Annotated in this window: 43 protein-coding genes and 1 riboswitch (2 of these 44 cut by a window edge); of the genes, 17 read left to right on the top strand and 26 right to left on the bottom strand. The window is 73.5% G+C overall.

Going from position 1 to position 57,671, the window contains the following annotated elements; genetic code table 11:
- A protein-coding gene (locus tag CLV43_RS24150; protein ID WP_106189546.1) for a type I polyketide synthase crosses the window boundary here: on the bottom strand, positions 1-5,993 show its 5' end (the start). 22,198 nt of this gene lie to the left of the window's left edge; 5,993 of the gene's 28,191 nt are visible here — the first part of the coding sequence; the start codon lies at positions 5,991-5,993; its stop codon lies off the left edge, out of view.
- Between the two features lie 210 nt (positions 5,994-6,203).
- On the opposite strand from CLV43_RS24150, the gene CLV43_RS24145 reads away from it, so the two are divergent.
- Positions 6,204-7,934 (top strand): ABC transporter ATP-binding protein, encoded by a 1,731-nt coding sequence (locus tag CLV43_RS24145; RefSeq protein ID WP_106189545.1) that lies wholly within the window; start codon positions 6,204-6,206, stop codon positions 7,932-7,934.
- A complete protein-coding gene (locus CLV43_RS24140) occupies positions 7,931-9,868 on the top strand; it encodes an ABC transporter ATP-binding protein (protein ID WP_245886900.1) in 1,938 nt (645 codons plus the stop codon). The genes CLV43_RS24145 and CLV43_RS24140 overlap by 4 nt, the downstream gene beginning before the upstream one ends.
- 31 nt (positions 9,869-9,899) lie before the next feature.
- Here CLV43_RS24140 and CLV43_RS24135 read toward each other — a convergent pair whose 3' ends face one another.
- The 5 genes from CLV43_RS24135 to CLV43_RS24115 form a co-directional block, all read right to left on the bottom strand.
- Positions 9,900-11,075, bottom strand: a complete 1,176-nt coding sequence (locus tag CLV43_RS24135) for a cytochrome P450 (protein ID WP_146174887.1) — start codon at positions 11,073-11,075, stop codon at positions 9,900-9,902.
- 82 nt (positions 11,076-11,157) lie between these two features.
- Positions 11,158-14,040 carry an ATP-binding protein gene (locus CLV43_RS24130; protein ID WP_170155986.1) on the bottom strand — a complete coding sequence of 961 codons (2,883 nt, stop codon included), beginning with the start codon at positions 14,038-14,040 and terminating at the stop codon, positions 11,158-11,160.
- Positions 14,041-14,042: 2 nt separating this feature from the next.
- Complete coding sequence (locus CLV43_RS24125) at positions 14,043-16,985, bottom strand: helix-turn-helix transcriptional regulator (protein ID WP_106189542.1); 2,943 nt, start codon at positions 16,983-16,985, stop codon at positions 14,043-14,045.
- A 233-nt stretch (positions 16,986-17,218) separates the two neighbouring features.
- Entirely contained in the window at positions 17,219-17,941 is a 723-nt protein-coding gene (locus CLV43_RS24120) for a PAS domain S-box protein (RefSeq protein WP_170155985.1), read from the bottom strand.
- Between the two features lie 976 nt (positions 17,942-18,917).
- Complete coding sequence (locus CLV43_RS24115) at positions 18,918-19,199, bottom strand: hypothetical protein (RefSeq protein ID WP_106189540.1); 282 nt, start codon at positions 19,197-19,199, stop codon at positions 18,918-18,920.
- A 626-nt stretch (positions 19,200-19,825) separates the two neighbouring features.
- On the opposite strand from CLV43_RS24115, the gene CLV43_RS24110 reads away from it, so the two are divergent.
- Positions 19,826-21,706 carry a helix-turn-helix transcriptional regulator gene (locus CLV43_RS24110; RefSeq protein WP_106189539.1) on the top strand — a complete coding sequence of 627 codons (1,881 nt, stop codon included), beginning with the start codon at positions 19,826-19,828 and terminating at the stop codon, positions 21,704-21,706.
- A gap of 15 nt (positions 21,707-21,721) precedes the next feature.
- Here CLV43_RS24110 and CLV43_RS24105 read toward each other — a convergent pair whose 3' ends face one another.
- From CLV43_RS24105 to CLV43_RS24080, 7 genes are all read right to left on the bottom strand, one after another.
- Positions 21,722-22,435, bottom strand: coding sequence for an NAD-dependent epimerase/dehydratase family protein (locus CLV43_RS24105; protein WP_106189538.1), 714 nt, complete (start codon positions 22,433-22,435; stop codon positions 21,722-21,724).
- 111 nt (positions 22,436-22,546) lie between these two features.
- Entirely contained in the window at positions 22,547-25,789 is a 3,243-nt protein-coding gene (locus CLV43_RS24100) for an ATP-binding protein (RefSeq protein ID WP_211304521.1), read from the bottom strand.
- Positions 25,790-25,808: 19 nt separating this feature from the next.
- Positions 25,809-26,567: a dienelactone hydrolase family protein gene (locus CLV43_RS24095; protein WP_106189537.1), complete on the bottom strand. Its 759-nt coding sequence runs from the start codon at positions 26,565-26,567 to the stop codon at positions 25,809-25,811.
- Positions 26,568-26,598: 31 nt separating this feature from the next.
- Positions 26,599-27,741, bottom strand: coding sequence for an FAD-dependent oxidoreductase (locus CLV43_RS24090; RefSeq protein WP_106189536.1), 1,143 nt, complete (start codon positions 27,739-27,741; stop codon positions 26,599-26,601).
- A gap of 159 nt (positions 27,742-27,900) precedes the next feature.
- Positions 27,901-28,320, bottom strand: a complete 420-nt coding sequence (locus tag CLV43_RS50480; protein WP_425445775.1) for a transposase — start codon at positions 28,318-28,320, stop codon at positions 27,901-27,903.
- A gap of 244 nt (positions 28,321-28,564) precedes the next feature.
- Positions 28,565-28,783: a transposase gene (locus CLV43_RS50475; protein ID WP_425445774.1), complete on the bottom strand. Its 219-nt coding sequence runs from the start codon at positions 28,781-28,783 to the stop codon at positions 28,565-28,567.
- A 173-nt stretch (positions 28,784-28,956) separates the two neighbouring features.
- Complete coding sequence (locus CLV43_RS24080) at positions 28,957-29,226, bottom strand: helix-turn-helix domain-containing protein (protein ID WP_106189535.1); 270 nt, start codon at positions 29,224-29,226, stop codon at positions 28,957-28,959.
- Positions 29,227-29,314: 88 nt separating this feature from the next.
- Between CLV43_RS24080 and map the strand changes: the two genes are divergently transcribed.
- Complete coding sequence (gene map, locus CLV43_RS24075; protein WP_106189534.1) at positions 29,315-30,139, top strand: type I methionyl aminopeptidase; 825 nt, start codon at positions 29,315-29,317, stop codon at positions 30,137-30,139.
- Positions 30,140-30,282: 143 nt separating this feature from the next.
- Here map and CLV43_RS24070 read toward each other — a convergent pair whose 3' ends face one another.
- On the bottom strand, positions 30,283-30,996 hold the full coding sequence (locus CLV43_RS24070; protein ID WP_106189533.1) for a FadR/GntR family transcriptional regulator: 714 nt from the start codon (positions 30,994-30,996) through the stop codon (positions 30,283-30,285).
- 123 nt (positions 30,997-31,119) lie between these two features.
- Here CLV43_RS24070 and CLV43_RS24065 point away from each other — a divergent pair, with 123 nt between their 5' ends.
- The 3 genes from CLV43_RS24065 to CLV43_RS24055 are packed head-to-tail and all read left to right on the top strand — an operon-like array spanning position 31,120 to position 33,054.
- Complete coding sequence (locus CLV43_RS24065) at positions 31,120-31,563, top strand: RidA family protein (RefSeq protein WP_106189532.1); 444 nt, start codon at positions 31,120-31,122, stop codon at positions 31,561-31,563.
- Complete coding sequence (locus tag CLV43_RS24060) at positions 31,560-32,324, top strand: class II aldolase/adducin family protein (RefSeq protein ID WP_245886898.1); 765 nt, start codon at positions 31,560-31,562, stop codon at positions 32,322-32,324. The genes CLV43_RS24065 and CLV43_RS24060 overlap by 4 nt, the downstream gene beginning before the upstream one ends.
- 34 nt (positions 32,325-32,358) lie before the next feature.
- On the top strand, positions 32,359-33,054 hold the full coding sequence (locus CLV43_RS24055; RefSeq protein WP_106189531.1) for an alpha/beta fold hydrolase: 696 nt from the start codon (positions 32,359-32,361) through the stop codon (positions 33,052-33,054).
- Positions 33,055-33,072: 18 nt separating this feature from the next.
- On the opposite strand, the gene CLV43_RS24050 is transcribed toward CLV43_RS24055, so the two are convergent.
- Positions 33,073-34,137, bottom strand: coding sequence for an acyl-CoA dehydrogenase family protein (locus CLV43_RS24050; RefSeq protein WP_106189530.1), 1,065 nt, complete (start codon positions 34,135-34,137; stop codon positions 33,073-33,075).
- Positions 34,138-34,246: 109 nt separating this feature from the next.
- Here CLV43_RS24050 and CLV43_RS24045 point away from each other — a divergent pair, with 109 nt between their 5' ends.
- Positions 34,247-35,164 (top strand): AraC family transcriptional regulator, encoded by a 918-nt coding sequence (locus tag CLV43_RS24045; RefSeq protein WP_106189529.1) that lies wholly within the window; start codon positions 34,247-34,249, stop codon positions 35,162-35,164.
- Here CLV43_RS24045 and CLV43_RS24040 read toward each other — a convergent pair whose 3' ends face one another.
- Both CLV43_RS24040 and CLV43_RS24035 read right to left on the bottom strand, forming a co-directional pair.
- Positions 35,165-36,208: a hypothetical protein gene (locus CLV43_RS24040; RefSeq protein WP_106189528.1), complete on the bottom strand. Its 1,044-nt coding sequence runs from the start codon at positions 36,206-36,208 to the stop codon at positions 35,165-35,167.
- 124 nt (positions 36,209-36,332) lie between these two features.
- The gene (locus CLV43_RS24035) at positions 36,333-39,161 is read right to left on the bottom strand and encodes an AbfB domain-containing protein (protein ID WP_106189527.1); all 2,829 of its coding nucleotides are present in this window, start codon (positions 39,159-39,161) and stop codon (positions 36,333-36,335) included.
- 487 nt (positions 39,162-39,648) lie between these two features.
- Between CLV43_RS24035 and CLV43_RS24030 the strand changes: the two genes are divergently transcribed.
- Entirely contained in the window at positions 39,649-40,851 is a 1,203-nt protein-coding gene (locus CLV43_RS24030) for a GAF domain-containing sensor histidine kinase (RefSeq protein WP_106189526.1), read from the top strand.
- Between the two features lie 4 nt (positions 40,852-40,855).
- Here the strand turns inward: CLV43_RS24030 and CLV43_RS24025 are convergent, their stop codons facing one another.
- From CLV43_RS24025 to CLV43_RS24005, 5 genes are read right to left on the bottom strand one after another with little or no spacing between them, the layout of a single operon-like run.
- Positions 40,856-41,224: a response regulator gene (locus tag CLV43_RS24025; protein ID WP_106189525.1), complete on the bottom strand. Its 369-nt coding sequence runs from the start codon at positions 41,222-41,224 to the stop codon at positions 40,856-40,858.
- On the bottom strand, positions 41,221-41,919 hold the full coding sequence (locus tag CLV43_RS24020) for a response regulator transcription factor (RefSeq protein ID WP_211304520.1): 699 nt from the start codon (positions 41,917-41,919) through the stop codon (positions 41,221-41,223). The genes CLV43_RS24025 and CLV43_RS24020 overlap by 4 nt, the downstream gene beginning before the upstream one ends.
- A 50-nt stretch (positions 41,920-41,969) precedes the next feature.
- Positions 41,970-42,485 (bottom strand): signal peptidase I, encoded by a 516-nt coding sequence (locus tag CLV43_RS24015; protein ID WP_106189524.1) that lies wholly within the window; start codon positions 42,483-42,485, stop codon positions 41,970-41,972.
- Positions 42,486-42,494: 9 nt separating this feature from the next.
- Positions 42,495-43,040, bottom strand: coding sequence for a hypothetical protein (locus CLV43_RS24010; RefSeq protein ID WP_106189523.1), 546 nt, complete (start codon positions 43,038-43,040; stop codon positions 42,495-42,497).
- 24 nt (positions 43,041-43,064) lie between these two features.
- On the bottom strand, positions 43,065-43,727 hold the full coding sequence (locus tag CLV43_RS24005) for a TasA family protein (RefSeq protein WP_106189522.1): 663 nt from the start codon (positions 43,725-43,727) through the stop codon (positions 43,065-43,067).
- Positions 43,728-43,977: 250 nt separating this feature from the next.
- Between CLV43_RS24005 and CLV43_RS24000 the strand changes: the two genes are divergently transcribed.
- The gene (locus tag CLV43_RS24000; RefSeq protein WP_170155984.1) at positions 43,978-45,672 is read left to right on the top strand and encodes a TIM-barrel domain-containing protein; all 1,695 of its coding nucleotides are present in this window, start codon (positions 43,978-43,980) and stop codon (positions 45,670-45,672) included.
- A gap of 192 nt (positions 45,673-45,864) precedes the next feature.
- Positions 45,865-46,974, top strand: a complete 1,110-nt coding sequence (locus tag CLV43_RS23995) for a DUF5110 domain-containing protein (protein WP_146174886.1) — start codon at positions 45,865-45,867, stop codon at positions 46,972-46,974.
- Between the two features lie 9 nt (positions 46,975-46,983).
- On the opposite strand, the gene CLV43_RS23990 is transcribed toward CLV43_RS23995, so the two are convergent.
- From CLV43_RS23990 to CLV43_RS23980, 3 genes are all read right to left on the bottom strand, one after another.
- Positions 46,984-48,147: a TetR/AcrR family transcriptional regulator gene (locus CLV43_RS23990; protein WP_106189519.1), complete on the bottom strand. Its 1,164-nt coding sequence runs from the start codon at positions 48,145-48,147 to the stop codon at positions 46,984-46,986.
- 115 nt (positions 48,148-48,262) lie between these two features.
- Positions 48,263-49,429 carry an acyl-CoA dehydrogenase family protein gene (locus tag CLV43_RS23985; protein WP_106189518.1) on the bottom strand — a complete coding sequence of 389 codons (1,167 nt, stop codon included), beginning with the start codon at positions 49,427-49,429 and terminating at the stop codon, positions 48,263-48,265.
- A gap of 147 nt (positions 49,430-49,576) precedes the next feature.
- On the bottom strand, positions 49,577-51,202 hold the full coding sequence (locus CLV43_RS23980; protein WP_106189517.1) for a succinic semialdehyde dehydrogenase: 1,626 nt from the start codon (positions 51,200-51,202) through the stop codon (positions 49,577-49,579).
- A gap of 178 nt (positions 51,203-51,380) precedes the next feature.
- Between CLV43_RS23980 and CLV43_RS23975 the strand changes: the two genes are divergently transcribed.
- The 5 genes from CLV43_RS23975 (at position 51,381) to CLV43_RS23955 (ending at position 55,808) form a co-directional block, all read left to right on the top strand.
- Complete coding sequence (locus tag CLV43_RS23975) at positions 51,381-52,577, top strand: oxygenase MpaB family protein (RefSeq protein WP_106189516.1); 1,197 nt, start codon at positions 51,381-51,383, stop codon at positions 52,575-52,577.
- Positions 52,578-52,691: 114 nt separating this feature from the next.
- On the top strand, positions 52,692-53,150 hold the full coding sequence (locus CLV43_RS23970) for a hypothetical protein (RefSeq protein ID WP_106189515.1): 459 nt from the start codon (positions 52,692-52,694) through the stop codon (positions 53,148-53,150).
- Positions 53,151-53,284: 134 nt separating this feature from the next.
- The gene (locus tag CLV43_RS23965) at positions 53,285-54,208 is read left to right on the top strand and encodes a LysR family transcriptional regulator (protein WP_106189514.1); all 924 of its coding nucleotides are present in this window, start codon (positions 53,285-53,287) and stop codon (positions 54,206-54,208) included.
- A gap of 118 nt (positions 54,209-54,326) precedes the next feature.
- The gene (locus CLV43_RS23960) at positions 54,327-55,259 is read left to right on the top strand and encodes an NAD-dependent epimerase/dehydratase family protein (RefSeq protein ID WP_106189513.1); all 933 of its coding nucleotides are present in this window, start codon (positions 54,327-54,329) and stop codon (positions 55,257-55,259) included.
- A gap of 17 nt (positions 55,260-55,276) precedes the next feature.
- Positions 55,277-55,480: riboswitch (cobalamin riboswitch) on the top strand.
- Between the two features lie 94 nt (positions 55,481-55,574).
- Positions 55,575-55,808 (top strand): hypothetical protein, encoded by a 234-nt coding sequence (locus CLV43_RS23955; RefSeq protein WP_106189512.1) that lies wholly within the window; start codon positions 55,575-55,577, stop codon positions 55,806-55,808.
- Between the two features lie 46 nt (positions 55,809-55,854).
- Here CLV43_RS23955 and CLV43_RS23950 read toward each other — a convergent pair whose 3' ends face one another.
- Positions 55,855-57,216 (bottom strand): amidohydrolase family protein, encoded by a 1,362-nt coding sequence (locus tag CLV43_RS23950; protein WP_170155983.1) that lies wholly within the window; start codon positions 57,214-57,216, stop codon positions 55,855-55,857.
- A gap of 267 nt (positions 57,217-57,483) precedes the next feature.
- On the opposite strand from CLV43_RS23950, the gene CLV43_RS23945 reads away from it, so the two are divergent.
- Positions 57,484-57,671 carry the beginning of a GntR family transcriptional regulator gene (locus CLV43_RS23945; protein ID WP_106189510.1) on the top strand. Its footprint extends 487 nt past the window's final position, so only the first 188 of its 675 coding nucleotides appear in the window; it begins with the start codon at positions 57,484-57,486; the stop codon falls past the right edge of the window.

Raw genomic sequence — 57,671 nt, 5'->3', positions numbered from 1 at the left:
CACGCGACACCGTCCGCGGCGTCGGCGTAGGCCTTGCAGCGCCCGTCCGGGGACAGGCCGCGCTGGCGGGAGAACTCCAGGAAGGGCGTCGGCGTCGACATGACGGTCGCGCCGCCCGCCAGCGCGAGCGTGCACTCACCGGCCCGCAGGGCCTGCATCGCCCAGTGCATCGCCACCAGCGACGACGAGCACGCGGTGTCGACGGTGACGGCGGGACCTTCCAGGCCCAGCGTGTAGGAGACGCGGCCCGAGGCGATGCTGGGCGCGGTGCCGGTGCCCTGGTAGCCCTCGAACTCGCCGCCGCCCAGGACGTTGGCGTAGTCGCTGTACATGAGGCCGGTGAACACGCCGGTCCGGCTGCCGCGCAGGGACGCGGGCGCGATCCCGGCCCGTTCGACGGCCTCCCAGGCGACCTCCAGCAGCAGGCGCTGCTGGGCGTCGGTGGCCAGCGCCTCGCGCGGGCTCATGCCGAAGAAGGCCGCGTCGAAGTCCCCGGCGTCGTGCAGGAAGCCGCCGGAGCGGGCGTAGGAGGTGCCCGTGTGGTCGGGGTCGGGGTGGTAGAGCCGGTCGATGTCCCAGCCGCGGTTGGCCGGGAAGCCGGAGATCGCGTCCGTCCCCTCGGTCACCAGCCGCCACAGGTCCTCCGGCGAGGACACCCCGCCGGGGTAGCGGCAGCCCATGCCGACGATGACGATCGGGTCGTCGTCGGCGGCCGCGAGGGCCGGGGGCAGGTCGTCGACGGGGGTCGCCGAGCCCATCAGCTCGTCGAGCAGGTGCGCGGCGAGGGCGGCCACGGTCGGGTAGTCGAAGACCAGCGTGGCCGACATCCGCAGGCCGGTCGCCGTCCCCAGCTGGTTGCGCAGCTCGACGGCCGTCAGCGAGTCGAAGCCCAGGTCCTGGAACGACCTGGCCGGGTCGACCCGCTCGGTGGTGGTGTGCCCGAGGACGGCCGCGACCTGGCCGCGGACCAGCTCGGTCACCAGGTCCGCGCGTTCGGCGTCGCCGAGCCTGCCGAGACGCTGGGCGATGCCCGCGGACGTGCCGGACACCGCGGAGGCCGTGCGGCGGGTGGTGGTGCGGACCAGGCCGCGCAGCACGGCCGACACGTCACCGCGCGCCCGCAGCGCGGGCAGGTCGAGGCGGACCGGGACCAGCGACGGCTCGCCGCCGGCCAGCGCGGCGTCGAACAGGGCGAGGCCGTGCTCCTCCGACAGCGGCAGGGTGCCGTTGCGCGCGAGGCGCTGCCTGCTCGCCTGGCCGAGGGCACCGGTCATGCCGGCGTCGGGCGTCCACGGTCCCCAGGCCAGGGACAGGCCCGGCAGCCCGGAGGCCGCGCGGGCGCGGGCCAGTGCGTCCAGGAACGCGTTGCCCGCGGCGTAGCCGGACTGGCCCGCGGCGCCGAGGACACCGGCGACCGAGGAGAACAGCACGAACGCCGTCAGGTCGAGGCCCCGGGTCAGCTCGTGCAGGTGCCACGCGGCGTCCACCTTGGGGCGCAGCACCGCGTCCAGCCGCTCGGCCGTGAGGGCGTCGAGCACGCCGTCGTCCAGCACGCCCGCGGCGTGCACCACACCCGTCAGCGGATGGGCGTCCGGCACGGTCGCGAGCACGCGCTCCAGCGCGGCCCGGTCGGTGACGTCGCACGCGCTCACGGTGACCTCGGCGCCCAGGCCGGTCAGCTCGGCGACCAGGTCCGCGGCGCCGGTCGCGTCGGGGCCCCGGCGGCTGAGCAGCAGCAGGTGCCGCGCGCCGTGCCCGGTGACGAGGTGGCGGGCGAGCAGCGCGCCGAGGCCGCCGGTGCCGCCCGTGATCAGGACGGTGCCCTCGGGGTCGAGCGCGTTCCCGGCCGCGGGCGGGGTGTGGCGGGCGAGCCGTGCCGCCCACGCCACACCGTCGCGGACGGCCAGCTGCGGCTCCCCGGCGGTGAGGGCGGCCGCCACGACAGCGGCGTCGGACGTGCCGTCGAGGTCCAGCAGGCCGAACCGGCCGGGGTGCTCGATCTGGGCGGACCGCACGAGCCCCCACGCGGCGGCCGTGACCGGGTCCGGCGACTCGGCGCCGGTGACCGCGACCGCGCCGCCGGTGACGAACACCAGCGTCGACCCGGCGAACCGGTCGTCGGCCACCCACGCCTGGGCGTCGGCGAGAACCCGTGCGGTCAGCGCGTGCGCGGCCGCGACCGGGTCGTCGTGCCCGCCGGCGTCCACGGCCAGCAGCACCACCGGCGGCACCGGGGCACCCGCCAGGGCGTCCAGGTCGGCGACCACGTCGGCGGACAGCGGACCGGCCAGGTCGAAGACGTCCCGGCCGAGCACCGCGATCCGCTCCGGCGCGGTGCCCGCGGTCGCGGGGACCCAGTCGAGCCGGAACAGCGAGTCCCGCACGACCGGGGAGCCCGTCCGGTCGTCGCCGAACGGGCGCAGCCCGAGGAACCCGACCGAGGCGACCGGGGCGCCACCGGCGTCCGCGACCTCGACCGACACCGCCGACCCGCCAGCAGGCGACAGCCGCACTCGCACCGAGGAAGCCCCCGTCGCGTGCAGGCGGACGCCCTCCCAGGAGAACGGCAGCAGGCCGGTGCCCGCCGTGCCCAGGTCGAGGAACCCGGTGGCGTGCAGCGCGGCGTCGAGCAGCGCGGGGTGCACGCCGAACGCGCCCGCGTCCGGACCGGCCACCTCGGGCAGGACCACCTCCGCGAACACGTCGGACCCGCGCCGCCACGCCGCCCGCAGCCCGCGGAAGGCCGGGCCGTAGCCGAAGCCCTGTTCCCCCAGGGCTTCGTAGAACCCGTCCACGGACACCGGCTCGGCACCGGCCGGAGGCCAGTCGACCAGCTCGGGCAGCGGCTCGTGGTCCGCCGTCCGGTCACCGCGCGCGAGCACACCGCCCGCGTGCCTGGTCCACGGGTGGTCGTCGACGCCCTCGGCGCCGTCCGGCCGGGAGTAGACGCCGAACGTCCGGCGACCGGCGTCGTCGGGACCGCCGATGGACAGCTGGACCTGGACACCGCCCTGCTCGCCGAGGACGAGCGGCGCGGCCATGGTCAGCTCCTCGACCAGGTCGCAGCCGACCTCGTCCCCGGCGCGCAGCGCGAGCTCCAGGAAGGCCGTGCCGGGCAGCAGCACCGCGCCGCGGATCGCGTGGCCGGCGAGCCAGGGGTGGGACTGCAGCGAGAGGCGGCCGGTGAGCAGCACGCTGTCCGCCTCGGCCAGCGACACGGTGGCCGTCAGCAGCGGGTGCTGCGCGGCGCCGAGACCGGCCGAGCGCATGTCGCCGGGCGCGCCGTGGCCGTCGCGCGGCCAGAACCGCCTGCGCTGGAACGGGTAGGTGGGCAGGTCGACCCGCGTCGCGGTCGTGCCCGCGAAGAAGGCGTCCCAGCCGATCCGGACGCCGTGGGCGTGCAGGTTCGCCGCCGCGGCGGTGATCGTCCGGACCTCGTCGCGGCCCGAGCGCAGGGCGGCGACCGTCCCGACGGTGTCGGCGTCCACGCCTTCCAGGCAGGTGCGGGTCATCGCGGTCAGCACGCTGTCCGGACCGAGCTCCACGAACTGGGTGACGCCGTGGTCGCGCAGCCAGTCGACCCCGGCGGCGAACCGCACCGGCAGCCGGACGTGGTCGGCCCAGTACTCGACCGACGTCAGCTGCCGCACGGTCGCCTGCTCGCCGGTCACGTTGGACACCAGCGGGACCAGCGGCTCCTGGGGCGACAGCCCGGCGAGCACCGCCCGGAACTCCTCGAGCATCGGCGCCATCAGCGGGGAGTGGAACGCGTGCGAGACCCGCAGCCTCTTCGTTTTGCGCCCCAACGCCTCGAAGTGCGCGGCGACCTCGACGACGGCGTCCTCGTCACCCGAGACCACGACCGCGGACGGCCCGTTGAGGGCGGCCAGAGACACCCGCTCGGCCTTGTCCTCGAGCAGCGGCAGCACCTCGGACTCCCGCGCCTGCAAGGAGACCATGGCACCACCGGCGGGCAGCCGCTGCATCAGCCTGCCGCGGGCGGTGACCAGCGCGGCGGCGTCCGCCAGGTCGAACACGCCCGCCACGTGCGCGGCGGCGACCTCGCCGATGGAGTGGCCCGCCAGGTAGTCCGGCGTGACGCCCCAGGACTCGGCGAGCCGGTAGAGGGCGACCTCCACGGCGAACAGCGCGGGCTGCGCCCACTCGGTGCGGTCCAGCAGGTCGGCGTCCTCGCCCCACATCACTTCCCGCAGGGGGCGGTCCAGGTGCTCGTCCAGTGCGTCGCACACCGCATCCAGGGCGGTGGCGAACGCCGGGAACCGGTCGTGGAGCCGCCTGCCCATGCCCAGGCGCTGCGCGCCCTGGCCGGTGAACAGCACCGCGACCTTCCGCTTGCCGCGCACCACACCGCGTTCGCCGCCGACGGGCTGTCCGCCACCGGCCAGCTCGGCCAACGCCGCCCGCGCGTCGTCGAGGTCCTGCGCTACAAACGCGGCACGGCACTCGAAGGCGGACCGCGTGGTCGCGAGCGAGTACGCCAGGTCCTCGACCGTCGGAGCACTGTCCAAAGTAGACAGCAGGTTGGCCGCCTGCGCGCGCACGGCGTCCCAGCTCTTGCCGGACAACAACACCGGGACCGGACCGGCGGCCACGCCGGGTTCCCGCTCCTGCACGGGCGCGTCCGGGGCCTGCTCGATGATCGCGTGCGCGTTGGTCCCGCTGAGCCCGAACGAGGACACGCCCGCCCGGCGCGGGCGGTCGTGGGCAGGCCACTCCTGCGCCTCGGTGAGCAGCCGGACGCCGCCCTCGGACCAGTCCACCTTGGACGACGGCTCGTCGACGTGCAGGGTCTTGGGCAGGACGCCGTGCCGCATCGCCATCACCATCTTGATGACGCCCGCGACGCCCGCGGCGGCCTGGGTGTGGCTGATGTTCGACTTCACCGAGCCGAGCAGGAGTGGCTTGTCCTCGTCGCGGTTGCGCCCGTAGGTGGCCAGCAGCGCGTGCGCCTCGACCGGGTCGCCCAGCGTGGTGCCCGTCCCGTGCGCCTCGACCGCGTCGACGTCGGAGGGGGACAGCCGCGCGTTGGCCAGCGCCTCCTGGATCACCCGCCGCTGCGAGGGGCCGTTGGGGGCCGTCAGTCCGTTGGACGCCCCGTCCTGGTTCACCGCGGAACCCCGGACCACGGCGAGGATCCGGTGCCCGTTGCGCTGGGCGTCGGAGAGCCGTTCGAGCACGAGCATCCCCGCGCCCTCGGCCCAGCCGGTGCCGTTGGCGGAGTCGGCGAACGAGCGGCAGTGGCCGTCCGACGCCAGGCCGCCCTGGAGGCTGAACTCGACGAAGGTGACCGGGCTCGGCATCACGGTGACGCCACCGGCCAGGGCCAGCGAGCACTCGCCGGAGCGCAGCGCGTGGCTGGCCAGGTGCAGGGCGACCAGGGAAGAGGAGCAGGCGGTGTCGACGGTGAGCGCGGGTCCGATGACACCTAGGAAGTACGACAGGCGCCCGGAGATGATGCTCGTCGTGCTGCCGGTGAGGCGGAAGCCGTCGACGTTGTCCGAGGGGCCGACCCGGTAGTCCTGGGGCATCGCGCCGACGAACACGCCGGTCCGGCTGCCCTTGATCGTGGTGGGGTCGATCCCGGCGCCTTCCAGCGCCTCCCACGAGGTCTCCAGCAGCACGCGCTGCTGCGGGTCCATCGCCAGCGCCTCGCGCGGCGAGATGCCGAAGAAGTCGGCGTCGAACGCCGGGGCGTCGTGCAGGAAGCCGCCGGACAACGTCGAGGAGGCGCCGAGGGCCTCGACGTCCCAGCCGCGGTCGGCCGGGAAGTCGGTGATGCCGTGCTCGCCGCGGCTCACCATGCGCCACAGGTCGTCGGGGCTCGCCACACCGCCGGGGTAGCGGCAGCCCATGCCCACGATCGCGATGGGTTCCTGCGCCGCCTGTTCCAGCTCGCTCACCCGGTTGCGGGTGGTGCGCAGGTCGGCGGTCGCACGCTTGAGGTAGTCCCTGAGCCTCTGCTCGTTGTCCATAGCTCTGTTCAACCCATCTCGACAGGCGGGGCGCGAAACATCCGGAACACCGCCGGAAACCTGGCGGACGCCAACGGGAAGTGTCATCGGGTCCCGCCCGGTAAATCCCTAGTCTTCGCACCGACCCCGGCCGGACACCCCGGAAGACTAGGGATTTACCGGTCGGCGGCCGACTTGACTGGGCCGGACCCGTACCCGGGAAGGTGCCCTTTGCTCAGCCGAATACTGGGGACTTACCTCCGCCCCCACCGCCTGTCGATCGCAGTGCTGATCCTGCTGCAACTGGTGCAGACGATCACTTTCCTGCTGCTGCCGACGATGAACGCCCAGCTCGTCGACCGGGGCCTGCTGCGCGGGTCCGTTGTGGACATCCTGTGGATCGGCGCCGTGATGGTGGGCGTGGCGGCGGTGCAGGTGGCGGCGAGGATGGGCGCGCAGTACTTCGGCACGAGCGTGGCGACCGCGCTGGGTGCCCGGCTGCGGTCCGCGATCTTCCGCCGGGTGCAGGACTTCTCGGTCCACGAGGTCGAGCGCTTCGGCGCCGCGTCGCTCACCACCCGCACCGTCAACGACGTCCAGCAGATCCAGCTGGTCACCGTCGACGGCTTCGGCAGCATCGTGTCCGCGCCGATCATGTGCGTGGCCAGCATCGTGCTGGCGTTGCAGCAGGACGTGCCGCTGACCCTGGTGCTGCTGGTCTTCATCCCGCTGGCCACGGTCACGGTGCTGGTCGTGATGGCCAGGATGGGCCCGCTGTACGGCCTGATCCAGCACAGCGTCGACGGGATGAACCGGTTGCTGCGCGAGCAGATCACCGGTGTCCGGGTGATCAGGGCGTTCGTCCGCGAGGACCACGAGCGGCGCCGCTTCGGCGCCGCGAACGAGGAGCTGTTCCAGCTCACCATGAGGGCCCGGCGACAGGCCGCGATGATGTTCCCGATCGTGTGGTTGCTGGGCAACGTGTTCACCGTGGTCGTCGTGTGGGTCGGGGGTCGGCGGATCGGTTCCGGCGACCTGACGGTCGGCGCGCTCAGCGCCTTCACCGGTTACGTGATCCTGATCCTGACCTCCATGCTGATCGCGATGTACGTGTTCCTGACCGTGCCGCGCGCGCAGGTCGCCGCGCGCCGCGTCTGCGAGGTCCTCGACGCCGCACCGGCGCCGTCGGCCGACGGCGGCGCGGACTCCGGTCCCCGCCCCGGCCACGTCGACCTGCGCGGCGCCGGGTTCCGCTATCCGGGCGCGGAGGAGCCGTCCCTGCGGGACATCACCCTCTCGGTGCGGCCGGGCGAGACGCTGGCGGTCATCGGCAGCACCGGCAGCGGCAAGACCACGCTGCTCAACCTGGTGCTGCGCCTGTACGAGACGACGACCGGCTCGGTGCTCGTCAACGGCACCGACGTGCGGGAGCTGGACCGCGACGCGCTGTCGGCGACCGTGGGCCTGGTGGCGCAGAAGCCGTACCTGTTCGCCGGGACGATCGCCACGAACCTGCGCTACGGCAGGCCGGAGGCCACCGACGACGAGCTGTGGCACGCGCTCGGGGTCGCGCGGATCCGGGACTTCGTGGCAGGGCTGCCCGCCGGGCTCGACTCGGTGGTCGAGCAGGGCGGCGGCAACTTCTCGGGCGGGCAACGACAACGGCTGTCCATCGCGCGGACCCTCGTGCGGCGCCCGGACGTCTACCTGTTCGACGACTGCTTCTCGGGCCTGGACTACGCCACCGAGGCCGCCTTGCGCGCGGCCCTGGCCCCGGACATCGCCGGGGCGACCACCGTCGTGGTCGCCCAGCGGATCAGCACCATCCGGGACGCCGACCGCATCGCCGTCCTGGACGAGGGCCGGGTCGTCGGGCTCGGCACGCACGACGAGCTGATCGCGGGCAACGACGTCTACCGGGCGATCGCCCAGTCCCAGCTCACCGCCCAGGAGGCGTTGTGACCACTCCGGCCGCCGCACCCGAGGCGGAAGTCGAGAGCCCCGCGGACAGGCCGCAGGACACCCGGCGCACGGTGCGCAGGCTCGTCTCCCTGCTGCGGCCCTACCGGCTGCCGACCGTCGCGGCGATGGTGTGCTGCGTCGTAGGGGTCGCCGCGAACACGATGGGACCGCTGCTGCTCGGCAAGGCGACCGACCTGGTGTTCGCCGGGTACGCGGGGTCGACCCTGCCCGCGGGCCTGAGCAAGGAGGAGGCGATCGCCCGGCTGCGCGAGGCGGGCGACACCACGCTCGCCGAGGTGTACGGCACCGTCGACCTGGTGCCCGGCAGCGGTGTCGAGTTCGGCCGGGTCGCCGTGCTGCTGGCCGTCGCCCTCGCGCTCTACCTGGTCGCGTCCTCGTTCATGTACCTGCAGGAGCGGATCGCCGCGAAGGTGGTGCAGCGGGTGGCCTCCGACGTGCGGGAGCGGGTGGAGGCCAAGCTGCCCCGGCTCCCCCTCGGCTACTTCGACCGCCGTCCGGTCGGCGAGCTGCTCAGCCGGGTCACCAACGACGTCGACAACCTCCAGACGGTCATGCAGCAGACCTTCAGCAAGCTCGCGTCGGTGGTGCTCGCCCTGCTGACCGTGCTGGTGATGATGCTGGTGATCTCGCCGCTGCTCACCTTCCTGATGCTGCTGAGCATCCCGCTGTCGGGGTACATCGTCGCCCGCGTCAGCAAGCTCACCAAGCCGCACTTCGTCGAGCTGTGGTCGGACACGGGCGCGCTCAACTCCCACGTGGAGCAGATGTACACCGCGCACGCGCTGGTCCGGGTGTTCGGCAGGCGCGAGGCCGCGCTGGCCGAGTTCGACGAGCGCAACGACGCGATGCGCGCCTCGGGACGGCGGGCGCACTTCCTCGCCGAGGCCATCGAGCCCGCGCTGCTGTTCGTGGCCAACCTGAACTACGTCATGGTGGCGGTCGTCGGGGCGCTGCGGGTGGCGGGTGGCGCGCTGTCGCTCGGCAGCGTGCAGGCGTTCATGCTCTACACCACCCAGTTCAACAACCAGGCGGGCGAGATCGGCGGCGTGATCGGCAAGCTGCAGTCCGGCTTCGCCTCCGCCGAGCGGGTCTTCGAACTGCTCGACGCGGAGGAGGAACGGCCGGACCCGCCGGACGCCGACCGCGTGGACACCGTGCGGGGCAGCGTCGAGTTCGACCGCGTGAGCTTCCGCTACACCGCCGACCGCCCGCTGATCGAGGACCTCTCGCTGGTGGCGCGGCCCGGTCAGGTGGTCGCGATCGTCGGTCCGACCGGTGCGGGCAAGACCACGCTGGGCAACCTGCTGATGCGCTTCCACGAGGTCGACGGCGGCCGGATCCTGGTGGACGGCCGGGACATCGCGACGATGACCCGGCAGGACGTGCGGTCCAGGACCGGGCTCGTGCTGCAGGACACCTGGCTGTTCGAGGGGACGATCGCCGACAACATCGCCTACGGCCTGCCCGGTGCCACGCGCGAACAGGTCGTCGCCGCGGCGAAGGCCGTCCGGGTCGACCACTTCGTCCGCACGATGCCCGACGGCTACGACACCGTGCTCACCGAGACGGCCGCGGTCAGCGCGGGCGAGAAGCAGCTCATCACGGTGGCGAGGGCGTTCCTGGCCGACCCGGCGATCCTGATCCTGGACGAGGCCACCAGCTCCGTGGACACCCGCAGCGAGGTGCTCATCCAGCGGGCGATGACGTCGTTGCGCGCGGGCCGCACCTGCTTCGTGATCGCGCACCGGCTCTCCACGATCCAGGACGCGGACCTCATCCTCGTGATGGGGGACGGGCGGATCGTCGAACGCGGTACCCACGAGGAGCTGTTGCGCGCCAAGGGTTCCTACGCGAACCTGGTCGCCGCGCAGTTCGCGCGGACCGCGGACGAAGGGGAGCGGCCGGACCGGTGAGGCCGGTCCGGCCGCTCCCCCGCGCGGGCGGTCACCAGGCGATCAGGAGCCGGTCCATGGTGGAGCTCAGCCGGGCCTGCTCGGTGCCCGCCGCGGCCTCTTCCGCCGCGTCGGGCAGGCGCAGGGTCGGGAACCGGGCGAGCAGCGCCCTGACCGCGATGGCCAGCTCCATCCGCGCCAGCGGGGCACCGAGGCAGTGCCAGACGCCGTGCGCGAAAGCCAGGTGCGGGTTGGACTTCCGGCCGAAGTCGATCTCGTCGGCGTTCTCGAAGACGCGCTCGTCGAAGTTCGCCAGCGCGAAGTCGGGCAGCACCAGGTCCCCGGCGCGGATCGTCACCCCGGCGATCTCGATGTCCTCCGCCGCGTAGTGCGGGTGCGCCCCGCCGCCGTAGGTCGCGGTGCGCAGCAGCTCCTCCACCGCCGCCGGGACCAGGTCGGTGTCCTTGATCAGCGCGTCCCTCAGGTCCGGGTTGGCGGCCAGGCGGCCGAGTCCGTAGCCGATGCTGTTCGCGACGCTGTCACCGCCCGCGAACATCAGCATGGTGCCCAGCCTGGCGACCTCGTCGTCGGCCAGGCCCGCCGCGACCAGCCCGGACAGCACGTCGTTGCCGCGTTCCAGCCGCTTGCCGGCCACCCGCTCCTGAAGGTACTGGCCGACCTTGGTGGCGTGCTTGCGCGCGTGGTCCTGCTCGTCGAGGACCGCCATCTCGTAGAGCATCCCGTGCAGGGAACGCCACTCCGAGTCGGGGATGCCGACGAACGCGCACAGGACGCGCATCCCCATCGGCACCGAGAAGTGCTCCTGGAGGTCCACCGGCGGCGTGCGGGCCGCCAGCGAGTCGACCAGCTCGTCCACGATGGACACGACGAGGGGCTCGATGGCGCGCATGGCGGACTGGGAGAAGAACGGCGTGAGCACGGCCCGGAACCTGGAGTGGTCGATCGGCTCCGACCGCACCATGTCGAAGATGGGGCTCTGCACGTACTGCGCCGCGTTCGTCGGGTCCGGGTGCGACCGCACCAGCTTGCGGTTCACCAGCAGGGCCCGGATCTCGGCGTGCCGCACCACCAGCCAGGCCTCGTCGCCCGCGGGCGTGCGCACCTTCCAGATCGGCTGCTTGGCCTGGAGCTCGCGCAGGTAGTCGTTCTGCCCGAACAGGGGCGAGAACATCTCGGTCATCCTCGGCAGCTCATCGGCTGAGGTCACTGTTGTTTCCTCTCAAAGATGTTGCGGATGACCAGTCTCAAGGGGTGCCCGTCCGGAAAACCCTAGTGGTTCCAACGACTTGCTACCGCGACCACCAGCCGCTGCCCGGCGTCACGGGCACCTGCGCCGGTTCGCGGTCGTCGCCGTCCGCGGAGCGCAGGCCGTCGGCCAGCGCCGCCCGGCCCGACACCTCCAGCTTGCGGTAGGCGCTCGTGAGGTGCTTCTCCACGGTGCGCAGGGCCACGGCCAGCTCGTCCGCGATCTCCCGGTTGGTCCTGCCGTCGACGACCAGCCGGGCCACCCGCAGCTCGGCGTGCGTCAGCTCGAGCCGCCCGGTGCCGCGGTCGGCCCCGGCCAGGTGCGCGGTCGCCCGCCTGGCGAGCCAGTCCGCGCCGCACCTGGTGGCCAGGTCGCGGCCGTCGCGCAGGACCTGGTCGGCGCGGGGGTCCCCGTCGGCCCGCAGCATGCCGCCCAGCTGCGTCAACGCCTTCGCCCTGAGCAGCGCGCTGGCCGAGCCCGCCAGCACGTCGACGGCGCGCTGGGTCAGGTCGACGCCCTCCGCTCCCCCGGCCAGCATCCCCCGCAGCAGCAGGGCGCTACCCATCGCGGCGGGCGCGCCCCACCGCACCGCGAGCGCGTGGTCCTCGTCGGCCAGCCGGTGCGCGGAGTCCAGGTCGCCGAGCTTCAGGTACGAGGTCGCGGCCCACTTGCGCCAGGGGTGCAGCACGGGGTTGGTCCACCCGGCGTCCTCGAGCAGCTGTCCGCAGTCCAGGACGTAGCCGAGCCCTCCGCGCGGGTCGGTCCGACCGACGAGGAAACCGCGCAGCAGCAACAGGACCGCGTTCCTGCCGACCCGCGGGTACGCGCCCGCGCGGCGCGAGGTGCGTTCGAGCACCGCCTCGCCCAGCTGCACGTCCCCGGTCTCGAGCGCGACCGCGGCCAGGGTCACGCTCGCCGCCCCCAGCCCGTCCGACCAGCCGTCGTCGGCGAGGTTCCACGCCTCGGTCGCCATGGCCTTGGCCGCGCGCAGGTCGCCGAGCCCGATGTGCACGAGCGCCTGCTCGCAGCGGATGCCCACCTGCGCCGTCAGCGAGTTGCGCAGGCGCGCCTGGTTCAGCGCCACGTCCAGCCAGGGGACCGCCCGCTGCACGGCGTCGGCCGCCAGCAGCACGGGGGTGAGCATCGGCAGCAGGGTGTGCACGTGGGCGAAGTCCGGCCGTTCCGCGGCCAGCAGGCGGCTGCTCATGTCCGCGACGACCCGCGCGGGCAGCCGCAGCCGCACGGTGCCGGTGTGCAGCAGCGCGGTGGCCAGCTCGCGCGCGCCGCCGGTGGACAGGTCCGGTCGGGCGTCCGGCTCGCCCAGCGCGTCGACGTCGGCGAACAGGTCGGACACCGCCCACTCGTTGACCAGGCTCAGCCTGCCCTTCAGCCGCAGCGCGAGGTCCCTGGTCTGGCCGGTCAGCGCGTCCGGGGTGCCGAGGTCGGCGGCGGCCCGCTCGACGACGTTCCGCGCGCGCTCGGAGACCCCGACGAGCAGGAGCGGCGCGATCCGGGAGACCGCTAGGGCCCGGTCGTACGCGGAGGAGAGCAGTGGAAGGGCCTGCATGACGTGCCGGATGGCCGCGTTGGAGTCGAACTCGCGCTCGGCGGTGGCCAGGTCGACCAGCAGCGCCGCGCGGTCGGCCCCGTCGGGTGGGCACACCTGCAGCGCCCGGCGCAGGCAGTGGGCGGCCAGGACGGGCGCGCCCCGGTCCAGCGCGTCGGTGGCGGCCGACCTCAGCGCGGCGGTCGCCCGGTCGTCGCCCTGGCTCATCGTCGCGAGCAGGTGCGTCGCCGTCTGCTCCGCCGAGCGCCCGCTGTCGTGCAGCAGCAACGCGGCGTTGAGCTGGATGTGCTCGCGCTCGGTCGCGGACATGACCTGTTCGACGGCCTCCTGCACGACGGGGTGGCAGAACCGGTGCGGCAGGCCCGCCGCGAGCAGGCCGAGCCTGCTCAGGACGGTCAGCGCCTCCGCGCACGCCTCGGCGGTGATGCCGAGGAGCCTGCAGAGCAGCTCGCGGTCGGTCAGTTCGCCCAGCACGCTCATCGCCTGGGCCACGTCCCGCACCCCGAGCGGGAGGGCCATCAGGCAGGCGGTGAACCGGGCGCGCAGCCGTTCCGGCCGGGAGGTGCGCACCAGTGCCGCACCCTCGGCGGTCGGCGGCACGCCGCGGGCCGCCAGCGAGGCGAGCAGGCTGACGAGGAACAGCGGGTTGCCGCCGGAGGTCGTCTGGCACGCCCACACGAACTCGTCCTGCCCGGCCGTGTAGAACTCCGCGTGCACCAGCACCCGCGTGCTCGCGATCCCCAACGGGCCCAGCGGCAGCACCCGCGTCGCGGCCTCGACGATCCGCCGGACCGCCTCCTGGTTGACGGGCTCCACCCCTTCGCGCAGGGCGAGGACGACGGTGGCGGCGGTACCCGCCAGGTGCTCGGACAGCAGCCCGAGCCAGCGCAGCGACGCGGCGTCCACCCACTGGAGGTCGTCCACGAGGATCAGCAGCGGCGTGTCGGCGCTGAGGTTGCGCACCAGCGCCAGCAGCCCCCGCAACGCCTCGGGCGTGGCGTACTCGGACTCGGGCACGTCGTGCTCGAAGGCCCGGTAGGTGAACAGCGGGCGGCAGGCGTCCGCGCCCTGCAGCCACCTCTCCCTGGCGGGCTTGGGCGAGGCGACCATGACCGGGTCGAGCAGCTGGTGGACCACACCCAGCGAGTGGTCCTGCTCCAGCCACGCGCCGTTGGCCCGCAGCACCCGGATGCCCTCGTCCGCCGAGTCGCGCCCCACCAGGGTGGGCAGCCCGCCCAGGAACGTCGTGCGCCCGGCACCGACCGCACCGGTCACCAGCAGCAGCGAGCCGTTGCCCTTGCGGGCCTCGCGCACCGCGTCGGTGACGGCGGCCAGCCCGCCCTCCCGCTCCAGGAACACGCTCAGCCCCTCTCGGCGCCGGTGGGGACGCCGAGGTGCGCGTCCCGGCCCGGCGGACCGTCGTCGTGTCCCCGGTGCCGCGGCGGCGTGCCGGGGAGCATCTCGGCCAGCGCGGACCGCCTGGAGACGCCGAGCTTGCGGTAGATGTTGGTCAGGTGCATCTCGACCGTCCGGACGGTGACGAAGAGGGCCTCGGCGATCTCCTTGTTGCTGCTGCCCCGCGCGGCGATGTCGGCGACCCTGCGCTCCGCCTCCGTCAGGTTGTCCACGGCGGACCGGCCGGACTGGCGGCGCCTCCCGCCCGCGGCGGCGTGGAACCGGCCCGCCGTCCGCACGAGCGCGGTGGACCCGCACAGGGTGGCCAGGTCCATCGAGACGCGCAGGTGCTTGCGGGCCGCCCCGGCGTCGCCCAGCCTCAGCTGGGCGGCGCCCAGCCTGCGCTCGGCGTGCGCGAGATCCAGCTGCGCGGGGCTCGTGGACAGCACGCGCACGGCCTCCTCCAGCAGCTCCACCGCGCGGGTGCCCGCACTGGCGGTCCCCTCCGCCAGCAGCCCCAGCCCGATCGCGCGCGGCGTCGGCCAGCGCCGGGCCAGGTCCTGCCCCTCCTCCGCGACGCGGCGCGCCTCCGCCGTCCGCCCCAGCCGGGTCAGCACGCTCACCGCGCCGACCCACCACGGCGCGACCACCGGGTTGGTGACACCGCACTCGGCCAGGGCGCGTCCGCAGGCGAGCAGGTGCTCCAGAGCGGCGTCCAGGTCACCCGCCACCCACCGGGCGTGGCCCCTCGCGAGCAGGTAGAACCGCCACTCGTCGACCACCTCCTCGATGCGGGGCCCCTCGACCAGGTCCAGCAGGTGATCGGCCCGGTCCGGTTGGTCCTGCGCCGTGAAGGTGAGGGCGCGCACGATCTCCGGCATCGCGGTGCGGGCCTGTCCGGGAGTCCGCGCGGCCAGCGCGCGGTCGCCCTCCGCCGCCGCGGCGTGCAGGTCGCCGGTCGAGTTGTGCAGGAGCGCGCGGCCCGCCAGGGCGAGGACGTGCCCCGCCGACGTGTGCTCGCCGCCCCGGTCGGCGATCCAGCCGTACACCGCGTGCGAGGCCTCGACCTCGTCGGCCAGGCGCAGCGCGCGGGCGGCGTGGAGGATCGCCCAGTCCCCGGTGTCGGGCAGCACGCGCGTCGCGCGGGTGGCCCAGTCGACCACGCGGCCCACCGGCTGGCACTCGTCCGCGGCCAGCGCGGACATGACGGCGAGCACCTGCCGTTCCCCTGGGCTGTGCCCGGACGGCGGGGTCGTCGCGCGCGCCCTCGCGCGGACGAGGCCGACCGTCGACCGCTCGACGGTACCGGTGGCGAGCAGCACCCACTCGACCATCGCGAGCAGCTCCCGGTCAGCGGGCGACGGACGGTCGCCCACCACCAGGTTCAGCTCGTCGAGCACCCCGCCGACCACGCGGACGCCCTCGGGCGCCCGGCGCGCGACGAGCGCGGTGCAGCCGAACTGGGCGGCGATGACCGCCCTGGTCCGCGGGTCGGTCGTCTCGGAGATCGCGATGTCCAGCTGCCTCAGCGCCGCCACCGGGTCGGACTCGGCCAGCGACCGGGCGAGGTCGACCCGCAGGTGCGGTCGGGCGGCCTCGTCCCGACCGAGGGCGATGGCGCGGCGCAGGTAACCGACCGCGACCCCGTGGGCGTGCCGCCGCTGGGCGCACGCGGCCGCCTCGACCAGCACGCCCAGCATCCAGGACTCCGGCAGGTCGGACAGCAGCATCAGGTGCCCGGCGATGTCCTCGGCCGCCCACCCGGCGTCGTTGAGCAGCCTCGCGGCCTTGGAGCGCAGCCGCTCGACCTCCTCCCCCGCGATCCGCCCGATCATGCTGGCCGACAGGGAGTCGTGCGCGAACCCGAGCGAGCCGGGCTGGAGCACGTCGATGCGGCGCAGCGCGTCCAGCGCCTCGGAGACCTGTCTGGGCGGGACCCCGGCCAGCTCCCCGAGCGACTGCGGGCCGACGTCCCCGGACATGCCGTCCAGCACCGCCACCGCCGTGGCGACGGCGCGCACCGGCTCCGGCTGCTCGACGAGCCGGTCCAGCGCCGACTCGACGACGACCGCGCCGCCGACGCGGGCCACCGCGCCCGCTCCGGTCGCGTCCGTGCTGACACCGGACCGCGCCAGCTCCTCCAGCAGCCGGCGCAGCAGCAGCGGGTTGCCCCTGGACACGTCCGCGCACGAGCGGACGAACAGCGGGTCCAGCCGGTCGTCCAGGGCGATGCCCGCCAGCTCGGCGACGTCGGCCGGGGCGAGCGGCGGGAGGTCCACGGTCTCCGCGCGGGAGTCGGCGACCATGCCCGCCAGGATGTCCTGGGCGAGGCCGTGGGTGTCGGTGCGCTGACCGAGCACCACCAGCAGCGGCAGCCGGTCCGCGCGGCGCAGCAGGAACTCCAGCCAGCGCAACGAGAGCTCGTCGCACCACTGCGCGTCGTCGAGCACGATCGCCAGCGGCCGGTCGGTCATCACCTCCGCGGCGAGCCAGAACAGGCCGTAGAGCACCTGGTAGTGCAGCAGCCGCGGCATGTCGGCACCGGCCGAGCGGCTGGCGGTCAGCGCCTCCCGCGCCCACTTGGCCCCGACCCTGGCCCGGTGCCGCGCGGTCACGTCGTCCGCGGCGTCGGCGACCTCCGCCGGAGCGAACAGGGCGCGCACGGTGGAGTACCCGATCTCGCGGTCGGTCTCCGGGCAGGTCGCGTCCAGGACGAGGAACTCGTTGTGCCGGAGCACGTCCCGCCGCACCGCGGCGAGCAGGCTCGTGCGGCCCACACCCGCGGGGCCGCGCACCACGACGAGCCGCGCGTGGCCCGCGTGCGCGGCCTTGGCGCACTCCGACAGCCGGGACAACTCGGTCGACCGGCCGAGCAACGGCCAGTCACTCGCTGCGGGCTTGTCCGGCATCCCTTACCCTTCGGTCTTCCAGCGTGTCTGCTGACAACCCGCGGGACCGCACGACAAGGCCGCGGAAACCTCGTGCACAGCCCAGGGGTGAAACGCGAGCCGGTCCTCCGACCGCACAATCCGCTCAGTGCATGAATACCAGATGCGCACCCGCGGAGCCCGTCCGCCGGTAAACGCCTTCGGTCACGGGCGACGCGCGAGCACGCGCGAGAAGGGGGAAGGAAAATTCCCGTTCAGCTCGCCGGGTCGACCCGCCAGGAGGGCGCTACCCTCGGCGGCCACACACCGACGCTGAGAATGCCCAACTCGTAGGCCTTGGACACCAAAGAAGCGCGGTTCGGCACTTCGAGCGCCCGTAACATCGCGCCGACGTGGTATTCGACACCCTGTCGGCTCAAGTACAACTGCGTCGCCAGCTGCATGGTGGAGACACCGGCGGCGACGCCTTCCAGGACGCGTCCGCCCATCCCGGTGAAACGCAGTCCTTTCTTCCCCGACACCGACAGCGGGCCGACCGCGTGGTCGTAGGGGACGAAAACGGCGAACATGCTGATCGACCACTCGGACCGGCCACCCGCCGGGATCACGCTCAGGTCGCCCAGCACGGCGCCGTCGCCCTTGCGCAGCAGCACGACGTTCTCGACCACCTGCCCGCGACCCCCGTCGGCGAGCGTCGCCAGCCGCTGCCGCACGTTGACCAGGAACGCGGGGTGCAGGAAGTCGGCGAGGGCCAGGCCCCGCACCTCGTCGGCGGACCGGTTGACCACCCTCAGGAAATCGTCGTTCGCCTCGACGACGCGGTCGTCGAGGTCAATGCAGAAAATACCGAGTCCCGACCAGTCGAACAATGACCTGTACAGGCGATCCGAGGACCCCACCCGATATCGGTCGTCGTCGCCGGCAGACCCCGGATCGGCCACCGTGGGGTCGATGAAACCAACATCCCGCTCGAACAAGGTACCTCCACTGACCAAGACACTGCCATACACCGGGACACTGCCGTGCACACTTTTCCGACGACTCGACATCAGGTTCGAATCGGGCCGGGATCAGGACCCCGACAATTATTACGGGAGGATCCGTAACGATGCAATGATTCGAGACGGGTGCCCCGCCTAAGTGTGCGGCAACCAGCCGTCAAGTGCGGTCGCCGTTAGGCCGTTCGGACGTACTCCGCTGTACCGGACAGTCGAGTAAATGTGACTCACGGTGACCAATGTCCGGGCGGACAACGGTGTCCACCGCCACATCGGTCACGAAATGTGACCGCGAGCCGCCCGCCGCGGAATGCACACCCATCCCCTCGCGACAGCCGCACCCACCCCGGACAACCCGGCAACCTGCACGAACACCGAATCCGCGGCACAACGGTCGATATCGCCCCACCGGACTCCGCACACCCCGGTGGCCGAACTAGCCAAGCCCCCTACCAGGAGGGCGGCTCCACCACCACCGCGGGTGGCGAGATCGTGCCACCCCGGAACCGCGGACAGACCGAACTATCCACTTTTCCAGCGTGACTGCCATCACAAACTCCTGTTCCGGCAATTGTTGCAACCGTTCGCATTCGGCGGACCACTCCGGCTTCGGGCGCGGCGGCGGACGCGATATCCACAGCGCGTCACCACGGGTGGCGGACACCTCGTCCACAATGCGGGAATCGACCGGGTGCGTCTCGAATGGCGCGGTCGCGCGCGGCACGTCGAAGGCGTTCCTGTCAACGCACGGCGGGTGAACAGCGACACCGGGCCGGAATCGGCACGCGGGAGTCCTCAGGACCGCGGGACCAAGGCGAAATTGATTCGGGAATTGCCCGAAGCCGATCCACTGGGCGTGGTGGTCTACCGTCGGCCACCGCGTTCGCGCAGGTGAGCACGGGCGCGCGGGTACCGCGCGGCCCGGATGCGGGCCGCGCGGTACGGCGTCCCGACGTCAGGCGATGTGCGGTCGACGACCGCCGATGCCCTCGTCGTCGGCGTTGCTCCACAGGTCGGGGTCGTACGGCGCGTCCGGCACGTAGACCACCTCGTCGGGCGCGTAGCCGGGCACCGGGACCAGGTTCGGCAGGTCGGCGGCGTCGATCTCCAGCCGCTCCACGCCGTTCACGAGGCGCCGGATCACCGCGTGGTCGCCGTGGGCGGCGCGCAACGCCCCGAGGCAGCGGCGCAGCTCACCGAGCGCACGGTGCAGGTCGGAGTTCTTCGCACTCGTCACGGGAACCTCCCAGTTCGTCCTACCGGCTCGTCCTCGTCGCATTTCGACGGGGTGTCGCAGGACACCCCGCACCCCGACCATTCAGGCCCACCGACGAACTGACAAGGACCTCCGGCATCTCCTGGTGATTCCCCAGCAAGGATCGCCCGGAAGGCTCTCGAGTCCCGGTGCGGGAGCCGAGGCGGAATGCGTTTTCGCCACGGCTCCCGGTGAACTCCCGACCACGGGGCGGATCTTCGCCATCGTCTTCCACCCGAGACGCGGACCGGCGAGCGATGACGCACTTCCACCGGATCCGCACCTTTGATTTCCCTACACATCCGCACCGGGAGCCGTCGGGCGAAGAATCGTCGATAACATCGGCGGCACACCGCAGCCCGCATCTCCCGAACCGACGGGAAAGCACCCGACGACGATCGGGAGCGCATCCGCTCCGACCATTTCCGGAGCGGTTCCCACCGAATCCGGTCGCTTCTCCGCCGTCCCCGCAACGGTCCGGAACCCGGTGCTGCCGCCGCTTTCCCGCCACGCCCCGCGCGGACGGGGTCGCCATGACAGCGGCCCCGGCCTCCGACCCGCCGCGCGGCGAGCGGGTGCCGGGACCGCCAGGCTGAGGAGGTCGTCCCATGTACACGGCGAAGAACACCGCACTGCACCACACCCTCGCGGAGCTCCGCCGCTGCCTCGTGCTGCTGCACGCCAAGCACGGCAACCACGCGGTGATCCAGCGCCTCGCGAGCGGGCTCGGGCGGTTGGAGATCGACGCGGCGGACCTGCCGGGCCCCCGGCGCGGACCGGCCGACGCCGTGCTCCCGGACGCGGGCGGCACCACGGCGCCCTGGCTCCACGTCGTGCACGAGGGCGAGGACGGCGAGCCCGCGAAGTGGGCCCTGCTCGACGACCAGGTCGAGGACGCGCTCGAGTACCTGGAGCTCGCGATCCGCGACCGCGCCGACGAGGTCCCCGTCGAGCTCACGATGATGCTGGCGCGCCTCAGGCTCCGGCTCAGCCCGGCCACCGCGCTCCAGCAGGTGCCGGTGCTGGCCGAGGCGATGCGCGAGGGCAGGCTGCACGGCCGCGGCCTGCTCTGGTTCGTCCGCTTCCTCGTCCTGCACGGCCGCGCCGACGACGTCGCCGAAGGTCTCGCGCGGCTCGTCGAGAGGATGGACGAGCTGGACGAGCACAGCAGGGCCGAGCTGGTGAGCACCCGGATGTGGGCCGCCTACTCGCACCCCGAGCTCGCCCGCGGGCTGCCGCCGGTGCCGTCGGGCCCCGACCGGGCGCCGGTCGAGGTGGACGTGCCGGTCAGGGCCGCCACGGCGTTGACCGACCTGATCGGCCGCGAGCTCGACGACGCGGCGACGGACGCGGAGCGCGTCCTGAAGGAGGCCGATCCCAGCGAGGAGCCGGGCGAGCCCGTCCGGGAGGCGCTGCACACGCTGCTGTACCTGGAGAAGCTCGGCAGCGTGAAGTCGTGGTGCGACACCTTCCTCACCGAGGGGCCCGAGGCGTCCGGCGCCCCCGAGTGGCGGCGGGAGCTGGCGGTGGTCCGCGCCCAGGCCGCGCTGCGGACGGGCGACCTCCCCGCCGCCCGCGAGTACGCCCGGTTCGCGCTGGAGGGGATCGGTCCCGGCACCAGCGGTGCCGACATCGGCATGGCGCTCGGGACGCTGGTGCGGGCGAGCACCGCGATGGGGAAGTTCGCCGAGGCGGCCGAGACGCTGGAACTGGGTGTGCCCCAGCACCTCTACCGCGTCCAGCACGGGTTGCAGCACTACCTGTTCGCCAAGGGCTGCCACCACCTGGCGACCCGGCAGCTGCCCGCCGCGCTGAACGACTTCCTGTCCTGCGGCGAGCTGGTGGTGGAGTGGAAGGTGGACTCGCCGGGGATCCTGCCGTGGCGCACCGGTGCCGCCGAGGTGTACCTGTTGCTGGGCAACCAGGCCAAGGCCAGGGAGCTCGTCGACGAGCAGCTGGCGCTGCCGGTGGCCGGACCGTCGCCCTCGCGCGGCACGGCGTTGCGGATCAAGGCCGCCACCGTGCGGTCCCGGCGCCGCTCCCAGCTGCTGCACCAGGCCCTGGACGAGCTCCAGGCCGCGGGCGCCCAGCTGGAGGTCGCCCGTGTGCTGGCCGACCTGAGCAGGCTGCACCACGAGCTGGGCGAGCGCGACCGGGCCCGCGTGACGATCCGGCGGGCCTGGTGGCTGGCCAAGGACTGCCAGGCGGAACCGCTGTGCGACGAGCTGATCCCCGACCGGAACCGCCGTGCCATCGGCAGACCCGAGGGCACCGAGGCGGAGGTGGGGCTCGCCGCGCTGTCCGACGCCGAACGGCGGGTCGCCGGACTGGCCGCCCTCGGGCACACCAACCGGGAGATCGCGAACAAGCTCTACGTCACGACCAGCACCGTCGAACAGCACCTGACCAAGGCGTACCGCAAGCTCAACGTCACGCACCGCAGGAGCCTGCCCGCCGTGCTGCGCAACGACGTCATCTCCACCGCCTGACGGCGCTCGGACCCCCTAGCCGAACATGCTGCAGTTCGGGAACTGGTACGGCTCGTCGTCGCCGATGTCGAGCTCCGCGCTGTCGTCCACGGGCCGGTAGCCGAGTTCGGCGCGCGCGTTGGCGATGTCCCAGCGGGCCGGGGTGTTGGCCGAGACCCCGAAGTAGGCGCCGAACCGCACGTCGGCGGTCAGCGCGGACAGGACGAGCTGCCGGGCGTCGCGGTCGGAGAGCCACAGGTCGGCGTACCGGCGTTCGAGCAGCGGGTAGCCGGTGGAGCCCAGCCGCAGGCAGACCACCGACACGCCGTACCGCTCGGCGTGGCGCCTGCCGAGCTCCTCGACGTCGACTTTGCTTTCCCCGTAAGCACAACACGGTCCGGGAGTCCACTCAGGACTGATCAGCCCAGCGCCTGCCCCGTGGTAGTGCCCCATCGCGTGCACCGAGCTGGCCAGCACGATCCGCGGGACCTGGTCTCCGCACGCCGCGAGCAGGGTGTCGGTGACGACGGTGTTGCCCTGGTGCGCGGTCTCCCGGTCCTGGCCGGGACTGGGGCTCCCGGCGAGGTGGAGGACCGCGGTGGCGCCGCGGACGGCCTCGGCGGCCTGGTCGGGGTCGGACAGGTCCAGCCGCAGCGCGCCGGGTCGGTTGTCCACCAGGCGGACGTCCGGCGGCAGCACGGGCCCCAGCACCGTCGCCACCCGGCCCAGGCCACCGGTCACGATCAGCATCCCGCACCTCCGGTGGCCCAGCCTGGCCCATCGACCGGCGGCGCGTCCAGGCGGTTCGCCACCGATGTCGTCCGGTCGGCTTCGGTGATCCGCACCCGCGACCGGATCGCGCTACCCGAGCAGGCCGTCCATCAGTGCGCCGACCCGGACGTGGACGGCGGCCGCCGTCAGCCCGGAGGCCTCGGCCAGCAGCAGCTCACGGCTCCGCCGGTCCCCCAGCGCGGCCGCGAGCCGGTCGCCGCGCCCCTGCGGGAAGAACCGGCTCGGGCTCGCGCCGACCCGCGTTCCGATCGCCCACAGCTCTCGCGCGGTCGCCGTGTCACCGCGGAACGCGGCCAGCTCGGCCCCACCCATCGCCCACGCCCCGAGCAGCGGGCGGTCGTAGGTGCTCAGCACCTCTGCGCGGGACTGCCGAAGCGCGTCGGCGGCCCGCGCGTCCGCACCGGCGGACGTCCCGTCAGCAGCTCCTGCGACCCACAGGCGGAGGACGGCGACCGCGACCCGGAACACGGTCCGGCGTCGTGCCGGGCCGGGAGCACCGGTGTCCGCGACCGCCCGCAGCAGCTCGTCGGCGTGGGTCAGCACGTCGTCGTACCGACCGCGCCGCCAGGCCAGCTGGGCCAGGCCGAGCGCGGCCTGGCAGGCGTCCGCCTCGTCGGGCCGCTCCGAGCCCGCGATCTCCACCAGCCGGTGCTCGGCCTCGACGTCGCCCGCCAACGCCAGCTGCGTGTCCAGCAGCACCCTGGTGGACCGGGCGTCCTGGGCCGCGCCGACCAGCGCCAGGTGCCGTTCGCTGCGGCGCAGCCACTCGTCGGTGCGCCGGTCGGGGTCCGCGCCGGTCGAGTGCCCGGCGGCGTGGGCGGCCATCCCCATCCCCCACGGGTCGCCGACGGCCTCGAACCGGCGGTAGGCCAGCTCGGCGTCGCCGACCGCGTCCCGCGGGGTGCCCGCGTCCTCTACCAGGACGGCCCGGACGAAGTACCCCATGCCCTGGACGTAGGGGTCGGGGTGCGCGACGAGGGCGTCGGCCAGGCTCCGGTCGGGGTCCGTCCGCTCCAACAGGGGCAGCGCCGACGCCAACGCGGTGGTGCGGGGCGACACGTCGTCGGGGCGCTCCGCGAGCAGGGTCCGCAAGGCGCGGCGGGCGAGCACGGTGAGCCGTGCGGGGCCGGTGTTCCCGGCGTTGACGGCGACCAGCACGCACAGCAGCGCGAGCCGGTCGGCGTGCGGCAGGGGGCGGCCGCTCGCCCGGCCGCGCAGGACCGCCGACCGCGACCGCGCCGCGGGGTCGTCGACGTGCAGCAGCGTGCGCGCCCGCGCACTGGCCTCGAAGTGCCTGCCGCGCACGGTCCACAGCTGGAACAGGGCGGTGGCGACGTCGACCGCGGCGACCTCGTCATCGTGGTCCTGCGCCCACTGCAAGGCCGCGACCAGGTTGTCCTGGTCCGCCGCGCACGACTCCAGCGCGGCGACCTGGGCGGGGCCCACGAAGTCGGCGGCCAGCGCCACCGCGCGCCGCCGGGCCCAGCCGAGCAGCCCGGCCATGGCGGCCTCGCGCCCGCCCGCCGCGTCGAGCCCGGCCTCGCCGTACTCTCGGACCGTCTCCAGCATCCGGTAGCGGGCGGTGCCGTCGCCGTCCTCCAGCCGCAGCAGGGACTGCTCGACCAGGATCGCCAGCCCCGCGGGTGTGCCGCCCGCCGTGGCGAGGGCGAGGTCCGCGGTGAACGGGGCCGGGAGGACGGCGAGCCGTTGCAGCAGCCGCTGTTCGCCGGGGTCGAGCAGCTCGCGGCTCCAGTCGACCATCGCCCACAGCCCGGCGTGCCGTTCGGGCAGACCGCGCAGCGCGTCGTCGAGCAGCGCGAACCGGTCGCCGAGCCCCGCCAGCACGTCGTCGATGGGCATGTGCCGCAGCCGGGCGGCGGCCAGTTCGAGGGCGAGCGGCAGGTTGTCGAGGCGGTGGCACAGCGCCAGCGCCCGGTCCCGGCCCCACGCGGGCACCGCTCCCCCGGCCCGCACCCGTGCCCCGAGCAGGGCGAGCGCCTCGTCGTCGGGCAGCGCGGGCAGCCGGTGGACGACCTCGCCGACCAGGCCCAGCGGCGCCCGGCTGGTGGCGAGCACGCCGACCTCGGGCGCCGCCACGGCCAGCAGGTCGGCCACGACGGACGCGGCGGCGTCCAGGACGTGCTCGCAGTTGTCGAGCACCAGCAGCCCGTCGAGCTCCGGGCCGATGGCCCGCAGCCGTTCCCGCGGGTCGAGCACCCTGCGGTCCACCGGTGGCGTGCCCGTGCCGGCCAGGACCGCGAGGACGGTGGGCAGCACCTCGGCCGGTGACCGCAACCCGGCCAGCTCGACGACGCGGACCGTCCGGGAACCGGCGGCCGAGCGGACGACCTCGGCGGCCAGCCGGGTCTTGCCCGCCCCGCCGGTCGCGACCACGGTCACCAGCCGCGCCTCCAGCAGCGCCGTGGTGACCGCGGCGAGATCCTCCTGGCGGCCCACCAACGCCGTCGTCGCCCGACGCCAGGCCGCGGGCAGCCCGTCCGTCCTCTTCGGACGGTCGACCGTGAGCTGTCCGCGCAGCAGAGCCAGGTGCGCCTCGGCCAGCACCGGTGACGGGTCGGTGCCGTACCGGTCGGCCAGCTCGACGCGCACCCGCTCGACGACGTCGAGGGCTTCCGCGTCACGCCCCTGCGCCGCGAGCACCCGCACGAGCAGCGCGGCGGCGGGCTCGTCGGGCGGGACCCTGGTGGCCAACCGGCGCAGGTCCGCCTCGTCGAACGGGCCGCCGCGGGCCAAAGCGGCCTCGGCCCGCAGCGCGACGACGTCGGCGAAGAGCCGGGCGCCACCCGCGTCGGCCAGCTCCGGGACCTCCGGGAACAGCGCCCGCGCCTCGTCGGCGCGGCCCCGCGCGCGGACCGCGTTGCCCTCCGCCAGGGCCTGGCGGCCGCGGTCGGCCAGCGCGCGGACCGCGACGGCGTCGACCTGCACCCCGTCGGCCGGGATCCGGTACCCGCCCGACGCGGCCACGACCGGCACGCCGAGCCTGCGCACGCGGGCGACCAGCGCCTGCAACGCGCCCGCCGCGTCGTCGGGTGGGGCGCCCTGCCACACCGCGTCGACCAAGGCGCCGGTGGAGACCGTGCGGCCCCTGGCGTCGACGAGCTCGCGGATCACCGCGGCCAACCGGTCGCCCCGCACCGGGCGACCGTCCACCGCCAGTGGGCCGAGCGTCGTGATCCGCACACCACCATCATCGCCCACCCGCTCCCGTGCGCCGGGCGGGTGCCACCGCTCCGCCGGGGTCGCGGTGCGCCTCGGCGTGGTGGCCGCGCGGCCGACCGGTCCCGCGGCCACCACCGCTACCCGACCCGCGTCACCGGTGCGATCCCACGGTGCTGTCGAGCAGCCCGAGGAGGTTGCGCCAGTGCCGCTGCTCCGCCTCGGCGTGGTAGGACACCGTGTCGGTCATCGTGAAACCGTGCGGCGCGCCCCGGTAGACCTCCGAGCGGAACCGCACGCCCGCCGCGGCCAGGGCTTCTTCGAGCCGGTCGATCTGCTCGCGCGGCATGCCGTGGTCCTGGTCGGCGTGCGCGAAGTAGACCTCGCCGGTGATCCGGCCGACCCCCAGGTGCGGGCTGTCCGGTTCGCCGGTGGCCAGCCCTCCGCCGTGGAAGCCCGCCAGCGCGGCGATCCGGTCCGGGAACGCCGTGATCGCCTTGAACGCGTTGTTGCCGCCCATGCAGTAGCCGACGATCGCGTCCGGCCCGAGCGCCATCCCGTCCCGCGCGTCCAGGAAGTCGAGGTACGCCAGGGTGTCGCGGGTGATCGCCGCGGTGTCCAGCGCCTTGATCAGCTCCACGAGCCTGCCGATGATCCCGTCGCGCCGCTCGGGGTCGCCGAGGCCGGCCGGGTCGGCCATCCGCCCGCTTCCGCTGCGGTAGAACAGGTTCGGCGCCAGCACGGCGTACCCGTGCCCGGCGATCCGCTCGACCATCTCGAACAGCCGCGGCCTCAGCCCCAGCGCGTCCATGTAGAACAGCACCCCCGGGAACGGTCCGTCCCCGTCGGGGCGGGCGAAGTACGCGTCGGCCACCCCGTCGGGAGTGCGCACGCCCACTGCCGTCTTGTGCATCTCCCTGCCTCCTGTGGAAGTCCCGGACCGCTCAGGCACCCGCGAACCGGTCGGCCAGCAGGTTGATCAGCTTCGGGGCCGCGTTGTCGCCCAGGAGGATCTCGTTGTTGGCGACGCCCGCGGCCGAGGACGCGGCGCTGCGGGGGAACATCGCCCGCTCGTACTCGGCGAGCGCGGCCTCGACGTCACCGGGGTGCGCGGCGATGGCCGCGCCGAGCTCGGCGCCGTCCTGCAGCGCCAGGTTCGCGCCCTCCCCGTTCGGCGGCTGGAGGTGGGCGGCGTCGCCGACCAGGGTCACCCCCGGCACGCGGTCCCACCGGTGCTCGACGGGCAGCGTGTAGTGGGGGCGGTAGACGGGGACGGTGTCGCTGTCGGTGATCAGCGCGGTCAGCTCGGGCGCCCAGCCCTCGACCTCCCGCGCGACCGCCGCGGTCGCCTCGACGGCGTCGGTGAAGTCGATGCCCGCGAACCAGTCCAGCGGCCTGGCCAGCCAGAGGTAGGCGTGCAGGTGCCCGTCGGCCTCCCGGTGGACGAGGAAGACCTTCCCGCTCGCGGTCTTGTCGAACACCATCAGCGCCCCGTCACCGACCGCCTTCGCGACGGTGGGGTGACGGGTGTCGCCGTCGAACAGGAAGGTCTCGATGGACGAGTTGCCCGCGTACTCGGGCCTGACGTCGGTGAGCAGCGGCCGCACCTGCGACCACGCGCCGTCCGCGCCGACCAGGACGTCCGCGACGACGGTCGTGCCGTTGCCGAAGGACACCTCGTGGCGGCCCCCGCCGAGCGAGCGCACGCCGTCGACCCGGTGCCCCCACCGGACGGTGCCCTCCGGCAGCGAGTCGAGCAGCATCCTCCTCAGCTCGGCCCGCTGCGCCTCGGGGCTGTCGCCGGTGCCGTCGTCGGCCTTCTCGAACAGGACGGTCCCGTCGGTGTCGACGACCCGCATGGCCTCCCGGCCCCGCAGGACGATGCTCCGGAACTCCTCCATCAACCCGGCCGCCTCCAGTGCGGGCTGGCCGTTGTAGTCGTGGATGTCCAGCATCCCGCCCTGCGCCCGCGCCGTCGGCGACGCCTCCGCCTCGTAGACGGTGGACGCGATGCCGTGGACGTGCAGGACGCGGGCCAGCGCGAGGCCGCCCAGGCCCGCGCCGACGATCGTGACTGGAACGCTCATGGTCTTGTTCCTCCGGTGACTGCCGTTGGTGTGGTCGTGACGCCGGTCAGGACGTCATGCCCACGACAGTGCGCGGCTCCACCGACACGGCACCGACATGCCACCGACACGGCCGCGTGGCCGTGTCGGTCGGGGAAGAGCGGTGAATGGCGGGGAGGGCTAGGGCCTGTATCGAAGTCGATCAGAACCATTCGTTGATCGCTGCGACATGCACGGTGGCCTCGTAACGCACGGCAAGTTTGTCGTACCGAGTAGCCACCCCACGGTGACGCTTGAGCCGGTTGATACCGCACTCCACCGCATGGCGTTGCTTGTAGTCCTCGGGGTCGAAGGCCGGTGGCCTGCCGCCCTTGGACCCCTTGGCCTTGCGATGCGCGTCCTGATCGACCTTGCTCGGGATCGTCGCCTGATCCCGCGTCGGCGAAGGTGCTCGCGGTTGGCCTTGGACGTGTACGCCTTGTCGGCCAATACCCGGTCCGGGCGAGTCCGGGGCCGACCACCGGCCGCCCGAGGAACCCGGATCCCCCGCAACACCGGGATGAATTGCGGGCTGTCGCCCCGCTGACCGGCGGTCAGCACGATCGACAACGGCTTCCGGCCCTGCTCGCAGCCCAGGTGCAGCTTCGTGGTCCACCCGCCGCGGGAACGGCCCAACGCGTGATCATCGGGCTCGATGACGATCCCGCCCGGCGGCTCCGCCTGCAGATCCCCCTTTTCCGGGCACCCGCCGCATGCTGGTGCGCCCGCGCGATCGTGGAATCCACACTGACATCCCACGTGACCCGCCCGGCGGCATCGGCTCGGGCTTGCAGCGCGGTCAGGATCACCTGCCACACACCGGCCCGCTGCCAACGCCGGAATAACGCGTACACCGCCGACCAGGAGCCATATGTCGCGGGAATGTCGCGGGAATGTCCCGCCATGGCGCACCGACACGGACCCGCCACCGGATCCCGTCGACCAGTTGCCGCTTGCTCCACAACGACGGTCGACCCGACCGGGACGGTTGGGGCAACAACGATTCCAGCATCGCCCACTGCACGTCGGTCAGGTCGAACCGCCCCGTCACCGCTAGGGTGTTCACGAGGTCTCCGGTGTTCAGGTTCTTCTTGGTCGACGAACCGATTACCGGAGACCTCGCTCATTTTTGATCATCAACACGCTGAACAGCGCCAACCTAGATCGAAGTCACCTCAGCCGACTTCGATACAGGCCCTAGGAGACGGCTTTCAGCGGTTGGCCGTCGCCGCGCCAGGCGAGCGCGAGCTCCTGGACCGGGAGGCCGAGGGCCTCGCCGATGCACACGATCGTGCCGAACCCCGGTGACGGCAGCCTGCCGGTCTCGATCTTGCGCAGGGTCTCCGGCGAGATGCCGGCCGCGTGCGCCACGTCGGCCGGGTCGCGCTCCGCCCGCGCCCGGCGCAGCAGCGCGCCGAGGCGCCTGCCTGCTTCGATCTGCTCGGGGGTGAGCGGTTGGCGGACCATGCCCCCAGGATACGGTTGGTATTACTATACCGGCAAGTGCTAACGTGATCGGTATAGTAATACCAACCCCTGGTGACGCGAGGTACCCGTGATCGAGCTGAAGACGCCTGCGGAGATCGACCGCATGCACGTGACCGGGCGCTTCGTCGCCGAGGTCCTGACCGAGGTCGGCAAGCTCGCCGACGTGGGCGTCAACCTGATGGACCTCGAGCACCACGTGCGCGGCATGATCGAGCGGCGCGGCGCGGAGTCGTGCTACTGGGACTACGCGCCGTCCTTCGGCCGCGGCCCGTTCCGCAACGTGATCTGCCTGTCGGTCAACGACGCCGTCCTGCACGGCCTCCCCCACGACTACGTGCTGCGCGACGGCGACGTGCTCAGCGCGGACATCGCGGTCAGCATCGACGGCTGGGTGGCCGACTCCGCGCGCACGGTCATCGTCGGCACCCCCGCCGAGGAGGACCAGCGGATCATCCGCGCCACCGAGGAGGCGCTGGAGGCCGCGATCGACGCCGCGCGCCCCGGCAACCGCCTCGGCGACATCTCGGCCGCCATCTGGGAGGTGGCCCGCGGCCACGGCTACCCGGTCAACACCGAGTTCGGCGGCCACGGCATCGGCCGCACCATGCACGAGGAGCTGCACGTCTCCAACAAGGGCAAGGCGGGCCGCGGCCTGAAGCTGCGCCCCGGCCTGACCCTCGCGCTCGAACCGTGGTTCGCCGCCACGACCGACCGCATCGTCTACGACCCCGACGGCTGGACCATCCGGTCGGCCGACGGCTCGCGCACCGCCCACTCCGAGCACACCGTCGCCATCACCGAGAACGGCCCCGTGGTGCTCACCAGGCGGGAGGACGAGACCCCCGCGTCGAAGACCGGTTCCGCCGGTCGGACGTCCACGAAGGACGCTTGACCCCGACCGCGGAGGTTGTCCGCCATCGCGCGTTTGCACCTGACACAGGGCAGGACACCCGCGCGGTGACCATTGGATTCGGTCGACGCTGAAGCCACGGAGATCACAAACGCGGCTACCCGGACACGGTCCACGCGGGATGGTCAGGCCGAGGGGCCGTCCGCGTCCCGGCCCGCCTCGAACAAGGTGACGGTTTCCGCGAGGTGGGCCTGGGTGGCCGCCACGGCGGCGTCCGGGTCGCCCGCTTCGATGGCGTCGACGAGCACCTCGTGCCGGTCGTTGGCCCGGCGCAGCTCGACCACGTCGGCGACGACGAGCAGGGCGGGCTCCAGCGAGCGGCGCAGCACCTCGTACAGCTCGACGAGCACGGAGTTGGCGGAGGCCTCGGCGGCGATGCGGTGGAAGCGCGAGTCGGCCTCGATGAACGCGGTGACGTCGCCGGTCTCGGCGTGCCCTCGGCAGTCCCGCACGGCCGTGCGCAGCGCCGCGACCTGCTCGTCGGTCCGCCGCAACGGCGCCGTGCGGGCCACCAGTGTCTCCAGGGCGGCGCGCACCTCGAACACCTCCGGCACCCTGGCGGCGGCGAGGCGGGTGGCGAGGTCGTCCTCCCGCGGTCGCCCGACGTAGGTCCCGCTGCCCTGCTTGATGTCCAGGACGCCCGCGTGCCCGAGGACCCGGATGGCCTCGCGCAGCGTGGAGCGCCCGACGCCGAGCCGCCGGGCGAGGTCGGGCTCGCTGGGCAGCCGGTCCCCCACCTCCAGGCCCTCACCGCTGATCAGCTCGCGCACGCTGGCGATGACCTGGTCGACGAGGGGTCTGCGCTGCGGTGGTGTCGACGGCCGCCACTGGTCGATCATGGTCGCCAGGTTACGGCAGCACCACCGACCGGGGACGGCTCCGGATCGACGGGGGGCGAGGATTGACAAGCCGGACGCAAAGTTGTCTGATGACCTGACGATTTTGCCGCCGAAGGAGCTCCCGTGGCCGTCCACCGCATCGACCCGCCGGCACTCGCCACCCCTGTGCGGAACCTGTACTCGCAGGTCACCGTCTCCGCGCCGGGCGACCGCCTGGTGGCGATCGCGGGCCAGGTCGCCCTGGACACCGACGGCGCGCTCGTCGGCGCGGGCGATGTCGCCGCGCAGGCCGAGCAGGCCTTCCGCAACCTCCGGGCGGCCCTCGAGGCCGCGGGCGGCACACCCGCCGACCTGCTCAAGTACACGATCCACGTCGTGGGCTCGACCCCCGACCTGATCGAGCCCGTGTTCGACGCGCTGCGGCGCGCCTTCGGCGAGGTCCCGCTCGCCGCCAGCACCTGGGTCGGCGTCGCCGCCCTCGCCCTGCCCGAGTGGCTGGTCGAGGTCGACGGTCTCGCCGCCATCGGTTCCCGACCCCACCGCACGACGGAGAGGACGACACCTTGACCACGTTGGACATCCCGGCCGCGCAGGCCTCCGGCTCCGTCGAGGACGAGCGCAGGCACCGCAAGCAGCAGCTCGCCGCGGCGCTGCGCGTGTTCGGCAGGCTCGGCTACGACGAGGGCGTGGCCGGGCACATCACGGTCCGCGACCCCGAGGACCCGCGGCGGTTCTGGGTCAACCCGTTCGGCGTCTCCTTCGGCCGGATCAGCGTGAAGGACCTGGTCATGGTCGACGCCGACGGCGAGGTCCTGGAGGGCGGCCGCCCGGTCAACCGCGGCGCCTTCGTCATCCACTCCGCCATCCACGACCTGCGCCCGGACGTCGTCTCGGCGGCGCACGCCCACTCCATCCACGGCCGCGCGCTCGCCGCGCTCGGCACGCCGCTGCGCCCGGTCGTGCAGGAGGCCTGCGCCTTCTTCGAGGACCAGGGCGTCTACCGCGACTACAACGGTCTGGCCCTGGAGACCGAGGAGGGCAGGCGGATGGCCGAGGCGCTCGGCCCCCACCGCGCGGTGGTGATGCGGAACCACGGCGTGATCACCGTGGGTGGCAGCGTCGAGGAGGCGGCCTACTGGTTCGTCAGCTTCGACCGGGCGGCGCAGGTGCAGCTGATCGCCGAGGCGGCGGGCACCCCGGCCTACCTGGACACCGACGCCGCCCGTGTCGCGCACTCCCAGTTCGGCAGCCCGGCACTGGCCAGGTACAGCTTCCGGATCCTCTTCGACGACGTCGTGCACGCCCAGCCCGACCTGCTCGACGAGTGACCACCCCCGCACGACCGCCGGATCGGAGGAGCTGATGACCACTTACGTGCTCGTGCACGGCTCGTGGGCCGGTGGCTGGAACTGGGCCCGCTTGAGACCGCTGCTGGAGGCCGAAGGACATCGGGTGCTGTGCCCGACCCTGTCCGGCCTGGCCGACCGCGGCCACCTCGCGGGTGACCACATCGGACTGTCCACCCACATCGAGGACGTCACCCGGCTGCTCACCTGGGAGGACCTGGACCGGGTCGTCCTGGTGGGGCACAGCTACGGCGGCATGGTCGTCACCGGTGTGCTCGGCACCGTGCCCGAGCGGATCGCGCACGTCGTCTACCTCGACGCGTTCCGGCCGGAGCCGGGCCGCTCCGCGTTCGACGTGCTCCCGATGCTGCCGGACCTGTTCGGCGAGCCGCCCGCCGAGCACCCGTGGGGCTGGGCGCCGGTCGACCTGACCGCCTTGGGCCTCACCGACGCCGCCGACCTCGACTGGATGGCGGCCAAGTGCACGCCCATGCCGACCCGGACGCACCGGGAACCGCTGCCGCACCCCGGACGGGACGCGTCCGGGGTGCCGGTGACCTACGTGCAGGCCGCCGCGGCGCCCTTCTTCACCGAGACGGCGCGGCAGGCCGCCGCGGCCGGGGCCACCGTGCTCACGTGGCCGGACGCCGCGCACTACGTCCACGTCCAGCACCCCGAGCGGACCGCGCGCGTGCTGCTGGACCTCCGCTGAGGACGCGCGGGCCGGTGGTCAGGACTCGCCCGCCAAGGCCTTGCCCGCGCTCTCGAACGCCAGGTACGGGTTGAGGTGGGGGTGGCGGCTGCCGACGGCGACGTCGCGCCAGAAGCGCTGCAACGGGTTGGTGGTGGCGAATCCGCTCGAACCGTGCAGGTCGAGCATCCGCTCCACGGCGGCGCGGCAGTCGGCGCCCGCGCCCGCGAGCTCCATCTGCAGTCGGGGGTGGTCGCTGTCGGCCGGCCCGCCCGCGTCCGCGGCCCGTGCGACCGAGAGCATGGCGGTCTCCGCGCGGTCGACGAGGTGGTTCGCCTCGGCCAGCCAGTGCCGGGCACCCGGCGACTCCCCCATCCGGGAGTACGCGCTCATGAACGGCTTGCGGTCGGAGGCGAACATCGCGTCGACCACGTCCAGCGCGCCCCGCGCGGCACCGACCACCGGGCCGAGCACCGTCATCGCGTAGAGCAGCCGGTCCTGGAAGGGGAACGGGGCCACCGCCACGACCCGGTCGGCGGGCACCAGCAGGTCGTCGGCGACGAGGCTGTGGCTGCCCGTGCCGCGCATGCCCGCCATGTGCCAGGTCCGGTCGACGGTCAGGTCGGCCACCGGGATGGCCGCCATGGAGAACCTGCCGTCCACCAGCAGCCCCAACGTCGCCCAGGTCGCGTCCTCGCAGCCGGAGACGTTCCGCCAGCGGCCGGTGACGCGCACGCCTTCGGCCACGGGGCGGCCCTGGGCGCTGGGGACGCCCGATCCGCAGAAGAGGGCGTCCGGGTCGGCGAAGAGCTCGTGCGCGGGAGCGCCGGGGAAGATCTTGGCGGCGAGGTCCTTCGCCGTCACGCAGGTGCCCGCGACCCACGCCGTGGAGGGACAGGAGCGGCCCAGGACGGTCAGCCTGCGGGCCACGGCCTCGCAGCCCACCCAGGCGCCCCCGTGCTCCTGGGGCGTCCGCAGGGCGAAGACCCCGTCCTTGCGCAGCGCGTCCAGGCTTTCCGCGGCGGGCCGGTCGTCCTGTTCGCTCTGCTCGGCGTGGGCGCGCAGGACCGCGCCCGTCTCGTCCCCTGTGGAGTGATCGATCATGGAGCCGACCCAACCACCGGGCGCGCACGCGCGACCATGCGCGGACCGCACCGGTCCATACGAGATCGTGCTCGGTGGGCCCGCGGGCCGCCGTCGATACCATCGGGGCATGGACCTGATGAGCGAGGTGATCCGCGCCGTCCGGGTCGGCGTCGTCGGCAGCCGGGTGATCAGGCAGTCCGGCTCGCGGGGACTCCGGTTCGCCACCTTCGCGGGCAGCGGCTTCCACGTGGTGCTGACCGGGACCTGCTGGCTCGTCACCGCCGACGAGGCGCCGGTCGCGCTGGAACCGGGCGACGTGGTGCTCGCCTCGTCGGGCGCCGCGCACGGCCTCAGCCGGGTCCCCTGCGCGCTGGAGGACCTCCCGGTCGCCGAGATGGGCCAGTTCCCGCCCGCGCCGGGGCCGTTCGACTTCGAGTTCCTGTGCGGCGCCTACCGGCTCGAGCACGGCCGGGCTCCGCAGTACCTGCGCGCGCTGCCCGACCTCATCGCGGTGTCACCGGACTACGGGCGGCACCCCGAGCTGCGGGCGCTGGTCGACCTGCTGCGCGCGGACGTGTCCGGGACGCGGATGGGCGGCGGGGCGGCGCTGCCCGCGATGCTGGACCTGATCCTGGTCACCGTGCTGCGCCTGTGGCACGAGCAGCAGGACACGGTCGGCTGGCCGGAGACCGACGACCCGGCGATCGGCGCCGCGCTGCGGGAGATCCACGACGACCCGCGGCGGCCGTGGACCGTGAGCCAGCTCAGCGCGGTGGCGGGGCTGTCCAGGGCGGCGTTCACCCGGCGCTTCGGCACGGTGGTGGGCCAGCCGCCGATGAGCTACCTGATCGGCTGGCGGCTGGGGTACGGCGCCCGGCTGCTGCGGGAGTCCGACGCCACCCTGGCCACGATCGCCCGCGAGGTCGGGTACTCGAGCGAGTTCGCCTTCTCGGCCGCGTTCCGCCGCGAGTACGGGGTGTCGCCGAGCCGGTTCCGCCGCACCCCGGCGGCCGCCCTGCTCTCCGAGGTCGCGGGCACGCGCTGACTACGCGGCCCCCAGCAGCAGCGGCCTGAGGTCGGTCCACGCCCGCAGCCGGTCGGCGATGGCGCTCGACGTGACGTGCGGCCCGTACGCCCCGATGTCGTGGATCCGGTTGCGCAGCGCCCGCGCCCGGCGGACCTCGTCGGCCCCGACCGGCCGCCTGCCGCTCAGCTCCCGCGCCTCGGCGTACTCGCCGTCCACCGCGTCCAGCCACCGCCGCACGGCGTCCTGCACCGGCGGCACGTCGGCCAGGCCGAGCCCGTGCCCCTCGGCGGAGGTCGCGGCCAGCGCGAGCGCGGCGTCCGCCTCGCCGTCGACACCGCGGTCCACGGCGAGCCGGTCGAGCGCGGTCAGCAACCGCAGGCGCCGCACCGCTTCGGCGGGCGCGACGCCGTGGCGCTGGGACGCGACCAGCCGCAGGTGGCGCCACCAGTCCGTCCGCTCGGGTCCCGGCGCGGGCTCGTGCCCGTCCAGCCACGGCTCCAGGTCGGCGTCGTCGAGCTTGAGCAGGTGCCTGACCCGTGCGGTGGTGGACCGGTGCTCGTCGGCGTCCCAGCGGACCGACCGGCGGTCGTCCCCCGAGCCGAGCATCTTCGCCACCCGCCCCGCCGGTCCGGGCTCCCCCGCCTCGTCGGGGTCGACGAGGTGCAGGACCCCCATCCCGGTGGAGGGCTCGCGGTACTCGGCGTAGCCCGCGTTGCCGTCGCCCCACCGCGGGACCGGCTCCGGGTCGAACCCGCGTGCCCGCACGGCCGTCAGCAGGTCGTCGACGTCCAGCAGCTCGCGGAACGGCCCGTACCGGTCGACCAGCGGGCCGCCCGGCTCCACACCGGACCGCAGCCGGTGGACCTGCGCGCCGAAGTAGGTCACCCGCTCGTCCCACCAGCCGAACTCGACCAGTCCGGTGTCGGTCATCCGGCCCGACGGGGCGGCGTAGGTGTGGGCCGGGCCGAACACCCGCTCGACCTCGGCCGGTGTGCTGGTGTGGTCGAGCCCCAGCACGGTTCCGGTGGTCAGCAGGTCCGCGAAGAACTCCAGGTCGTCCACGCGCGCATCGTGCCGGCACCGCGTCCCGCCTGTCGCGGGCGTTTCGACCGCCGGTGGTCCCGGCCGTCCGGGGCGCGCCGGAAGCCGGGGTGGTCGCGCCGCGGCGACCACCCCGGCCCGGCGGCTACGGCGCCCAGGGTGCCGCGAGGGTCCAGCTGCTGTCGGCGGTGAGCGTCTGCGGCCGGTCGAAGCCCGCCTCCGCGGCGCCGGAGGCCACGTACACCTGCGACTCGAAGTGCCGCAGGTACGAGCCGGGCTTGTTGATCGACTCGAAGGTCACGCCCGTGCCGCCCACGCCCGGTCGGGCGCAGAACGTGGCGTCGGCGCGCAGCAGCGCCGAACCGTCGTCGGGCGAGTTGCGCACCCGGCTGTCGGCGTGCCGCAGGAACTGGCCGGGGAAGTTGACCGACTCGAACGAGTAGCACGACGAGTCGGCCAGCCCGCGCCGCACGGTGTAGGTGGCGTCGGCCTTGAGGGTCGCTCCGCTGCCGCTGCCGACGACCTCGGTGTAGGCGAGGCTGTCGGCGTGCCGGAGGTAGCGGTCGGTGTGGCCCCACGTGGTGACGCGCAACGACTGCCGCACGTTCGTGGCCAGCTGCACGGAGCTGCGCCACAGCGCCGGGTCGGCCGCGCCCCACGTCGCGTCGGCGGCGAAGCCCGTCGCGGTGTCCCAGGCGTTGGGGCCGCCGCTGCGCGCCAGGTAGGCGTTGTCGGCGTAGTGGCGCAGGTAGGAGCCGGGGAAGTTCAGCGACTCGAACGACGTGCCGCCCGCGGCCAGACCGGTGCGGGCGCACCAGGTGGCGTCCGACGCGAACGAGCCGCCGGTGCTCGCCTCGACGCGCACCCGGCTGTTCGCGTGCCGCAGGTACCGGCCGGGGAAGTTGACCGACTCGAACGAGTGGCAGCGCGCGTCGGCCAGGCCGGCCACCGTGCGGAACGACGCGTCCTGCCGGTCGCCGTCGGCACTGGCCGCGCTGATGACGTCGGTGCGCCCCACCGAGTTCGAGTGCCGCAGATACCGGTCGGTGAAGCCCTGCGTGGTCACCCGCAACGACCGCACGTGCCCGAGGGTGAGGTCCACCGGGGAGTCGAGGTTGCGCGAGGCGTTCACCAGGTCCGCGTGCGCGGCCCGCACCAGGGCGGTGTCCACCTTCTGCACCTTGCGGTCGTAGGTGAACAGCCCGTTGTACTCGCCCTCCACGTCGGTGATCTCCGTGTACACGTAGGCGGAGACGCCCTTGGTCGTCATCAGCTGCTTCACGTCGCGGACCATGCCGGTGTACCGGTCGTTGAGCTGCGCGGTGCTGGACACCTGCTCGTAGGCGAAGAACTGGCCGTTCGGGCTGTACTCGTGGCCGGGGTTGCGCAGCCCGATCCCGCCGAACTCGCCGAGCACGGACACCCTGGTCGCCGACGGCCGCGGCGCGTCCGGTCCGGTGTAGACGTGCCAGTCGACGATGTCGCCGGTGCCGGGATCACCCTTGGAGGCGCAGCAGTTGTAGCCGCTGTGGGCGTTCACCAGCCGGGTCCGGTCGTAGTTCTTCAGGTCGGTGGTGACGCGCCGGGTGTCGGCGAGGTTCCACTCGCCCCAGCCCTCGTTGAACGGCACGTAGGTGATCACCGCCGGGGAGAACCGGTGCTCGTCGACGATCTCGCGGGCCTCGGTCTCGAACTCCGCGATCTGCGCCGCGGTGCGGTTGGCGTCGAACGCGGGCGTGGACGGGATGTCCTGCCACACCAGCAGTCCCAGCCGGTCGGCGTGGTAGTACCAGCGCGCAGGCTCCACCTTGATGTGCTTGCGCACCATGGTGAAGCCCAGGTCCTTGTGCTTCTGGATGTCCGAGGCCAGTGCCGCGTCGGTCGGCGCGGTGTACAGGCCGTCGGGCCAGAAACCCTGGTCCAGCGTGCCGATCTGGAACGCGAACTCGCCGTTGAGGGTCGGCCGCAGCACCCCGTCGACGAGCTTCGTACCGACCTCGCGCATGCCGAAGTAGCTCACCACCTGGTCGACGGTCGCGCCCGAGGAGTTGCGCAGCGAGACGCGCAGGTCGTACAGGAACGGGTCGTCGGGCGACCAGCGGCGGGCGTTCGGCACCGGCACGGTGAACTCGGTGAAGCCGCCGGTCGCGCTGCCCACCACCGTCGACCCGGACATCGCCTCGGCCAGCACGGTGTGCCCGGTGGTGCTCCCGCGGGTGAAGACGCGGACCCTGGCGGTGTTGTCGGCCAGGTTCGCGTAGACGTCGACGGAGTAGACCGACGTCGCCGCCGTGGGCTCCAGCCACACCGTCTGCCAGATCCCCGACGACGGCGTGTAGAAGATGCCGCTGGGGCTGTTGACCTGCTTGCCGATCGGCTGCTTCTCGCCGCGCGCGTCGGTCGGGTCGTACACCCGGACGACGATCTCGTTCGTGCCGCCGTTGAGCTGCGGGGTGACGTCGACCTCGAACCGGTCGTAGCCGCCCCGGTGCGCGGTGACCTGGGTTCCGTTGACCCACACGGTCGCCTCGTAGTCGACGGCGCCGAAGTGCAGCTGCACGCGCCTGCCGCTCCACGCCTGCGGCACGGTGAACGTGCGCCGGTAGAACATCAGGTCGCGGTTGTCGTTGCGCATGATCCCCGACAGCGCCGACTCGACCGGGTAGGGCACCAGCACGCGCTCGGGCAGCGTCTGCCCCAGCGGCGGCGCCGCGTTCCGGTTCACCCCGCCGGACCCGTCGGTCGCCGGGTTGAGGAACTCCCACTCGCCGTTGAGCGACTGCCAGTCCGGACGGGTCATCTGCGGGCGCGGGTACTCGGGCAGCGGGTTGGTCGTGGACACCTGGCCCGTCCACGGGGTGGTCAGCGGCGGGGTCTTGGGCACGACCGCGGCGGAGGCTGTGGTGGGGGCGGTGGCGACGAGGCCACCGGCCAGGGCCAGCACAGCCGCCGCGCAGGCGACGAGGCGGCGCATCGGACTCCTTCGGGGCAGGGAGGCGCGCGGAACCAGCGCGCCACCCCCGACTCGACGGCTTCGGTGACGTGCGGAGTCCGTGCGGTGGGAACGGGTCGAACGGCAGGGGACGCAGGGTTGTGACCAGCACCGGACCCCGGAACAGGGACCTCCGGGCTCGGCTTGGCGAACGTAACACGAGACATTGACAAACGGAACAAATCAGAAACAACCACCAATCAACAGAACCCACCCGGCCCACCGGTCGGAGGGTCACCACGGCGGCCATGGGCACCTCCCCTCGTCGGCGGGGTGGAGCCCGGTCCTCTGTGGACCCGGCCATTCGACCGGGTGTCACACCAAGGTGTGGTTTGACCGGTGGACGATCAGCCGACGCGGTGCTGAGCTGCCGGTTCGCGTTCCGGACGCGTCCTGCCCAGGTGCCCGCGGGTGGCCGGTCCGCCATCATCGACACGGCGTTCGGCGACGTCACGAGGAGGTGTGCGGCGTGGGCAGGACCAGGTGGGACGTCGAGCTGGAGCGCACGGCCGCGGTGCGGTCGCTGGAGCTGCTCGACACGCCCGAGGAGGAGCGGTTCGACCGGATCACCCGGCTCGCGCAGCACGTGTTCGACGTGCCGATCGTGCTGGTGTCGCTGGTGGACCTCGACCGGCAGTGGTTCAAGTCGCGGATCGGGCTGGACGTCCGGGAGGGCCCGCGCAGCGAGTCGTTCTGCTCGAAGGCGATCGAGAGCGGCGACCTGATGGAGGTCCCCGACGCCACCCTGGACCCGCGGTTCGCCGACAACCCGTCGGTGCTGGGTCCGCCGCACGTCCGGTTCTACGCCGGGCAGCCCGTGCACGGCCCGTCCGGGCACCGGGTCGGCACGCTGTGCCTGGTCGACCGGCGGCCCCGCGCGCTCGGCGTCGAGGACCGGCAGCGGCTGCGCGACCTGGCCGGCTGGGTCGAGGTCGAGTACGCGGTGGCGCAGGCGCACCAGGACAGCGCGCGGGCGCGGGACGTGCGCGCCGAGTTCATCTCGATGATCAGCCACGAGCTGCGCACCCCGCTGACCTCGATCCACGGGTCGCTGGAGCTGGTGGGGTCCGGGCGGTTCGGCGAGCTCGACCAGCGCGCCGAACGGCTGGTGGGGATCGCGGCGAAGAACACCGACCGGCTCATCCGGCTGTCCGACGACGTGCTGGACCTGACCCGGCTGCAGAGCGGACTGCGGCTCGCGCTGTCCGATGTGGACGTGGCCGACGCCGTCGAGAACGCCGTGCACGCGGTGGAGGGGGTGGCCGACCGGGTCGGGGTGGCGCTGGACGCCCAGTGCCCCTCGTGCCCGGTCCGGGGCGACCTGGACCGGCTGGTGCAGGTGTTCACGAACCTGCTCGCCAACGCGGTGAAGGCCGCCCCCGCGGGCAGCACCGTCTCGGTGCGCCACACCCGGTCGGGCGACCGGGTGGAGGTGGCCGTGCGCGACCGGGGACCGGGGGTGCCGCAGCAGGACGTCGACCGCATCTTCGAGCCGTTCGTGCAGCTCGGAGGCCCCAGCGCGGGCGGGATCGGGCTGGGCCTGTCGATCACCCGCGGCATCGCCCGCGCGCACGGCGGCAGCGTGCGGGTGTGCTCCGCGGTGGGCGAGGGCAGCACGTTCACCGTCGTGCTGCCGGTGGCGGGCCCGGACACCGACCGGCCGTGGTGGTGACGGCTCAGGCCGCCCAGTCCAGCACGTCCGCCAGCTCGTCGGCGATCCGCAGCGGGTCGAACGGCTTGGCCAGCACCGCCAGCGCGCCCAGCTCCCGCAGGTCGGGCCCCAGGTCGGGCGCGGCGGTGATGAACACGACCGGCAGCGCGTCCAGCCTGCCCGCCTCGCGCAGCGCGCGCAGCGTGCGGCGGCCGTCCAGGCCGGGCATCTCCACGTCCAGCAGCACCGCGTCGATCCCGCCCGCGAGGCAGCGGCTCACCGCCTCCGCCCCGCCGGTCACCGTCTCGACGACCCAGCCGTCCCGGAAGCCCAGCGACAGGCTGAGCACCTCCAGCACGTCCGGGTCGTCGTCCACGACCAGCAGCGTCCTCACAACACCCTCCGGTCCACCCGGTAGCCCACCCCGCGCACGGTGGCGATGAAGCCGTCGACGCCCGCGCCCGCGAGCTTGCGCCGCAGGTTCGACAGGTGCACGTCCACCGCGTGGTCGTCGGCGAGCCACGCCTCGCCCCACGCGGCCCGCCGGAGCCGGTCGCGGGAGCTCACCAGGCGCACGTTCTCGGTCAGCGCGTCCAGCAGCGCGAACTCCAGCCGGGTGAGCACCAGGTGCGTGCCGTCGACGGTGACCTCGTGCGCCTCCACGTCGATCCGCAGCGGCCCCACGACCCGTTCCGCCGAGACCTGCTCGGGCACGGCGACGCCCAGCTCCTTCGGCCTGCGCAGCATGGCCTGGATCCGGGCGACCAGCTCGCGCGGCGAGAACGGCTTGGTCAGGTAGTCGTCGGCGCCCGCGGAGAGCCCGACCAGCTTGTCGACCTCGTCCGCCCTGGCGGTCAGCATCAGCACGTAGGCGTTGGAGAAGTCGCGCATCCGCCTGCACACCTCCAGCCCGTTCGGGCCGGGGATGTTGAGGTCCAGCACCACGACGTCGGGCCGCCACGCGCGCATCTCCAGCAGCGCGCGGTCCCCGTCGCCCGCGGTGCGCACGTCGAAGCAGGCCTCGTCCAGCGCCATCTCGACGACCTCGCGGATGCTCTCGGTGTCCTCCACGACCAGAACCCTCGACATGGCTTGGAGTGTGACCGGCTCCGGCGTCCGCGGCAGCGCCGCGACGACGGTCACCGCCGGTCCCAGAGCGCGCGCTTGGCGCCCACGAGCACGCACAGACCGGCGAACACGACCAGCGCCGCCTTGAGCCACGCGTACTGGCCGAGCAGCGCGACCCGCCCGATCCACGGCACGTGCCCGACCACGACGGGCACGGTGTCCGAGGTGAGGCGCAGTCGCTGGGGGTCCGCGGCGGTGTTGTTGTCGCCCTTGGTGCGCACGAGCGGTTCGACCTGAGCCCGGTCGACCTCGACCACCCGGTGCGCGTACCGCTCGCCCGGCGCGTCCGGGCGGGGCAGCACGACGACGTCGCCGACTTCAACCGATCGAGCGTCCACCGGTCGGGTGACGAGCAGGGCTCCGGGGTCGAACGCGGGCGACATGCTCGGCGAGAGCACCGGGGCGAAGCCGACCCGGAACCCGACCACGAGCACGGCACCCGCCACGGCGGCGAGGGCGAGCACGGCGAGGACGGCACCGGGGAGGCGGCGGGGCTTGCGCCCGGTCGCGGCGTGGGCGGCGGTCATGGCGGTTCCCTACGAGTTCGTGGTGGTGGCGGCGCGGGTGTTCGCGCCGTTGGTGACGGAGACGCCGATCGAGGCGGTGGTGGACCCGCTGAGGGCGGCGGTGAGGCTGACCCGGAGGTCGAGCTGGCCGCCCACCGGGACGGCCGTGGCCGCCGGCGCGGACCCGGCGGAGGAGGTGACCAGCTGGGTCACCGTCCCGGAGCAGGTGTTCGCGGTCGTGTTCCACGTCCCGCCGACGCACGCGTCCACCCAGACCGGGGAGGGCAGCAGCCCGCTGACCGCCGCGGTGTAGGTCTGCCCGGTCAGCGCCGCCGTACCGGAGTTGCGGACGCCGCCGAAGCGCGGTGTGCGGTCACCGATCCCCCACGACACCGAGAGGGGCTTCCCGGTCTGGACGGCCCCGGCGCCGTCGACCAGCACCGCGGACCAGGAGAGGGTGGCCGTGCCGACCGGGGACCCGGCGGCCGCGCCGCGCGTGCTCCCGAGCGCCGCGCCGGGGAGGGCGGCCACCAGCGCGACCGCCACCCCGAGCACCACCGCGACCCGTTTCGACATCGGCCACCCCTCGTCAGGCGCGGGTCAGGAGTTGGACGTGGTGGCGGTGCGCTGCGCCTCGGCGAAGGTGTAGGTCAGGTTCGCCGTCAGCCCCTGCACGGTCGCGGCGGGCAGCACCCCGTTGACCGTGGTCTCGTTCTGGTCGGGCAGCTGCACCGACACCTGGAGGTGCTGCACCGCGCCCGCCGCCATCGCGCCGGGGACCAGCGACTGCGCGCCGGACAGCGTGCTCAGCGGGGTCGCCGCCAGCAGGGTCGACGCGGTCCCGCCGCACACGCCGGTGGCCGCGTTCCACGTCCCGCTCGCGCACAGCCGCACGGTCACCCGCAGCGCCTTCGTCGTGGCCCCGTCGGTCACCAGGTTGGCCGAGCCGGTCGCCGCCACCTGCATCGTCAGCGCCTGCGCGTCCAGGGTGCCGCCGCTGGTGAGGTCGACGTAGCGGTTCACGACGTCGCCGGGGGCCATGTTCGCCACGGCCTGGTCGAAGCCCGCCCCGTTGGCCGCCATGGTCAGCTTCAGCGTGCCGGTGGTCACCTGCTCGGGCGTCCCGTTGGCCGTGGTGGCGCTCAGGGTCGCCCAGACCCCGCCGCCGATCGCCGCCACCACCGACAGCGCGACCGCCGCGAAGGCGATCGGACGCCAGGCGGAACGACGACGGCGGGTGACGGGGAGGGAGTGGTTCGCCATGGCGTGTCCTTGTCCGGTCCTGCACCGCCTGCCGCGGTGCGATGGGACAAGCCTGGGATCGGACCCTCCACCCTCCCTCCACCGTTCCTCAAGCCACCGTCAAGTTGCCCGACGCCGCCCACCACGCCCTTGCCTGTCGCGAAATGTCCAGTTTTGTTGCTTTCCGTTGACACTGCCGGACCGCTGCCGTAGGCGTGGAGGGGTAGGCCGCCGCCTCCCGACATCCAGTCCGGACGACAAGGAGATGCGGATGTCACCACGGAAGCCAACCCGTCGCGACTTCCTCAAGGCGGCGGGCATCACGTTCGGCGCGGCCGCGGGCGTGGCCCAGGCGGTGCCCGCGAACGCGGTGGCGCAGGCGGCCGAGACGCTGGCGGACTACGGCAGCCACACCGCCGACGGCCGTCGGGTGGCCGTCACCAGCACCACGGGGCAGCACCTCACGATCACCGCCTACGGCGACCACGTCGTGAGGGTGCGGGCCGTCCGCGCGGGCGAGACGTTCTTCGCCGACGACCGCTACGAGATGGTCGACCCCGCGAACCACGCCGGGATGACCGGCACGCTGCGCGTGACCGACGACGGCGACCGCCTCACGATCACGACCGCGGCCGACGACGGCGTCCGGGTCGTCCTGCGGAAGAACCCCCTGCGCCTGGAGTACCGCCGCAAGGGCGACGACTCCCTGCTGGCCGGGGAGGACGCCACCCGCAGCATGAGCTGGAGCGGCACCGGCGTGGTCACGCAGGCGTTCACGCCCGCCGCGGGCGACGAGCGGTTCGTCAAGGGCGGCCACGGCCTCTACGGGCGCGCCCCGCGGATCGACCGGACCTCGGAGGTCGTGTCGCACAACTACGGCTCGCGCAGCGACCACGCGGACCAGGCGCCGGCGATCGTGCCGCTCTACCTGTCGTCCAAGGGGTACGCGGTCTTCTTCAACACCACGTTCGACACCACGTTCTCCTTCGGCGGCGGTGGCGCGTACGCGTTCTGGGCGGACGGCCACAACGCCCCCGGCCCCCAGCCGCAGCTCGACTACTTCGTCATCGAGGGCCCGGAGTTCGCGAAGCTCCTCGACCGCTACACCCGCCTGACCGGTCGGCCGCGCTTCCCGCAGATCGGCGTCTTCGGCCTCCAGCTCTCGGACAAGAACTACCCGACCGCCAGCGACCAGAACTGGTGGACCACCAGGATCACCGCGTTGCGGAACGCGGGTTACCCGTTCGACGTGCAGGTGCACGACAACCGGTGGCGCGCGGGCTCCGGGAGCTGGAGCGGGTCCTGGTTCGAGTTCAGCCCGGTGCGGTGGCCCGACCCCGCGGGCTTCAAGGACTGGGCGCGGGAGAACGGCGTGCTCACCACGCTGGACTACAACCGCAACAACTCCAACGAGATGGCGGGGTGGGTCCCCGGTCCCCCACCGGGGTACAGCTTCGCCGCGTCCGCGCTGACCGGCGTCAGCGACAACGACGCGGTCCCGGACTGGAGCAACCCGGCCACCCGCGCGTGGCTGTGGCGCGTCTTCTGGACCAAGGCGCTCGACCCCGCGCTGGGGTTCCCCGGCGACGCGCTGTGGATCGACGAGCCGGACGAGATGGGCCCCATCCCCCACGACGCGCTCGCCGCGAACGGCCAGCGCTGGTCGGAGCTGCGCAACGCGTTCTTCCTCTTCTGCCAGAAGGGAATCGGCCAGGAGGGCTGGGACACGGCCATCGGCACCGCCAAGCGGCCGTGGACGTTCACCCGCGGCGCCACCGCGGGCCAGCAGCGCTACGGGCACCTGTGGACCGGCGACATCGACTCGACCTACCAGGAGATGCGGGAGCAGATCCGGGGCATGCAGAACTCCGGCCTCGGCGGCTTCCCCTACTCCAACGTCGACGCGGGCGGCTTCCTCGGCGGGGTGCTCCCCGACGCCTTCTACCGCAACTGGGTCGCGGCCTAGGCGAGCGTCTCCCCGATCTGGCGGCCGCACTCGACGGGCGACACCGCGGCGCTGGGCACCGCCGCGTCCCGCTGGCCCATCGACCAGGGCGCCGCGGAGCAGGCGGACTTCCTGCGCTACAGCAGGGTCCGCTACACGCTGCTGCCCTACATCTACACGATCGCCCACGCCGCCCACGCGATCGGGATGCCGATGGCCAGGGCGATGGTGGTCGACCACCAGCACAACCCCAACGCCTACTCCCACGACCTGCAGTACATGTGGGGGCCGTCGATCATCGTCATGCCGGTCACCACCGACGTGGACGGCGCCGTCCAGAACGTGTGGCTGCCCGCGGGCGACACCTGGTACAACTTCTGGTCCGACGCGAGGAACGTCGGCTCGGACACCGCCGACAAGGCGTACACCACGCACACCGGCGAGATCATCATGTACGTCCGGGCCGGGAGCGTCCTGCCCCGGTACAAGTACGCGCAGAGCACCGCGTTCCTGGACCGGACGCAGCTGGAGGTCGACGTCTACGCGGGCAAGGACGGGTCGTTCACCGTCTACGAGGACGACGGCGTCACCGAGGAGTTCCGCGTCGGCTCCGCCTCCAGCACCACCACCGTCACCTACACCGACTCGGCCACGCGGGTCGTGGTCGGCCACCCCGTCGGCACCTACCGGGGCGCGCCGACCGGACGCCGCTACGTCGTGCGCGTCCACGGTCTCGCCGCGCCCGTGGGGATGCGCGTCGGCGGCGGTGCCCCGCTGCCCGCGTTCACCGGCGAGTCCGCCGCCGTGCTCGACGGCGGTGGCCAGGTCTGGGACGCCACCCGCAAGGTCCTCTCCGTGGTCACGCCCGTGGTCGCCGTGGTGACCGGCGGCGGCACCGCGGTGACCGTCGAACCGAGCGGGACCGCGTTCCCCACCCCGGTGGACCGGACCGTCCACGCCGCCGAGGACGCCGCCGTCGGCGGTGCGGTGATCGGCTCGCGGCACGCCGGGTACACCGGCAACGGCTACGTCGACTTCGCGGGCGCCACCGGCGACTTCGTCGAGTGGACGGTCGGCGTGCGCACGGCCGGGTCCCGGACGCTCGGCTTCCGCTACGCCAACGGCGGCACGGCCGACCGGCCGTTGGCGGTCTCGGTCGACGGCACGGCGATCGGCACGCTCGCCTTCCCGCCCACCGGGTCGTGGACGGCGTGGGGCACCGCCCGGCTGACCGCGGCGCTGCCCGCCGGGAGCGGGGTGCGGATCCGCGTCACCGCCACCGGTGCCAGTGGCGGGAACCTGGACTGCCTGGTCATCGGGTGAGGCGGCGGGTCACAGTCCCAGGGAGGCCAGGACGAAGGCGGCGACGGCGTCGCGGTGGGCGGGGGTGTCCTGCCAGCGGAGCCTGCGCCCGGCCTCGACGACGACGCCGAACCCGGCGTGCACCAGCACGCGGGCCTGGCGCGAGTCGAGCTCCGGGCGCACCAGCCGCAGCTGCTGCTCCCACACGGCGATGTGCTCGCGCTGCGCGACGACCAGGGTGCGCTGCAACGCGGCGGGCAGGCCGATGACCTCGGCGTCGGCGACGCTGGTGAGCGCGGTGTGCTCGAAGCTGTAGGCCACGTAGGTCGCCGTCAGCGCGACCACGGCCTCGTGCGGGTCGACCACCCCGCGCAGGTTCTGCTCCACCGCCTGCGCCAGCAGCCCGGCGGCCTGGAGGCAGGCGGCGGCCAGGATGTCGGCCTTGCCGGGGAAGTAGCGGTAGATCGCCGACGACACCACGCCCACGGCCTCGGCGATCATGCCGTTGGTGACGTTGGCGAACCCGTCCCGCTCGAACAGCGGGACGGCGGCCGCGAGGATCTCCGAACGCCGGGTGCGCGGCACGGGCGGAGTGGGCAGGTCGACCAGGCGGGCGCCGCGGGGTGCCGTCGTGGGGTCGGTCGCGACCACGCGCAGGGCGGACGCCAGCAGCAGCTCCTCGACCCGGCGCTGCGCGATCGAGGCGTGGTGCATCGTGATGGACCCGATCGCGCCGAGGGCCGCGGTGGCGCGCAGGTGCTCGTCGGGCAGCGGGTGCTCGCGGCGCACCGCGTCGGCCACCCGGTCGACGACGTGGGCGAACTTCGCCGCGAGCGCGTGGCGGTCGGCGCGGTCGAGGTAGCGGGCCTCCCACCGGTACAGGCCGCCCGAGGCGCGGTGGGCGACGGTGACGCGGGTGACCGGGGCGAGCACGTCGGCGGGCGGTGCCTCGGCGGGCACCTCGACGAGCGCGGCGACGAGCCGGTCCGCCATGACGTCGGCGCACTCGGCGAACAGCGCGTACTTGTTCGGGAAGTGCCGGTACAGGGCGGCGGCGGTGATGCCGACCGCGGCGGCGATCCCGTCCATGGACGCCGCGTGGTAGCCGCGCTCGCTGAAGACCCGCCCCGCCGCCTCGACGATGAGCTGCTTGCGGTTGCGCGGTCGGACGGCCGCGGTCGACTCGGCGGTCACCGCGGCACCCCGGCGGACGCACGCGGGAACAGGGCCACGGGCGCCAGTCAACCACGTGTCCCCGCGTGACTCGCGGTTGACATGGCGCGCCTCGACCGGTCGTGCGACGACGCGGCTACAGGCCGAGGTCGCGGCCGACGATCTCCTTCATGATCTCCGTGGTGCCGCCGTAGATGGTGGAGACGCGGGAGTCCAGGTAGTCGTGGGCGATGCGGTACTCCAGCATGTAGCCGTAGCCGCCGTGCAGCTGCAGGCACCGCCCGACCACGGAGACGTACTGCTCCGTGGTCCAGAACTTCGCCGCCGCCGCGTCCACGGCGGTGAGCTCGCCGCGGGAGTGCCGGGCGAGCAGGTCGTCGACGTAGCTGCGGCTCACCCGGACCGCGGTGACCATGTCGGCCAGCTCGAAGCGGGTGTTCTGGAAGGACCCGATCGGCTGCCCGAACGCCTTGCGCTGCTTGACGTAGTCCAGGGTGCGCTCCAGCACGCCCTCGGAGGAGGCCACCGCGTTGGACGCGATCGAGATCCGCTCCTGGGGCAGGTTCCGCATCAGACCGGCGAAGCCCGACCCCTCCTCGCCGAGCAGGTTGGCCGCGGGGACCCGGACGTCCTGGAAGAACAGCTCGCTGGTGTCCTGGGCGTGCAGGCCGACCTTCTCCAGGTTGCGGCCGCGGGAGAAGCCCTCGCGGTCGGCCTCGACGACGAGCAGGCTGATCCCCCGGTGGCGGTCGGGGCCGGTCCGCACGGCGGTCACCACGAGGTCGGCGTTCTGGCCGTTGGAGATGAAGACCTTGCTGCCGTTGACCACGTAGTCGTCGCCGTCGCGCACGGCGGTGGTCGCGATGCCCGCCAGGTCGCTCCCGGTCCCCGGTTCGGTCATGGCGACCGCGACGACCAGCTTCCCGGCGGCGATGCCGGGCAGCCAGCGGGCCTTCTGCGCGTCGTCGGTCAGGTCGGTGAAGTAGGGGATGACGATGTCGTTGGACAGCGCGACCCCGGCGAGCCCGTCGGACACCGGGTCGCGGGAGAACTCCTCGCCGATCACGGCGTTGAAGCGGTAGTCGGTGATGCCGCCACCGCCGTACTCCTCGGGGATGCCGAACCCGAGGATGCCCGCCTTGGCCGCCTCCTCGAACAGCACGCGGTCGACCTTGCCCTCCGCCCGCCACCGCTCGGCGTGGGGTGCGGCGTGCTTGTCCACGAAGGCGCGGACCGTGTCCCGCAACAGCTCGTGGTCGTCGTCGTAGAGCGACCGTCCTGCGGGGATCGCGCTGCTGCTCATCCGGGGCTCCGATCTTGGGCTGTCTCGGTGGCGCACTGGGGGGACGACTCCGTCAGCATGACGGCACCAGCCCGGCGTCGGCGATGGCGAGGCCGGCCCACGGGGTGTCGAGCAGGTCCGCGTCGACCGGGACCGCCGCCGGCGGCCTCATCGGACGCCCAGCCTGCGCAGCAGGGTCAGCCGGCGGTTGGTGCGGCGGACGAAGGCGCCCGCGGACGACTTCGGCGAGGGGCCCAGCGGCAGGAGGCGCTGGGCGGCGATCGTCTGGCTCTCGGTGAACTTGAGGATCCCCTCGGCGCCGTGCCGCCTGCCGAGGCCGCTGTCGCCCATGCCGCCCATCCCGGCCTCGACGCTGCCCGCCGCGGCCGCGGCGCCGTCGTTGATGTTGACCGACCCCGACCGGATGCGCCGGGCCATCCGCTGGGCCTCGCGGCCGTCCTTGGACCAGATCGACGCCGACAGGCCGTAGCTCCCCTGGTTCGCCAGCGCGACCGGGTCGCTGCCCTCGGCGTAGGGGTGCAGCGAGACCACCGGGCCGAAGGTCTCCTCGCCGAACACGGCCATGGCGGGCGTGACGCCCTCCAGGACGGTGGGCTCGTAGTGCAGCGGGCCGACGTCGGGCCGGGCGCGACCGCCCACGAGCACCGTCGCCCCGTGGCCCACCGCGTCCTCCACGTGCGCCTCGACGGCCGCCAGCCGCGCGGGCGAGACCAGCGACCCGATGTCGCAGGAGTAGTCGTAGGACCGCCCCAGCCGCAGCGCCCGCGTCACCCGCACGAGCTCGTCGCGGAACGCGTCGTGGACCCGCTCGTGCACGTAGACGCGTTCGACGTGCACGCACATCTGCCCGGTGTTGGCGAAGGCCGCCACCGCCGTGCCCGCCGCCGCGGCGGCGACGTCGGCGTCCTCGCGCACGATGAGCGGGTTCTTGCCGCCGAGCTCCAGCGACGCCCCGACGAGCCGCCGCGCGGCGCGCTCGGCCACCGCGCGACCGGTGGCGGTCGAGCCGGTGAAGCAGACGAAGTCGACGGTGTCGACCACGGCCGTGCCCACCACCGGCCCCGGACCGGTCACGACCTGCCACAGGTCGTCCGGCAGACCGGCCTCGGCCATCAGGGCGCGGGTCCACAGCATGGTCAGCGGGGTCTGGGAGTCCGCCCGCGAGACGACGGCGTTGCCCGCGAGCAGCGCGGGCAGCACGTCGCCGACGCCGAGGTAGAGCGGGTAGTTCCAGGGGGAGATGACACCGACTACACCCCTGGGCACCCGCACCTCCCTGACCTTCGTCAGACCGGGCACCATCCCGCGCACCCGCCGGGGTGCGAGGTGGTGCCGGGCGCGGCGGGCGTAGTACCGCGCGATGGTCGCGACCTGGGCGACCTCCTGCCAGGCGTGGTAGCGCGCCTTGCCCGTCTCCCACTGGACCAGGTCGAGCACCTCCTCCTGGCGTCGCAGCAGCAGGTCGTGGAAGGCGAGCACGACCGCGCCGCGGCGCGCGACCGGTGTCCCCGCCCAGGCGTGCTGGGCCCGTCGGGCGCTCACGACCGCGGCCGCGACGTCCTCCGGGGCGCACGCGGGGACGGTCGCGGTCGGCGACAGGTCGTAGGGCGCGACGGCGGTCGTCGGCTCCGGCGCGGAGCCCCCGTGCCGCGTCACGTCGCGGCGCACCCGCTCGCACCACCCCGCGACCACCTCGTCGGTCACCCAGCCGGGACGGGCGACCACCACCGCGGTGGTCGGGGACGCCGGGATCCTGCCCTGCTCACTGGTCATGCGGACTCCTCCGGAGTAGCGGACCGATTCAGGGCGACGATGCCCTTGCCGCCGGGCGACCCACTTCGATATGTTAACCAGCAATCTCGCGTTGGATCAAGCGGCGTCGCGGCCGGTTCGTTCCAGTGATACATGACTTGCGCTGCGCCTATGCCTACCAGGGAAGCTAGGTAAGTAAATGGGCAATCTCAGTCGACGGAACCTTCTCTCGCTCGGTGTGGCACTCGGTCTGGTGAGCGTGGCGGGCGCCAACGCCGCCTCCGCGGCCCCGCTGGGCCCGGCGGCCGCGGGCACCGACCCGTGGTGGGTCTGGGACGACGACCTGGACCGCGTGGTGGCAGGACTCCTGGACACCGGCCGGATCCCGGCGGTCAACACGGCGATGCGGCCGTGGGTCGACAACGACCACCCGCTGCCCAGCGGGTTACCGGCCGACCTCGCCGCCCACCTCCAACAGGCCACCAGGCTGCCGTCCTGGGCCGACCGCGCCAAGCTGCGCCTGGCCGCGGACTTCAACCGGCGCAAGGACACCTACCTGTTCATGCTGTACGGCCTGGGCAGCGGGATCATGAGCACGGTGATCCCGCGCGAGGCCAAGTCCGTCTACTGGTCCGCGGGCGGCGCCGACATGCAGGACCGCGCCGCCAAGACGTTCACCTTCGGCTACGACCTCAGCGAGGCCACCGCGTTCGAGCCCTCGGGCCAGTTCGTGGTCACCGCCAACAAGACCCGCGTGGTGCACGCCGCCGTGCGCCACCTGCTGCCCCAGTCGCCGCACTGGAAGGCGGTCGCCGAGGAGCAGGTCCCGATCAGCAACGGCGACATCCTGGTCACCTTCCACAGCCTCGGCACCTTCGTGCACCGCAAGCTCGTCGAGTGGCGCGTCCCGATGACCGCCGCGGAGGAGGACGCGTTCCTGCACATGTGGCAGGTCGCCATCCACCTGCTCGGCGTCCGCGACGACTTCATCCCCCAGACCTGGGCCGCCGCCGACGCCCAGGCCGCCCGCGTCCTCACGCCGATCCTCACCCCCTCGGTGGAGGGCAGGGAGCTGGCCGAGGACCTGCTCGGGCTGACCGCCCAGATCGACCTCGGCGTCACCCGCGGGTTCCTCAACGAGTTCGTGCGCTACGTGCTCAGCGACGAGATCGGCGACTGGCTGGACCTGCGCCGTGACCACGTCGCCGCCGCCACCATCCGCACCGGCTGGCCCGCCTACATCGCCTTCCGCGAAGGCCTGATCCCGATCGCGCCGGTCGGCTTCTACCTGTTCGACCAGTTCGTCCGCGCGCTGGCGATGCTGTTCCTGAACAAGGGCACCTCCCCCACCACCACACCCATCACGATCCCCACCGGGAACCGCGCGGGCGCCTGACGCCGACGGAGCGCCCCTCGGACCGATCACGACCCGAGGGGCGCTCGTCGTCCGGGACCGTTGTGCCCCTTGTCGGACAAGCGATACGGTCCCCGTCGCGAAAGGGGACTGCCGATGATCACGGAACCGGTGCTGCTGCGGATCGGCGAGGCGGTGCAGCTCGGGCACAGCGGCGAGCGGGCGGCGGCCAGGGTGCTGTTCACCCAGATCTGGGACGAGATCGGTGGTGGGCAAGGGGATCCGCTGCACGTCTGCACGCTCGCGCACGGGATGGCCGACGTGCAGGACGACGCGCGGCAGGAGCTGGTCTGGGACCAGCGGGCGTTGGCGGCGGTCGACGGGCTGACCGACGAACGGGTGGCGCGGGCCGGGGTGCCGCTGAGCGTCGCCGGGCTGCTCCCCTCGTTGCACCTGAACCTGAGCGAGTGCTACCGCAAGCTCGGCGAGCTCGACAGCGCCCGCGAGCACCTGCGGCACGCGGAGGCCACGATCGGGGCGCTCGGCGACGACGACTACGGGCGGCTGATCCGGGACGGCCTGGCCAAGGTCGCCGAAGGACTGCGCGAGGCCTGACCGCCTGGTGTCCCGCGTCGTGGCCGGGAGCCGGTTCCCCCGTACCGCGCCGGTCGTTCCTTCACCCCCCGCGGAACGCCCACACGACCCCTCGACAGGGTCGATACCCCAGGCCGGACCGATAAACTGCCCGAATGGCTACCCTCCGCGCGCTGGAGTGCCTGGTGGCGGTCGCCGACACCGGGTCGATCACGCAGGCCGCCCGGTTGCTGCACCTGTCGCAGCCCGCGGTGTCCCACCAGCTCGCGGCGCTGGAGCGCGAGACGAGGACACCGCTGCTCCGCCGCGAGGCGCGGGGTGTGACGCTGACCCCGGCCGGGCGGGCCGCGGTGGCGGACGCGAGGCGGGCGATCGAGGCGTCGGCGGCCGCGGTGAGGTCGGCGCGGGCGGCCGGTGAGGCGGTCGGCGGTGTGCTGCGGCTGGCCTGCGCGCAGAGCCTGAGCGTGCCGGTGCTGGCACCGGGGATCCGCGAGTGGCGCCGCCGCCACCCGGAGGTGACGATCGCGCTGCGCGAGTCCACGTCGATGGAGGAGCTGCTCGGGCTCGTCGAGTCCGACGAGGTCGACGTGGCGCTGGTGCCCGCGCCGGTCCCCGACCGCTTCACGACCACGGCCGTCGCCGAGGAGGAGATCGTGCTGGCGGCGCCCGCCGACCACCCGCTGGCGGGCCTGCCCGCGGTGCGGGTCGCCGACCTCGAGGGCGCGCCGCTCGTCCACTACGCACCGGAGAACGGCCTCAGCGGCTGGCTCGACCGGGCGCTCGCCAAGGCCGGGGTCCGCGCGGAGCCCGTGATGAGGACGGCGGTGACGACCGCGGCGCCGCAGCTCGCCGCGGCGGGCCTCGGGGTGGCCGTGTGCCCGGTGAGCGCGGTCAGCGCGGGCTTCCCCGGCGCGGTCCGGTCGTTCTCGCCGCGCTGGGTCCGCGGGCTCGTGGCGGTGACGCCCGCCGCGCCGGACCCGCTCGCCGCGCGGTTCATCGACACCTTGCGCGCCCGCGGGGTGCACGTGCCCGGCGGGGTGCGGCGGCAGCTCACCGAGGACGACCCGCCCGCGCGCTGACTCACACCGTCGCGAAACCTGTGGCGGCCCTTCGTTCTCCGACGCCCGCGACGGGAAGCCACGGGAGGCCCGCGGCGCTGTTGTCCACGAAGGACGGCACATCGCTAAGGAGAGTCGGATGGCACGGGCGTTCGTCACAGGTGGTTCGGGGTTCATCGGCCGGGCGCTGGTCCGCAGGCTGCTGGCCGAAGGGCACCAGGTCCGCGTCCTGGTGCGCGGGGACGCGGCGGCGGAGAAGGTGGCGGCACTCGGCGCGGACCCCGTGCGCGGGGAGCTGACCGACCCGGCCACGTGGCGCCACGCGGTCACGGGGCACGACGTGGTCTTCCACCTCGCCGCCGAGACCGACATCGACGCCGACCGCGCGCGGCACGAGCTCGTGACGGTCGGCGGCACCAGGGCCGCCGTGGACGCGGCCAGGCAGGCCGGGGTACCCCGGTTCGTCCACTGCGGAAGCGAGGCCGCGCTCCTGGCGGGTGACCCGCTGCTGGAGGTCGACGAGACCGCGCCGCTGCGGCCGGACTCGGCGGCCGCGTACTCCGCGACGAAGGCCGCGGCCGAGCGGATCGTGCTCGACGCGAACGCGCCGGGGTTCACCACCGTGTCGATCCGCCCGAGGTTCGTCTGGGGTCCGGAGAGCATTCTCGTCGACGGGCTGGTGGCCGCGGCCAAGGCCGGGCGGTTCGCCTGGATCGAGGGCGGTCGGCACACCACCGACGTCACGTTCGTCGACAACGCCGTCGAGGGCCTGGTGCTCGGGTGGCGGCGGGGCCGACCCGGCCAGGCCTACTTCGTCACCGACCGGCACCGCGTCGTGCTCCGCGAGTTCCTGGAGACCCTGTTCGGGATCCACGGCGTCGACACGCCGATCCCCGACCTGGACGCGGGCACCGCCGACCGCGAGATCCCCGTGCCCGCGAGGTGGTTCCTCGGGCAGGACTGCACCCTGCGGACGGACAAGGCCGTGTCCGAGCTCGGGTACGCGCCCGTCGTCGGGCACGCCGCGGGGCTGGCGGTCGTCCGGGAGCGGGCGGCCGCCGCCAACGGGTAGCGCCCGGCCGTACGACTACGATCACCGGTGCTGGTGGTTCACCCGCCCCTCGGGGCGGGTGAGGCAAGAGGGAACCCGGTGCGACTCCGGGACTGCCCCGCAGCGGTGAGCGGGAACGACCGCCGTCAACGAGCACTGGACGCGAGTCCGGGAAGCGACGGCCAGTAGGCACGAGCACGACGCCCGCGAGTCCGAAGACCTGCCACCGGTGCGCACGTCGTTCGGCGTGCGCTGGTCCGGAGCCTCTCGGGTGGGCTGCCGCGCACTGGTGCGCTGCCGTCCTCGGTCTCCGGTGACCGCGGACGAGGAGCAGCGGTGGACGGCACGACCCCGACGCAGGTGGGCTCGGCGCTCACGTGGTCCGGACTGGCGGCCGTCGCGGGCCTGCTCGTCTTCCTCCTGGCGTGCCGCCTCGCCGAGGGCGGCCCGCTGCGCCCCCGCGACGCCCGCCGGATCGCGGCCTGGCGCCGGGCGGCGCCGTGGCTGCTCGCAGTCTCCGCGGCGACCGCGGCCGTCGGACTGGGCCTGCTCCGGTTCGCCGGGCCGTGACCACGACGACCGGCGGCCGTCGTGGTCGCGGTGACCGGCGGACCCCTCAGCCGCCGAGCACCAGCTCGCCCGCGAACCGCAGGTCCTCGACCGAGTGGCCGATCCTCGCCAGCAGCCGGTCGCGGCTGTCCTCGCCCCGCCGCACCAGGTCGGCCCAGTCGACGCCCACGAGCTCCCCCGCCCACTTGCGCGGGCGGCCGTCGACCACCACCGCGGTGACGTCCCGGACGGTCGCGTAGCTCACCGCCGCGCCCAGCTCGGAGGTGATGGGGCGCAGGCGGTCGGTGCCCAGCAGCACCAGGTCCGCCTTCGCGCCGGGCGCGAGCACGCCGACGCGGCCCGGCAGCCCGGCCGCGAGCGCTCCCCCGACGGTGGCCGCGCGCAGCGCGTCGCGCACTCCCCAGGGCCGCGGCACGTCCTGCTCGCCCGCCTGCGTCGCCGCGGCGGCCGCGCCGCGCTGCGCGCTCATCAGCTGGCGCATCTCCTCGAACAGGTGCGAGCCGTACTCGAACTCGTTGTCGCTGCTCAGCCCGACCTGGACGCCCACCCGGTCGGCCTGCAGGACCGGTGCCGCCGCGGCGAACCCGTAGTGCGGGTCCGAGCGCGGCGCGAGCGCGACCGCCGCGCCGGAGTCGGCGACGCGGGACCACTGCTCGGCCGACAGCCCGGCGCAGTGGTCGAGCGTGAACGACGGGCCGAGCAGGCCGCTGGTGAGGTAGCCGTCGAGGTCGTCCAGCCAGGTGCCGAACTCCGCGACCGCGCCGAAGCCGTGCTCGACCGCGAACTTCCAGCCGTCCAGCGTGGGGAAGGCCTGCATCAGCCGGATCCGGGTCATGTCGTCGTCGTGAGCGGAGCGCAGCTCCAGCAGCAGCGGGAGGAGGTGCCCGTCGGGCTGGCCCATCCCGACCCCGGCGGCGAAGACCGTGCGGACGCCCGCGTCGCGCAGCGCCGTGAGGGCGGCGTGCGCGTGCTCCCGCGAGCGGACGTTGTGGTTGTTGTCGACGATCGTGGTCACGCCCTGGTCGAGGGCCCGCGCGGCGGTGAGGGCCTGCCCGACGGCGACGTCCTCGGGACTCATCAGCGGGCCCAGCGTCGAGTGGGTGAGCGCCATGTAGGACATGAAGTCGCTGTCGGGCGACACCCCGCGCAGCGCCCCCTCCCAGGCGTGCACGTGGCTGTCGACCAGGCCGGGGATCGCGATCGCGCCACCGGCGTCGACCACCAGCGCGTCGTCGGGTCGGTCGGCGCCCGCGCCGGGCCCGAGGTCGCGGATGGTGTCGCCCTCGATGACGACGTCCCCGACGAAGTCACCGACCCGGCTGTCCATGCTGATCACGTGGACGTTGCCGAGCACCACCGTCCGCCCCGTGCTCCACCGCTCCGGGACCGAGCTGTCAGCGAGGTTCATCGTTCCTCTTCCGGTGTCGTGTGCGGGCCGGCGGCGTCGCGGCCGCCCGCGCACCGGGCTCGCCCACCGCCGTCCCACCTCTGTCGAACGCCGGTCCATGACATCGCGAACCTGTCGTCAAGGCAAGGGAATATCGATATTCTTGCTTTTAGTGACTAATCTTCGCCACGGCGGTACCGATCACAACACGGGATGCGTTGAGGGGTCCGCCAGGATTGTCGGAACCTGCTCTACCCTGTCACCGCTCCGACGACCCGAAGAGGCGAGATGACCGCGACCACCCGCACGGCCAGCCGGACGCAGATGGTCTACGACGGCCTGCGCGCCGACATCCTCAGCGGTGTGCTGCGGCCCGGCAGCCCGTTGCGGCTGCAGGTCGCCGCCGACCGGTACCAGGTCAGCATGTCCGTGCTGCGCGAGGCTCTGACCAGGCTCGTCGAGCACCGCCTCGCCGT

The organism is Umezawaea tangerina (assembly GCF_003002815.1).
In the GTDB taxonomy this organism is placed as follows: domain Bacteria; phylum Actinomycetota; class Actinomycetes; order Mycobacteriales; family Pseudonocardiaceae; genus Umezawaea; species Umezawaea tangerina.
This window is presented reverse-complemented; position numbering and strand designations above follow the sequence as displayed.

Excerpts from the sequence above, each read along its gene's own strand:
- CLV43_RS24070 (WP_106189533.1), bottom strand. The coding sequence starts at position 30,996 with ATGATCGACCAGTGGCGGCCGTCGACACCACCGCAGCGCAGACCCCTC.
- CLV43_RS24095 (WP_106189537.1), bottom strand. The coding sequence starts at position 26,567 with ATGCACAAGACGGCAGTGGGCGTGCGCACTCCCGACGGGGTGGCCGAC.
- CLV43_RS24055 (WP_106189531.1), top strand. The coding sequence starts at position 32,359 with ATGACCACTTACGTGCTCGTGCACGGCTCGTGGGCCGGTGGCTGGAAC.
- CLV43_RS23985 (WP_106189518.1), bottom strand. The coding sequence starts at position 49,429 with ATGAGCAGCAGCGCGATCCCCGCAGGACGGTCGCTCTACGACGACGAC.
- CLV43_RS24035 (WP_106189527.1), bottom strand. The coding sequence starts at position 39,161 with ATGCGCCGCCTCGTCGCCTGCGCGGCGGCTGTGCTGGCCCTGGCCGGT.
- CLV43_RS24080 (WP_106189535.1), bottom strand. The coding sequence starts at position 29,226 with ATGGTCCGCCAACCGCTCACCCCCGAGCAGATCGAAGCAGGCAGGCGC.
- CLV43_RS24005 (WP_106189522.1), bottom strand. The coding sequence starts at position 43,727 with ATGGCGAACCACTCCCTCCCCGTCACCCGCCGTCGTCGTTCCGCCTGG.
- CLV43_RS24090 (WP_106189536.1), bottom strand. The coding sequence starts at position 27,741 with ATGAGCGTTCCAGTCACGATCGTCGGCGCGGGCCTGGGCGGCCTCGCG.
- CLV43_RS23975 (WP_106189516.1), top strand. The coding sequence starts at position 51,381 with ATGGGCAATCTCAGTCGACGGAACCTTCTCTCGCTCGGTGTGGCACTC.
- CLV43_RS24015 (WP_106189524.1), bottom strand. The coding sequence starts at position 42,485 with ATGACCGCCGCCCACGCCGCGACCGGGCGCAAGCCCCGCCGCCTCCCC.
- CLV43_RS24110 (WP_106189539.1), top strand. The coding sequence starts at position 19,826 with ATGTACACGGCGAAGAACACCGCACTGCACCACACCCTCGCGGAGCTC.
- CLV43_RS24010 (WP_106189523.1), bottom strand. The coding sequence starts at position 43,040 with ATGTCGAAACGGGTCGCGGTGGTGCTCGGGGTGGCGGTCGCGCTGGTG.
- CLV43_RS23960 (WP_106189513.1), top strand. The coding sequence starts at position 54,327 with ATGGCACGGGCGTTCGTCACAGGTGGTTCGGGGTTCATCGGCCGGGCG.
- CLV43_RS24125 (WP_106189542.1), bottom strand. The coding sequence starts at position 16,985 with ATGCCGGACAAGCCCGCAGCGAGTGACTGGCCGTTGCTCGGCCGGTCG.
- CLV43_RS24045 (WP_106189529.1), top strand. The coding sequence starts at position 34,247 with ATGGACCTGATGAGCGAGGTGATCCGCGCCGTCCGGGTCGGCGTCGTC.
- CLV43_RS24020 (WP_211304520.1), bottom strand. The coding sequence starts at position 41,919 with ATGTCGAGGGTTCTGGTCGTGGAGGACACCGAGAGCATCCGCGAGGTC.
- CLV43_RS23950 (WP_170155983.1), bottom strand. The coding sequence starts at position 57,216 with ATGAACCTCGCTGACAGCTCGGTCCCGGAGCGGTGGAGCACGGGGCGG.
- CLV43_RS23965 (WP_106189514.1), top strand. The coding sequence starts at position 53,285 with ATGGCTACCCTCCGCGCGCTGGAGTGCCTGGTGGCGGTCGCCGACACC.
- CLV43_RS23980 (WP_106189517.1), bottom strand. The coding sequence starts at position 51,202 with ATGACCAGTGAGCAGGGCAGGATCCCGGCGTCCCCGACCACCGCGGTG.
- CLV43_RS23995 (WP_146174886.1), top strand. The coding sequence starts at position 45,865 with ATGGCCAGGGCGATGGTGGTCGACCACCAGCACAACCCCAACGCCTAC.
- CLV43_RS23970 (WP_106189515.1), top strand. The coding sequence starts at position 52,692 with ATGATCACGGAACCGGTGCTGCTGCGGATCGGCGAGGCGGTGCAGCTC.
- CLV43_RS24105 (WP_106189538.1), bottom strand. The coding sequence starts at position 22,435 with ATGCTGATCGTGACCGGTGGCCTGGGCCGGGTGGCGACGGTGCTGGGG.
- CLV43_RS24050 (WP_106189530.1), bottom strand. The coding sequence starts at position 34,137 with ATGATCGATCACTCCACAGGGGACGAGACGGGCGCGGTCCTGCGCGCC.
- CLV43_RS24000 (WP_170155984.1), top strand. The coding sequence starts at position 43,978 with ATGTCACCACGGAAGCCAACCCGTCGCGACTTCCTCAAGGCGGCGGGC.